The following is a 56544-nucleotide window of genomic DNA, read 5'->3' as shown; positions in this document are numbered from 1 at the left end:
TCCTCTTGCCCGCTGGTGGCGTTCAGGTGAAAAACCCGCTGCTCATAGGGATTGTACCCTGCACCGCTGTCCCAGCGCACGGTAATGATTGCGCCGTCAGCAGCGTGGCCGCGCAGGGTCAGCTTGGCTGGTTCCTGCCAGCCAGCACCGAAGACGAAATAAAGGAGGAAAGCTGTGAAAAAGAGAAGAGGCTGTCGGAGAGTCAAAACAGATAGTATGGCGCAGGCTCAATACGTCCCGCTGAAGTAGTCGGCCAGAATCTGGGCGTGGTCAAAGGCCAGCGGCGGCAGAGTGTCCTGGCGGAAGATGCCTGCCTGCGCCGCGTCATCCAAACCGCGTGGCTCGCCCTCGGCCTTGGCAATGAAGACGGTGGAAGCAGTATGCAGCCGAGTGTCGCGATCAGGGCGGGAGTAGGTGTGAAATTGGCGGATCAGCGTCACATCGAGACCGGTTTCCTCCTTGGCCTCGCGCACAGCTGCCTGCTCGAAGCTCTCGCCGTAATCAACGAAGCCGCCAGGCAAGGCCCAGCCATGCGGCAGGTTCCGGCGCTCAATCAGGACTATGCCCTGTTCCAGCTCGATGATAATATCAACGGTCGGCACAGGATTGCGGTGAGCGGGCATCTCGTGACCGCAGCTGCTGCATCGCATGTCAAACTCCTTTCTGAAGGCAGAGAGAACGGATTTCCTGCCATGAGCTAACTGCGGGCAGATGACGGCAATCCCTATTCCACGGCTGGCGGAAAACCAAGGGTTGAATGCCTGCCGCGTGCAGCTGCTGGCAGGTTTCAGCCCGGTCGTCAACAAAGCTGTCCAGCCCGTGGGCCAGTATATGACGAGGCTTGTCGTCGTGGTCGCCCATCGCCAGCACCCGGACAGAGCCAGTGACGGCAGGCGGCAGGTGCTCTGCGAACCAGTCGAGCACCGGCTTCAGCAGCGGGCGGGCGGTGATCACCGTCACGCCGCCTTGCTCGGCCAGCTCGGTGAGCACCTCCAGCGCGCCGGGCATGGGCTTCAGGCCCACGCCGATGGAATCGCGGAGGATTTGAGTGAAGATTTCCGCCACCAGCTCGGCAGGGATGTCAAGACAATGCTCAACTTCAAAGCGGGTGATATGCTCCAGCCGGAAGCCGCAGAGGCCGTAGTCCTTGCAAGCGATACGGAGAAAAGCCTCTGCGGTGTCAGCGATGACCCCGTCAAAATCAAAGCCAAGCCGGGCCGGATTGATCATCGGCGGGCTGGACGGACGGCTATTTGCTGATGATCTTGGCATCCTCGATGATTGCCTCGTAGCGGTAGCCCGCGCCGAAGTCTTTGTCCTTGCTGAGAACACCTTCAATCACGACCACCGTATCCTTGTCCGCCTTCTCCGAGGTGGTGACAACCAGATCATGCGTGTTCTTTGTCGGATCGCCGCTGCCGTCTTGAAGATGAATCCAGTTCTTGCCCATAATCTGCGGGGTGAACTTGACCACCTTGCCGCGCACCCGCACGGTCTTGCCGTTGAGCTGCTCCCTCTCGCTGAAGCACTGCTCCACAGTGCGGCCAGTCTCGCCCTCAGCCTTCTCCACTTTCAGCTCGTCTTTGGCCGGAACCACCGCCTTAGTCGAGCCGCCGGACATGGCTGCCAAGGTCGCGTCATCCACCGGCGCGTCGGGCTGGGCGGCCAGCCTCGGCGTGCCGCCTTCAATAGCGGAAGCGGCAGCTTCGTCAACCAAGCCGGACGAAAAGACGATGCTGTCGAATTGCTTGCCCAGCGCTTTGGACTCGAAGCCCTTCATCACCATGCCCGGCTGCGCGACGACTGTCTGGCCGACCGCAACATTGCTTTCCGGGATGGCCGTCCATATTTTTTCTTGGCCGTCCTCAATCAGCAGATAGGTGTAGCCAGCCCCGGACAGCACTTCCAGCACCTTGCCTTTGACCGCTTTTTGGACTGGAGCGGCAGTTTCAGCGGCCTGTTTGGTCTCATCCGCAGCGGCGGCAGGGCCGACGGCGAGCAGCAGGGCCAGCAGCGCGGCGGCAGGAAGGAATCTGGTGTTCATTGGCATGTCTCCTTGCAAGAGTTGTGAGTGGGGATGGGAAGGCGCGGCGGCCTTGCGGCCCTTGTTTTCACGCGCTTTGTAGTTATAGAAAATTGTCCCGCCTCTGTCAACAGAACCCGGAAGGAATCGCCCGCCGCCCTTTCTTCCGGCTTGTTTTTTCCAGTGAATTTTGTATAACACCACATCGTGTCCCCGCAACCCTTGACCGGATTTTTCCCATGCCGCGCGTTTTCCTGTTCTCCGCCGCCCTTCTTGCCGCTGTCTTTTTCGGCCCGCCGCCCGCAGCGGCGCAGATGGACATGATGATGGGCAGATACGATCCATTTTCCCTGCTGCGGGTCATGGTCTGGGTGGACAGCGTCAACACCTTGCAGAATCCCAGCAGCGGCGGCATCGGCCTGCATCTCTTCGCCAAGGACATGTTCGCCAACCAGTATCTGGTTCATGTCTGCCCGCAGTGGTACGCCGACAACCATCCCGACCAGTTCGCCTTCAAGCCGGGTGATCAGCTTGTCGTTTCCGGCGCGCGCTTTGCCACCGGCCTGACCGAGAACAACATCCTTGCCGCGACAGTCACCAACTGCTCGCGCAATTTCCTTGAGCTGCGCCTCCGGGACATGGCCACCGGCGCGCCGCTCTGGCACAATCAGCCGGACAATCTGCTGGAGCGGATTCAGGCCATGCAGAAATTGCTTTTCTCGGAACGGTCGCAGAAAATACAGCAGCAGATGGAGCGTGAGTTCTCCGGCGGCGGGCCGCTGCTCTCCCGGCAGGAGCCGCCCCGCCCCTGATGTTTTTCGACATTTTCCGATAACATGGTGATGCAAAACAACAAGTTTATTTCCTTGCGCAATCCGGCGGCGGCATTGTTTCTGGCCGCTGTCCTGCTGACCGGCGGCTGTTCTCAGAAAGAAAAGGAGCAGCAGCAGCCCCGGCCTGCCGCAACGCCGCAGCCGCCAGCTGCTCCAGCCCTCAGCCCGGCGCTGGACGGCACAGTTTGGCTGCTGGAAAGCCTGCGCGGCCAAGCGGCGCAGACTGACAAACCTGTCACGCTGTATTTTGAAAACGGCCAAGCAAAAGGAACAGCGGGCTGCAACAGCTATTTCGGCCCTTATGTCGAGGAGCAAGCGGGGCAGATCCACCTGAAGCAGGTCATGCTGACGAAGCGGTTTTGTCAGCCGCCGGAACTGATGGAGCAGGAGCGGCGGTTTGCGGAAGCCTTGAAGGCCGCCGCCTCGTTCACTCTGACCGGCGGCAGGCTGACGCTGCAAGACCGCGCAGGCCGCGCGGCGGCGGTGTTCAAGGCGCAGAGCCAAGAGCTGCGGGGAACGATGTGGCAGGCGGTCAGCTGCAGCGACGGTCTCGGCGGCATGAAAGATGTGGTACGCCAAGGCAGAATGCTGACCGCCGCCTTCAGCGCGGACGGCCTGATGAGCGGCTCCGGCGGCTGCAACAGCTATCAGGCCCGCTGCGACGCGCCGTCGGCCAGCCGCAGCTTCAGCTTTGAAATGATCACAATGGAGACCAGACAATGTCCTTCTGAACTGGTCATGGAACAGGAAGGCCAGTTCATGGCCGCATTCTACACTGCGCTTTCCTTCCGGGTTGAAGGCCGCACACTGACTCTGTTCGACATTGACGGCAATCCGGCAGTGATTTTCAGCAAACTTTGAAGCAGCAGGCGGCTTCTGAAAGAGCGCGTCAGATTTTCGGCATTCAATCCTTCCGCTTTTTTTGATATTCCCGCACCGCCCGGTTGTGCTCCTCCAGCGTGCGGGAGAACTGATGGCTGCCGTCGTTTCTGGAGACAAAATAAAAATACGGGGCCTCAGCCGGGCGCAAGGCCGCTTTCAAAGCCGCTTTGCCGGGATTGCAGATCGGCCCCGGCGGCAGGCCGCTGATCACATAAGTGTTGTAGGGGGTCGCCGCCCGCAGATCAGCTTTGGTCAGATTGCCGTTGAAATCCTTGATGCCGTAAATGGTGGTCGGGTCGGATTGCAGGCGCATCCCTGTCCGCAGCCGGTTGAAAAAGACTCCGGCGATGCGGTCGCGCTCCCCGGCACTGCCGGTCTCCTTTTCGACAATCGAGGCCAATGTGACGAGCTGGTGGCGGCTCAGGCCCCGGTCGTCCCCTGCGTCCAGCTCCTGCCAGACCGCCAGAAAACGCCGCGTCATCGCACTGATGATGCCGCGCTCGTCAATCTCGCCGCGCACCAAGCTGTAGGTCTCCGGAAAAAGGTAGCCTTCAAGCGAGTCCGCCTCCACACCGAGGCTGCGGATGAAGTCGCGGTCTTGGCAGAGCTGGAGGAAGACAGCGGCATCCGCCCAGCCTTCTTTGGCGAAAATTTCCGCAATCTGAGCCATTGTCAGCCCTTCCGGCACTGTCACCCGGTGTTGCACCGGCTTGGCGTTGTGGAGGAAGCGGATCAGCTCCAGCGGGTTCAGGCCGAGCGGCAGGCTGAATTCTCCGGCCCGCAGCGTGGGCGGGTCTTGTTTCTCAATCTCCCGCAGCAGGCGCAGCAGGACGAGAAAACGGATGTCATCTTTGATCAGCCCCTTTTCGCCGAGCAGCGTTTTGATCTGCCGACTGCCCGCGCCTTTCGGGATGTCAACAATCACCTCGCCGCTGCCGGGGCTGGGCGTGAGAACATAGTGCGCGAGCCAGCCTGCGGCGGCAAGGCTGATGAGCAGAAGCAGGGCCAAAAAAATGCGGCAGAAGGTGCGCATCAATCACCACCGCTTATGAAAATTGACATGCGCCTTGCCGTCCGCCCGGTGCGCAGAAAGAGTGTCGCGTCCATGGCCGCCTCCGTGAAAAAAGTCATGCTGCCTTGGCGCAGCGTTTGAAAAAATACCATCAGAATGACCGGGGCAACAAGAAATTTCTGCTGCCGGAGGATGGACGGCGGCACAGAGGCGCGGCTGGAGAGCGGGCGGAAAAAATCTGAAGATTGCTATTGTCAGCCCGGTTCATTATATTGACCGGCAGACAGAAATGCCGCCGCCGCCCCCGGCGGGGCGGTCAGAGGCAGCGCGAAACAACAACACCATATCATCATGAACAAGTACAGCATCGAAAAGGTGTACAATCAATACTCGGCTGTGTACGACAAGATATTCGGCTTGGTTTTTGAGAACGGACGCAACGAGGCTTTGAAGATGATTTCGCTCAACGGCAGCGAGAAAATTTTGGAAGTCGGAGTCGGCACCGGCATCAGTCTGACCAAGTATCCACGGACAGTGGACATCGTCGGCATTGATTTGTCCAAAGAAATGCTGGAAAAGGCCAAAGAGCGGGTGAACCGCTATGCGCTGACCAATGTCCAGCTGAAGATTGAGAATGCTGAAGAAATGTCCTTTCAGCAGAACCACTTTGACAAAGTGATCATCATGTACGTCTTGTCTGTCACGCCGAACCCGGAGGCTCTGCTGGAGAAAGCCTTCAGCGTCTGCAAAGACGGCGGCGAATTGATCATTGTCAACCACTTCAGCAAGCGCAAGGCATTGCGGAAATTCGCTGACTATGATTTTCTGCAGCGGGTTGAGCGCAAGCTCGGCTTCCGGGTGTATTTCCCGATTGAGAAATACATTCAGCACATCAACAGAATGGGCTATGCTGACGTTGAGGTCAAAACAGTCAACTACGGCCTGTCGAGAATCATCAGGATCAAAAAGGAAAAAAAGCCGCTTCACGCGGCCTGAATGACCTGCACCTGCGGCAGGAGGCCCGCCTTCCTGCCGCTGCCGGACGTGGTCACAGCCCGGCCTGCGCCAGCTCCTTGATCAGCCGCTCCTGCTCGCCGGTGAGCTGCTTCGGCACCTGCGCCAGCATTTTTACGTACAGGTCGCCGCGCTCGCCGATCGGCCCGGACGGCAGGCCCTGCCCCTTGATCCGCAGTTTGGCCTCAGGCTGCACCCCGGCAGGCGCCTTGATTTTGAAGACCTTGCCGTCCAAGGTGGTGATCTCCACCGTCGCGCCGAGGCAGGCTTCACTGAAGGCGATTTTTTTCTCCATGATCAGGTTGTCACCGTCGCGGATGAACTGCTCGTGCGGCAGCACCGTCACTTTCAGATAGAGATCGCCGGGCGGGCCGCCGTTCGACGAGGACGCGCCTTTGCCGCTCAGGCGCAGCCGTTTGCCGCTCTCAATGCCCTTGGGCACCTTGACCGAGACGTTTTCCGCCGCGCCGCCGCGCCGCAGGCTGACAGTCTTTTCCGCGCCGTGCAGCACCTCTTCCAAGGTGACAGACAGCTCATAGGTCTGATCCTCGCCCTTGGCCGCCTGCTGCGTCCGGCAGCCGCCCCCGCCGCAGCCTCCTCCGGCCTGGCTGAAGAAATCAAAGGGGCTGCCGCCTCCTTCCCCGCCAAAACGGAAACTTGTCCGTCCGCCTCCTCCTCCGCCGAAGCCGAACTGGCCGAGGATGTCGTTGAGGTCGAAATTGCGGAAAATATCCTCCTGCGAGTAGCGCTGCTGGAAGCCAGCCGCACCGTACATGTCATATTCCTTTCGCTTTTTCTCATCCGAGAGCACGGCGTAGGCTTCGCTGATTTCCTTGAATTTAGCCTCGGCCTCCTTATCGCCCGGATTTTTGTCCGGGTGATATTTCACCGCCAGCTTGCGGTAGGCTTTTTTGATCACATCAGCCGACGCTGTTTTGTCAACGCCTAATATCTTATAGTATTCCATGGCAATTCTTGGATATGTTCTGTTCAGTCAGTTTCGCGCCCTTCCGGCAGAAAATACTATAAGAACAGTTCGGCATTTGTCCATGCCCGGCATGAAAAGAGCAAGGGCGGCGGGACGCTGCCGTCCGCCGCCCTGAAATCAAGCCACTGCCGCTGCCTGAGCGAAGCCGAAGGCGGCGGCGGTTTCGGCTCCGCTCAACCGCCTTGGCTTCGCTTGATGCTCACCATTAAAACGGCACGTCGCTGCCGGTGGTGCCCCCGGAATAGGATTCATAACCGCCAGGAGGCCCTCCGGCAGCCGGGCCGGGATCGCCGCCGTAGCTTCCGCCTTCGCCGCCTTTGGGTGTCAGAAACTGCACGTCTCTGGCAACCACTTCAGTGGTCCAGCGGTCATGACCGTCCTTGTCCTGCCATTTCCGAGTCTGGAGCTTGCCCTCAATATAGACCTTGGAGCCTTTATGCAAGTATTCATTGCAGGTTTCCGCCAACCGCCGCCAAGCGACAACCCTGTGCCACTCGGTCTGCTCCTTCATCTGGCCGTCCTGGCCCTTCCACCGTTCAGACGTGGCGACATTGAAGGTTGCCACCGCTGTGCCGTCCTGAACGTATTTCAGCTCAGGGTCTCCTCCGAGATTGCCGATTAAAATCACTTTATTGATCATTTCTTCCTCCGCTGTGCTGTTTTTAAATCAGGCTGTTCTTTCGGCCTCATCATAATCCCGAACGCTGAAAAAAGCAGCAGGCAATTTTCGGGCAGGAAGCAGGCGGAGACGCAAGAAGGCTTGCGCTTCGTCGTTGTTTACAGTATAATTAATTGTACTCGCTTGCGTTTAAATTTCTTGCCGTGATGCAGCGCGCCGCGCCGCTTTTTTTTTCTGACCGCCGTCCAGCCCGTCAATGCTTCTTTTTTTTCTTCAAGCCAAGCATCTCCTTCTCGGCCTTGCGGCGCATTGTGCGGCAGTTTTTCCTTTTGCCCTGCCCGGCCAAGCCCAGCTGCCGGGCAACTTCGCGCTGCCGCTGGAGCTGGCGCAAAACGACAGCCCGCCGCCGTCCGCTCTCTCGCCGCTTCAGGAAAATCTCGCCTGGCTGATCGAGGACGGCCCTGCGGCCCGCTTCGGCTTCACCGGCCTGCACGGCCAACCGGAGCAGGCGGACCAGCTGCTGCTCAGTCTCTACATGGACAACGGCATGAAGCCCTTCTGGGTGGCGGAACACGGGGTTCAGGCCAGGGCCGGGGAGCTGCTGGCTGTGCTGGACAGGACCGAGGAGGACGGGCTGGATCCGGCCCGCTACCGGCCAGCGGCCATCGCGGCCTTACTCCCGGCGCGGGACGCGGAAAGCCTGGCCCGGCTGGATGTCATGCTCACCTTGGCGCTGAACGCCTACATCACCGACATGCGCAAGGGCTGGGCGGCCAGCACCCGTCTTGACACCCGCCTTCTGGCCGCTGTCCGCGACAGCGACAGCGAGACCGACGTGGCGGAGGTTGTCCGCGAAGGGCTGCGCCGCAGCGATCTGGCGGATTTTCTTGCCCGGCAGGCGCCGCAGCACCGCGCCTACCAAACTCTGAAAAAGCTGCTGGCGCAGTACCGGCGGCTGGAGGCGGCTGGCGGCTGGCCTCAGATTCCGCCCGGCGGAAAACTGGAGCCGGGCGTGGCCGACCACCGGCTGGAGCTGCTGGCCCGGCGGCTGCTGATCACTGGCGACCTGGCCGCCCTGCCCGTTTCGCTGACCGCCGCGCCCGGCCAGCCGCCGCCTGTCTACGAGGGCGAGCTGGTTCAGGCGGTGAAACGCTTTCAGCTCCGCTACAATCTCAAGCAGGACGGGATCGTCGGCAAAATCACCCTGAATGCGCTGAACATCCCGGTGCGGGACCATATCAGCAAAATCCGGCTCAACCTTGAACGCTGGCGATGGCTGCCGCATCAGCTCGGAGGCCGCCGCATTCTGGTCAACATCGCGGGCTTCACCCTGACCAGCATGAACAACGAGGAGACCGAGCTGCTCATGCCGGTGATCGTCGGAGAGATTTACAACAAAACTCCGGTCTTCAGTCATGCTATGACCTATATCGAGGTCAATCCCTATTGGACCGTGCCGCCTTCCATCGTCCGCAAAGAAATTGTGCCGAAGATGCGGAAAGACCCCGGCTATCTGAGCCGACAGCGCATCCGCATCTTTGCGGGCTGGCATGAAGGCGCGCCGGAGATTGCGCCGTCCTCAATCAACTGGCGGACTGTCGGCTCAGCCATCACCCGCTACCGGCTGCGGCAGGATCCTGGGCCGGGCAATGCCCTAGGGCGGATTAAATTCATGTTTCCCAACAGCAAGAACATCTACATGCACGACACGCCGGGCCAGGAGCTTTTTCATCGGACGCGGCGCACCTTCAGCCACGGCTGCATCCGCCTCAGCCGTCCGCTGGAGCTGGCCTGGCACATCCTCCAGGAGGACGGCCAGCGCATGACCAAGGAAGGGCTGCGGAAAGCGGTGGCCTCAAAAAAACAGCAGGTTTTAGTCCTCAACACGCCGCTGCCGGTGCATATTCTATATCTGACCGCGCTGGAGGCTGAGGACGGCAGCGCCCATTTTTATGACGACATCTACGGCTACGACAGCCAGCTGGCCGAAGCCCTGCTGATCGACAGCCCGGCCTCCCGGAGTGCCTATTCCTACCAATGAGGATGGCAGGCCGCTTTTTCAGCATTTTCCCCCGCACCCAAGAGCAATATCATGACGGCGCAACCACAACCATCATCACAATGGCTGAAAACAACCTTTCCCTGTCCTGAGGCCGCGCTGGAGGCGGTCACGGATCTGCTTGGAGTCCTCAGCGGCTCAGCGGTGGAGCAGAGTCCGGTCAAGGATGGCCTGAGCCAAGTCAGCGGCTTCTTTGCATTCACAAACGAGACCGGACGCGAGGACGCGCTCCGCCGCCTTGAGCAGGAGCTGCGCGAGCTGCTGGCCGCCTACGGCCTGCCTGCGCCGCAGATCAGCTGCTCTGTGCTCGCCGACGAGGACTGGGCCACCTCATGGCAGCAGTATTTCAAGCCCTTCGCTATTGTGCCCGGTCTGATTATCAAGCCGAGCTGGGAGAGCTATGCTCCCCAGCCCGGCGAGCAGGTGCTGGAGATGGATCCGGGCATGGCCTTTGGCACCGGCCAGCACGCCTCAACCAAGCTGGCTCTCAGCTTGGTTGAGGCGTGCTGTCAGGCCGCGCCGCCGCAACAGATGCTGGACGTGGGCACCGGCACCGGCATTTTAGCCATGGCCGCCGCCCTCTTCGGGGCCAAGGCGGCGGCAGCCATTGACAACGACCCGGTTGCAGTGGCAGTGGCGGCGGAGAATATCGCCCGCAACGGCCTTGCAGAACGAGTCACGGTTTCAGCGGAGCCGCTGGAGCAAATCAGCGGCCAGTTCGATCTGATCTGCGCCAACATTTTGCACGACGTGCTGGTTGAGCTGGCTCCGGCACTTGTCCAGCGGCTGGCGGCAAAGGGGCAGCTCGTGCTTTCAGGTCTGCTCTGTGGCAGTCAGGAGGAAAGCATTCTCCGTATTTACGGGCAGCTGGGCCTCCGCCTGCGGCAGGCGGTTTACGAAGAGGAATGGGTTTCCCTGCTGCTGGAAGCCTGAGCGGGCAATTGAAAATCATTGACTTTTTCTCCAGATAAGGTAGGTTGGCGGCATGTCGGCGGGCTGTTTTCGGCCCGAAACCTCAATGCGCAACCGCACAGAAAAAAAATGATGCTGTCCAAAAAAATGTCGTCTTTCATGAGTTCAGCCACGCTGTGGCTTTGCGCCGCCCTTGGCGCTTTTCCGGCAGCGGCGGCGGAGAACTGCGCCATCGGCGTGCTGGCCAAAAGCGGCGATCTCAAGGCCATCAGCCAATGGAGCGCGCACGGCGATTATCTTGGCACGGCGCTGGGCAAGTCCTGCGCCGTGCTGCCTGTGACCTTCAATGCTGTGGACATGACAGTCCGCGAAAAAAAGGTGGACTTCCTGCTCGCCAATCCGGCCATCTACGTTGACATGCACGACAAATACGGCGCAGAGGCCGTGGCCACGATGATCAACAGCATCAACGGCAAAAGCGTGCATCAGTTCGGCGGGGTGATTTTTACGCGCAATGACAGCCCGGTTCAAACTTTGGCGGACATCAAAGGCAAAAAGTTCGGTTTTGTCAAACGCACCTCTTTCGGCGGCCTCCACGCGGCGCTCCACACCCTGAAGACCAACGGCATCGACCCGGAAAAGGACTGCGCCCTGTACGAAGAGCTGGGGACGCACGAAAAGGTGGTCAAGGCGGTGGCCGACGGCATTGTTGACGCAGGAACTGTCCGCACTGACACTTTGGAGCGGATGGCGGCGGACGGCAAGATCAAACTGGAGGATTTCCGCATCCTCCAGCCGGGCGGGGACAAAAATTTCCCCTTTGTTTACTCCACCGAGCTGTATCCTGAATGGCCGCTGGCCGCGCTGGCCCACGTGAATGACACGCTGCGACAACAGGTCAAAGGCGCTCTGCTGGCGATGAAGCCGGACTCCGATGCGGCGAAGAGCGGCAAGATCGCCGGTTGGAAAGAGGCCGTGAACTATGCCCCGGTGCGCGAGTGCCTGAAGACCATCGGCGTGGCCGCCGGCGAGTGAGCCGGGCTGGCCGCAGAAAAACACGATTCCACGCAGAAAAAGATGAAAAAAATCCGCAAAGCCGTCATTCCGGTGGCCGGTCTCGGCACCCGCTTCCTGCCCGCCACCAAGGCCATTCCCAAGGAGATGCTGACCATCATCGACCGGCCCACGATTCAGTATATCGTCGAAGAGGTGGTGGCCTCCGGCATTCAGGAGGTCATCCTCATCACCTCAGAGGGCAAGTCGGCGATTGAAAACCATTTTGACTACAACTTCGAGCTGGACACCCTGCTCAGGGAAAAGAACAAGGAGCAGCTGCGGGCCGAGCTGGAGCGCACCTCCGGCCTGATCGACGTAGTTTCCGTGCGGCAGAAAAAGCCGCTGGGCCTCGGCCATGCCATCTGGATGGCCCGCCACGTGGTCGGCGACGAGCCGTTTCTGGTGCTGCTCGGCGACGATCTCGTCCGCAGCGAAACGCCCTGCTGCCGCCAGATGCTCGACCTCTACGAGCAGATCGGCGAATCCATCGTCGCGGTGCAGCGGGTGCCGATGGCGCAGACCGGCAGCTACGGCATAGTCGAAGGCGAGGCGACGGAACATGAGCGCACCTGCAAAATCAGCCGCATGGTGGAGAAGCCCGCGCCCGGCGTGTCGGATTCAGACATGGCGATCATTGGCCGCTATCTCCTGATGCCGGACATTTTCGACATTCTCGGCACGACCACCCCTGGTCACGGCGGCGAGATCCAGCTCACTGACGCGCTTCAGGCGCTGTCGAAACGGCGGGGCATGTACGCCTACGAATTTCAAGGCCGCCGTTACGACGCAGGCGACAAGCTCGGCTACCTCAAGGCCATTGTTGACATCGCCTTGGAGCATCCCTCGCTCGGCGGGCCGTTCCGGGAGCATATCAGAACCCTCTGCGGCCACGAAGCCTGCCGTCTCTGAGGGCGGCGGTGCCGCTGTATGAAGTTGCCGTGGCCGCGCCCCTGCCCGGCTCGCTGACCTACAGCCATCCGCAGCGGCTGCCGGTCGGCATCCGGGTGCTGGTGCCGCTTGGCAGCCGCCTTGTTGTCGGCTACGTGCTGGCGCAGCTGCCGGAAGCCGAGGAAGCCGTTTCAATCAAGGCGGTCGCCGACTGCCTTGACGCATATCCCGTTTTTCCTGCCCAGCTTATTCCCTTTTTCCGCTGGATGGCGGAGTATTATCATCACCCGATTGGCGAGGTCATTCGCACCGCTTTGCCTGCCGGGCTGTCTGGGACTTCCAGCGGCGCGGCGGCCAAGGCCAAAACGGAAACCGTTGTCCGGCTCTGCGCCCCGCTGTCCGATCAGCCTGTCGCCGCGCTGAAAAAATCCGAGCAGAAGACCTTGGAGCTTTTTTATCAGTGCTGCGGCGGCAGTCCGGTCATGCCGCGCCGCGAGCTGACCAAACTGTATTCCGGTGCGACCGGCGCGCTCAAAGGCTTGGCGGCAGCAGGTCTGATCACGCTGGAGGAGCGGCACGTCTACCGCGATCCCTTCGGCGAGCTGCTGCCGTATTCCGACCGTCCGGCGGAGCTGACAGCCGAGCAGACGGCGGCGGTCAGTGCGCTCAGCACTGCGATTGACGCAGGCGCGTTTCAGACCTTCCTTCTCCACGGCGTGACCGGCAGCGGCAAGACCGAGGTCTATCTGCGGGCGACGGAGCATTGTTTGGCGCAAAAGAAAAACGTGCTGGTGCTCGTGCCTGAGCTGGCCTTGGCCTCGCAGATGGAAGGGCAGTTTTATTCCCGCTTCGGCGAGCGGCTGGCCGTGCTGCACAGCGGCTTGTCCGCTGGCGAGCGTTTCGACCAATGGCAGCGGATTCTGCGGGGCGAGGCTAAAGTCGCGGTCGGAGCGCGGTCAGCGGTTTTCGCCCCGTTCGCCGGACTGGGCTTGGTCATTGTTGATGAGGAGCATGAGGCGGCCTACAAGCAGGATGACGGCCTGCGCTACAATGGCCGCGACATGGCCGTGCTGCGGGCGCGTTTCGCCTCCTGCCCGGTGCTGCTCGGCTCGGCCACGCCTTCGGTCGGCAGCTTCTATCATGCCGAGCAGGGCAAATACCGCCTGCTCGCCTTGCCCAAGCGCATCGGCGGCCAAGTCATGCCGACAGTGGAGTTAATTGATTTGAGCAAGGAAAAACGCGGGCGGAAGGAGAACTGGTTTTTCTCTGACCGGCTGCTGGCCGCGCTGAAGGAAAATCTGGCCGCCAACCTGCAAAGCCTGCTCTTTGTCAACCGCCGGGGCTACGCCGCCTTCATGCTCTGCCGGGACTGCGGCGCAGTGGTGCGCTGCCGCAACTGCCGGGTTTCGCTGACTTTGCACCGGGGCCGCAACCAGCTGATCTGCCACTACTGCGGCTACACGCTCAGGCCGGACATCATCTGCCCGGACTGCGGCTCAGGCGACGTGGCCGGGCTTGGGCTTGGCTCGGAGCGGGTGGAGGCAGAGGTGCGGCGGCTTTTTCCTGAAGCGCGGGTCGCCCGCTTGGACAGCGACGCAACAGGAAGCCGCCGGGAGCAGCTCGCCGTGCTGCGGCAGGTGCGGGAGCAGGAGATTGATATTCTTGTCGGCACGCAGATGGCGGCCAAAGGGCTGCATTTTCCCAAAGTGACGCTGGTCGGGGTGGTCTGGGCGGACAGCGGTCTCAGTCTGCCTGACTGCAAGGCGGCGGAGCGCACCTTCCAGCTGCTGGCGCAGGTGACGGGCAGGGCGGGGCGGGGCGAGCTGGCGGGCAAGGTCATCATTCAGACGCATCAGTCAAGCCATTACGTGCTGACAGCGGCCCGCGCCCACGACTGCCGCGCCGTGTATGAGCAGGAAATCGCCCTGCGCTCGATGCTCGGCTATCCGCCCTTTGGCAGGCTGATTAATCTTCGCTTCAGCGGGGAAAATGAAATGCAGGTTGAGGCGGCGGCCAAAGCGGCGGCGGTACTGCTGCGGGCCGTCATCGCACAAAACAGCCTGATTGCGGACATCCTTGGCCCGGCTCCGGCACCGCTCGCGCTGATTAAAAACCGCTTCCGCTGGCAGCTCCTCTTAAAAGGAGCGCAGCCGGAAATGCTGCACTGGCTTTGCGATCAGCTGCTGCGGGAAAAAAGGAAAATCTGCGGGAAAAAAGTGCGGCTGACGGTCGATGTGGACCCGGAGAACATGATGTGAAAAAAATACCCCGGCAGGAAAAAAAGGAGGAGTAAACCTGCCGGGGTACCGGGTTGAGCGTGGTTGATGCTGGTCAGGATTCCTGCGCCGAAGCGGCAAGTATCCCTTTCCGGTACGGAATGCCGTATTTGCGGAGCTGGCTCCCGTAATCGCCGCAGAGCTGGTTCCAATCTTTCTTCAGCCCGCAGCTGCCCATGAATTCCATGACAATGCCGGGCAGCTGCAGCAGCAGGCCGCTGTCCTTGGCTTTGAGAATCATCTGCTCGCGCAGGCTGAACAGCTCGCCGGCCAGCTTGGCCGACAAAGTGAGGCTGCCGCCTGCGTTGCCGGTCAAGGCGCAGTCCGCCGCCTGCCGGGAGACCAGATTTTTCAATGCGGCCTTTCTTGTTTCAAAGACGAGAGCTTCCTTTGCCGCTGAAGCCGCTCCGGGCAGCAGGCAGAGTCCGGTTTTCACGTCGCAGGGCGGGGCCGCCGCCGCGTGAAGGCCGGAAGAAACCATGACGTTGGCCGCAAGGGCCGCAGCAATGATGACGTTTCCTGTTGTCTGTGCAGTATTCATTTTCAGATGCCTCGTCAGTTCGCTTGATCTGAGTAATGCTAAATCCGTGCCAGTTTTATTATATAACGTGCCACAACGTTATGTCACTGTGAAAAGTGCCTTTTTTATTTTTTCCCTGCCGGATTGGCAGCTTGCCCGCGTTTTTCTCCGGGTAGATATTACCCGCCCGCCGCGTTGACTGAGTAAAAACTGCCCAGCTCCGGCTCTCCGCGCATACCTTTTGACGGGCCGCGCCGGAGCGGGTACACTTGCGCTGTTTTTTCCTCCCCAGAACCCTTGCAAGGCAGACGACGACGTGACCGAACAGCACCAGTACGACGAATCAAAGATCAAAACCCTCAGCTCGCTGGAGCACATCCGCAAGCGGCCCGGCATGTACATAGGCCGCCTCGGCAGCGGCTCTGATCCTGACGACGGCATCTATATTTTGCTCAAGGAAATCATCGACAACGCTGTGGACGAGTACATCATGGGCTGCGGCAGGCAGATTGAGATCGCCGTGGATGCGGAGGGCCGCTGCCGGGTGCGCGACTATGGGCGCGGCATTCCTTTGGGCAAGGTGGTGGACTGCGTCTCGGTCATCAACACCGGAGCGAAATACAATACCGAAGTCTTTCAATTCTCGGTCGGCCTGAACGGCGTGGGCACCAAGGCGGTCAACGCGCTGTCCGCCCAGTTCATGGTCCGCTCGCACCGGGAGGGCCGCTGCATGCAGGCGGAGTTCGCCTGCGGCAGGCTGATCCGGGAGGAAGCGGGCCAAAGCGGCGAGCCGGACGGCACCTTGATTGAATTTTTGCCCGATCAGCAGCTTTTCCCAGACTTCACTTTTGATCTCAGCTATGTCGAGCAGCGGCTCTGGCGGTACGCTTATCTCAACGCCGGGCTGCGGCTCTGTCTGAACTGGGCGGACGAGCCTGCGCGGGAATATTTTTCCAAGAAAGGTCTGCCCGATCTTTTGGCTAAAGAGCTGGACGGCGGCGGCATCTATCCGGCCATTGAGCATAAAGAGCAGGCCCTCGAATTCGTCTTCACTCACACCGAAAATTACACGGAAAATTACTACTCCTTTGTCAATGGCACCTACACTTCTGAAGGCGGCACGCACCTTTCCGCCTTCCGCGAGGGCATTCTCAAAGGGGTGAACGAGTTTTCGGGTAAAAAATATACAGGCGAGGATGTGCGCGACGGTTTGGTCGGCATTCTGGCGGTCAAGGTGCAGGAGCCGGTCTTTGAGTCGCAGACCAAGAACAAGCTGGGCAACACCGACATCCGCGCCTGGATCGTCAACGCGGTGCGCGAGGCCGTGGCGAACCATCTCTACAAGCAGCCGGAGACCGCCGAGGCCCTGCTGATCAAAGTGCAGCGCAACGAGCGCATCCGCAAGGAGCTGCAAAGCGTGCGCAAGGAGGCCAAGGCTCAGGCCAAAAAGGTGGCCTTCAAAATTCCTCAGCTCAAGGACTGCAAATATCATCCGCAGCGTGGCAGAGCCTCCAAGCCAGGCGAGGAAAACATGATCTTCATCACTGAAGGCCAGTCCGCCGCCGGCTCCATCGTCTCTTCCCGCGACCCGCTCACGCAGGCGGTGTTCTCGCTCAAGGGCAAGCCTCTTAACGTGCATGGCCAGAAACTGGATGTCCTCTACAAAAACGAGGAAATGTACGCTTTGATGCAGAGCCTGAACGTCGAAAACTCCGCCGAAGACCTGCGCTACGACCGGATCATTCTTGCCACGGACGCGGACGTGGACGGCCTGCACATCCGCAATCTCCTGCTGACCTTTTTTCTCCATTATTTCGAGCCGCTGATCCGGCAGGGGCATGTCTATATTTTGGAAACACCGATCTTCCGGGCGCGGAACAAGAAGCAGACGGTCTATTGCTACTCAGAACGGGAGAGGGACGAGGCGGTGCTCGGCCTCAAGGCGCAGACGGGCGGCGGCAATGTGGAGGTGACACGCTTCAAGGGCTTGGGCGAGATTTCACCGCCGGAATTCAAGCAGTTCATCGGCCCGGACATGCGCCTTCAGCAGGTGCGGGCGGACAATATTGCTGAAGTGCGCGGCCTGCTTGAGTTTTACATGGGCAAAAATACGCCCGTCCGCCGCCAGTACATCATGGAGCATCTGATCGTGCAGCCGCTTTGAAACGCCTCAGCCCTGCGGGCCGCAGCTCCGCAGGATTCTGCTGATCATCCCGCTGCTGGACTGCTGGTGCCGGAAGGCGATCCGCCGCACCGCGCCGCCAGCGGCCTTCACTTCGGCGGCTCCGACGATCTGCTCTTCCGGCCAGTCCGCGCCCTTGACCAGCACATCCGGCAGCAGGGCACTGATAAGCCGCTGCGGAGTGTCTTCCGCAAAAATGGTGATGAAATCGACGCAGCCGAGCGCGGCCAAGACTCTGGCCCGATCCGCCTCGCTGTTCACCGGGCGGGACGGGCCTTTCAGCCGCCGCACCGAGCTGTCCGCGTTCAGACCGACCACAAGGCAGTCGCCGCAGGCGCGGGCCTGCTCCAGATAATCGACGTGTCCGGCGTGAAGGAGATCAAAACAACCGTTGGTGAAAACGGCCTTGCTGCCCTGCCGCCGGATCAATGCCAGCCGCGCCCGCAGGGTCTCCAGATCAACCATCTTGTTTGCGTCCCAGCCCGGCCAAGGCCGCTCGCCAGCCGTGCAGAAGCGGGAGCGCAGCTTGTCTAATTCCGCCTCGTCAAGCTGCGCCTGGACGCATTCAGCTTCCTCCCCTGCTTCGGCAAGAATTTGGCCGTCCGGGGCGATGAGCAGCGAGTGCCCGGCCAGCCTGCCCTCGCCGACCGCGCCGCAGCCGTTGCAGGCGACGACAAAAGCCTGATTCTCCACCGCCCGCGCCTGCGTCAGCAGCCGCCAGTGCGCCAGCCGGGCTGAAGGCCATTGCGCGGAAACGATGATCAAACGGCTGCCCGCGAAAACTTGGTTCCGGCTGATTTCAGGAAAACGGAGGTCGTAGCAGATCAGGGCGCCAATCGGCCCAAAGGGACTGCTGATAGGCAGCGGCTCCTGTCCGGCTTGCAAATATTCTTCCTCCTGCCAGAAGCGGAACAGATGCTGCTTCTGATACTTGCCCGCCATGCCGTCCGGCCCGACAAGAAAAAGGGTGTTGCAGGGCCTGCCGCCGCCGGGCTGCGGCTCCAAGAGCGAGCCGGCGAACCAGAGCCTGCGCTCCGCCGCTGTGTTGCGCAGTTCGGCAAGAATTGCCGGACTCTGCTCCGCCAGCGCGGCGGCGTTGGGATAATCGAAACCGCTGGCCCAGACTTCCGGCAGAACCGCAAGGGTGTTTTCCGGGAACCGCTGCGCGGCCAGCAGCTCGCGGAACTGGCGTAGATTGGCTGGAATGTCGCCGACATGAATTTCTAATTGCAGGCAGGCGGCGTGGGGAAATATTGTTTTCATGTCTTCAGCCTCGCAAGAGCCTGCGCCGCCAGCTCAGCCACGGTCACAGTGCTGATTTTTCCATCCTCATAGAGCCGCAGCCTCGCGCTGTCCGCTTGCAGCTCATGCAGTCTTGCAAAATTGGCGCAGCGGCCCAGCAGGCCCATCGCCCGCGCCGCCAGCCCGCGCACCGCGCCGTCTGGTGAATCCAAATACTGCGGCAGATCGTCGGCCATGCCTTTACTTAAAGCTAGCTCGCGGCGGCACTGCGCCAGCCGCCCGGCAGCCCAAAGCAGGCCGCGCTGCAAGGTTTCATGCTCCAAAAAATTGCCGTCCTGATGCGGCAGGTCGCCGTCTGGCCGCATGTAGGACAGGAGCATGTGGACGTATTCCTCGGCCAAGCCCTCGTGGCGGCAGAAAATTTCGGCCATCGCCTCCGGCGCGCCCCAGCCGATGCCGCCGGACTCCTCGTTCAGGCTCCAGAGCAGGCGGCGCATGATGATCCGCGCCGCCTCCATCTCCTTGTCCGCTAAGCGGGCGACCGTCCAGCCTGTCGCCGTGACCGCGTGCCAGCGCAGCCGCTCCTCGCTCCGGCAGATGGCGGCGATGAGGGCGTTGACCGCCTCTTTCGCGTCCAAGGCGGACAAGCCGCGCTCAATCTGCGTCAAGTCTTCCTGACCGAGCAGGTCAAGCACCTGCTGTTTGATTTTTCTCGCGCTCATGCCGCCAGTCCTTTTAGTCTGAAAGGGAAATTGCGGCAGTCATACCGGCAAGTTCCGTCCTTTTCAGGAAAAAATGTTGTTTTTTTGGAAAAAATCTGTTTTGTTTCAAGGGTGGGCGCGGCCCGCGCTCCATTCATACAAAAAAAGACGGCAAACAGCAAGAAGGAATGCGGAGAGCGGTCATCACAGGTTTGGGCATTGTTTCGCCCTTGGGAGACAGCGCGGAGGAGGTGCTGGACGCGCTGCGGCAGGGCCGTTCCGGCATCCGCTGCTGGCCTGCCTACGAGGAGCTGGGCCTGCGGTCGCGGATCGGCGCCTTCACCCGCCTGCGCTGCGAGGAGCATCTTGACAAGAAAACTTTGCGTTTTATGGGCAATGCCGCCGCCTACGCCTGCATCGCCATGCGGCAGGCGGTCAAGGACAGCGGCCTGCGCGCGGATGAAGTCTCCTCGCCGCGCACCGGCCTGATCATCGGCTCCGGCGGCACTTCGGCGGAAAATGTGGTGGCTGCGGCGGACATCGTGCGCAGCAAGGGCCTGCGCCGCCTCAGCCCCTTCATGGTGCCGCGCACCATGGCCAGCACAGTCTCCGCCGGCTTGGTTGCGCCGTTCAAAATTCTCGGAGTCTGCTATTCTGTCTCCTCGGCCTGCGCCACCGGCGCGCACTGCATCGGCGCGGCGTATGAGCAGATTCTGCTCGGCAGGCAGGACATCGTTTTTGCGGGCGGCAGCGACGAGGAGCATTGGACGCAGACCGCGATGTTTGACGCGATGGGAGCGCTCTCGACCCGCTTCAACGACCGGCCTGAGCAGGCTTCGCGGCCTTGGGACCGCGACCGGGACGGCTTTGTCGTCGCCAACGGCGCGGGCGTGCTGGTGGTGGAGGAGCTGGAGCGCGCCCGCCGCCGGGGCGCGCCAATCTATGCGGAAATTATCGGCTACGGAGCCACAGCGGACGGCCACGACATGGTTTCGCCCTCCGGCGAAGGCGCGGCCCGCTGCATGAGCATGGCCCTGCAAATGGCGGGTGTTGAAACGGTCGATTATCTCAACGCCCACGGCACATCCACGCCTGCGGGCGACATGGTGGAGCTGCGGGCGGTGCGGCAGGTTTTCGGCAGCAGCGTGCCGCAGATCAGCTCGACCAAATCGCTGTCTGGCCACTCGCTCGGCGCGGCAGGAGCGCACGAGGCCATCTACAGCCTGCTGATGCTCAAGCACGGCTTCATCGCCGCCACCGCCAATATTGACAATCTGGAGCCGGAAGCCGAGGACATGAATATCGTCCGCGAGACCCGGCAGGCGGAGCTGAACACCGTGATGTCCAGCAGCTACGGCTTCGGCGGCATCAACGCCTGCCTGATTTTCCGCAGGCTCTGAGACTGCTACTCGTCGCCGATCTCCTGTTCCTCGTCAATGCGCTGGAGGCCCTCCATGACCAGCCCCATGAAACCGCCCAGCACCGGCAGCTGTTTTTCCTCGGCTGTCAGGCCCTTGGTGTAGGTGAAGCGGCCCCTCTGCTGCACTAAAATGGCGAAGAATGCGTTCTTGTCCGTCAACGCGCCGTGCGAGCAGCTGACCACTTCGCCCTCGTTGAACAGGGCTTCGGCTGTCCCGCTGCCTTCCAGCTCAAAAGAAACCCGCCCTGTTTTGCCGCCGGAATTGATCATCTGAAACAGATCCACCGGGTTGATCTCGGTCAGATCGCCGCTCATGCCGGAGCTGATCTTGCCCTGCCGCAGGGTGTTCTCCTGAGCGCGGTTGACTAAAACACGGTAGAAAAATATCTGGAGGATAGGATATTTGGAGAGAACATGCTTGAAATCTTTGGAGTTGAGCGTGGCCAGCTGGCAGGCGGTGCGCGAATAGACCGAGGGATAGGTCAGCTCGCCGGAAAGCAGGCTCATCTCGCCGAAGATGCCGCCTGGCCCGATCTCGGCGATGATCTCGCTGTCCTTCCGCACCACCGCCACTTTGCCGGAAAGGACGACATAAAAATTCGTGCCCCGCTCGCCCTCCTCAATGATGATTTTGTTGGGCGGATAGCCCTTCATCTTCATCATCAGGGCCAAGTCCTGCAAATCAAAGTCGCTCAACGGCTCGAACAGCTCCATGTCACGGAGGATGCCGAAGAACTGCGCGATGATCTGCTGCTTGGCCCGCTGCTCCGCCGCTTTGAGCAGGTTCATCTGCAAGGTGGAGTAGGCCCGCTCTTTTTTGTACTCAAAGCGGATCAGGCCGGTGCAGCCGCCGCATTCAAACTTGGCCTTCTGCTGCGGCTGGAGGCTGATCCGCTGCTCCAAGGCTTTGGTGTCGCTGAGGGCCTTGAGCAGCTCCCGCACCATCAGCAGGCAGACCGGCTTGTCCCGGTCCACGCTCAAGGAGGAATTCTGCACGCTGAACTCTTCGCCCACGTTGTAGAGCGGACAGGAGTGCTCCTCAGTCACCACAAAAACAGCGTTGCGGAATTCCATTCAGTCGGTTTGACGCGGAAGGAAAACGGTGGCGCCAAGGAGCGCGCAGGAGCGGACAGAGGCTATTCGTCGTCCTCGTCCATGTCGAAGTCCTGCTCCGGCTGACCTGGCCCGGCGGCAGCCCCGGCCTGCAGCTCGTCCAGCTTTTGCAAGCCTTCCATGAGCAGGCCCATGAAGCCGCCCAGCGGCTGAAGTTTGTGATATTTGGCCGCCAGATGGGTGTTGTAGCTGAAGGAGCCTTTCTTTTTGCCCATCACCTCGAAGAGTGCTTCCTTGCCCTCTAGATCGCCGATGGTGGCGTAAACAATCTCGCCTTCATTGAAAAGGATGACCGCGTGGCCATCCGGGAAGATCAGATCCACCTTGCCCGATTTGCCGCCGGAGTTGATCAGCTGGAACAGCTCCACCGGGCTGATGTAGATCAGTTCGCCGCTCATGCCGGAGCTGATCTTGCCGGAGCGGGCCATGTTCATCTGCGCCCGGTTGACCAAGAGGCGGTAAAAGAAAATTTGCAGCACCGGATAGCGGTTGAGGATGAATTTCAAATCCTTGCCGTTGATGGTGCCAAATTTGACCACAGTGCGTGAATAAACCGAGCTGCCCGCCGGCTCGCCGGAGAGCAGGCTCATCTCGCCGAAAATCTCGCCCCGCCCGATCTCGGCGATGACCTCCTTCTCGCCTTTGACAATGGCCACCTTGCCGGAAAGAATGATGTAAAGATGGGTGCCTCTGGCGCCTTCGGCGATGATGATCTTGTTGGGGTCAAACTGCTTGAGCTTGAGCATGGAGATCAGATCGAGCAGGTCATGATCCTCCAGCAGCTCAAAAACCTCCATCGTCCGCAGATGCTTGAACAGGGCCTCTACATGCCGCTTGCGGGCTTTTTTGTCAGCAATCCGCAGCAGGTTCATCTGCAAGGTGGAGAAGCCTTTTTCCTTTTTATACTCGAAGCGCATCGAGCCGGTGCAGCCAGGGCATTTGAAGGAGGCCCGCTGCATCGCCATCTGAGTGAAGCGCTGCTCGCCCGGCTTTTTAATCAAGGCTTTGTGCAGCTCCTGCACCAGCAGCATGCAGACCGGCTTTTCAAAATCAGCGCTGACCGCTCCGTCTTGAATTTGCAGCTCCTCGCCGACATTGTAAATAGGACAGGAGTCCTCCGAGGTGACGACAAAAACAGCGTTGCGGTAGTCCATGCTGGGTAGCCCGATTCAGAAGAGAAAAAAACGCCCGGCTCAGTGCCGTCCGAAATACAAGTAGATGATGAAGGCCAAGACCGCCGAGGCGCCGATCAGCACCGGCAGTATCTTTTTGATCTGCAGCTCGCCGTCCACAACCAGGGTCTGCATGTACTCGGTGCCGGAAAGCCACCAAAGGGCTATGAATATCAAAAGGATGATCAGCTCATTGAATGACTGCTTCCAGATCATGTAGCCGACAATGGCGATGAAGGGGACTAAAAAATAGGGATTGCTGAACAGACCTGAGAAATCAACGTCCTGAATCTGCTGCGGCACATTGGTGCTTTGCAGCCATGCGCCGATTTTGCCAAAAAAACCTTCTGCTGCCGCTGCGCTTGCCATCTTTCCTCTCCTTGCTCTGCGGTGGCGTGCCGCCGGACGGCCTGCATCCGCCGCCGTGGCCCGGACAATTTCATTGATATATCTTCAGAGTACCAGCGGTGACAAGAGCCTGTCAATCAAAAACTCCACTGCCGCCGACAGCGGCTGGCGGGCGGCAGTGGCGGAGTCAGGAGGCTGAGGGGCAGCCGGGGCAGCTTCCGCCCTGGCAGGCGGGCGGCTCTTTGGCCGCGCCGCCGCCCTCCTTGCAGCTGCCGCCGGAGCTGTAGCCGTCCGCGTACCAGCCGCCGCCCTTCAGGTGAAAAGCGCTGGCGGAAACCAATTTTTTCACGCCGCCGCCGCATTCGGAGCAGGTTGTCAGCGGCGGATCGCTGATTTTCTGCTGCACTTCAAACACACGCTCGCAGGCGGAACATCTGTACTCGTACACAGGCATTTGCGCACCTCGTGGTGGTATGATTTAACCGGCTAATATCATTGCCGCAATAAAAAGCCGCCCAGATAAGCCAACAATAATGCCGCGCCGCCCGCCTGTCAATCAGGAAAGCGGTCGCGCCGCTGTTCCCGGCCTGCCGCGCCTTGGCCCGGCATCACCTTGAAAAGCCCGGGCAGACGCGGTGATTATTTCAAGAATTCAAGAGCATCCTGTCCATGTCTCATGCCAGATAAGACATGCGGATTCAAAATAAACGTTCCGCTCCTGCGTAATAGTATTGCACTGTGCAAATAAATCAGATAAGATAATTAAATTTGATTTATCTGTCATCGGCAGCGGACACCAAGGCGGACGCGCATGACCCTGATTCGGCAGCTCAGCCTGTCATCCTGTGGACGGCAGAAAAAAAACAGCGGGCAGGCGGCATCAGCCCTGCTGTTTGCGCAAAGAAGAAAAACAGCGGCGAGCAGTCGGCTGCCGGGCATCGGCAGCAGCTGTTTTTTCCGGGCTTTCCTGTCAGCGGCGCAGATGTTCAGGCGGTCTTGTTTTCATGCTTTGTCCGCTGCTTAACCTATTCATTTCCATTGGAGTGCAACATGAGCAAAACATTAGTTGAACTTGCTGCTGAAATTGTCCAGTCTCAATCCAGCGGCTCCAAGATGAGCGGCGATGAGATCAAAGCCGCTCTCCAGAGCACCTATCAGACGCTGAAATCCTTGCAGGACGCTGAAAGCTGCGGCTGCGGCGCGGAGGATAAAGACGCGGCTCCAATCATGGAGCCGAAGCGTTCGATCCGCAAGAACGACATCGTCTGCCTTGAGTGCGGCCAGGCTTTCAAGATGCTGACCAAGCATTTGAAATCCCACGGCATGACAGCCCGCGAGTACCGCAAGAAATACGGCTTCTCCAGCCGTCAGTCCCTCTGCGCCAAGGCCCTGTCCGACGAGCGTTCGGCAGCCAGCAAGGAGCGCGGCATTCACCCGAACCTGCGCAAGTCCATCGCCGAGCGGGCGGGCAAAAAGAAAAAATCCGCATGATCGATGATCGGCGTTTTTGACTCCGGGGTCGGCGGGATGACCGTCGCCAAGGCGATTGAAGACCTCTGTCCTGATCTGCCGCTGCTGTATTTCGGCGACATCGCCCGCAGCCCTTACGGCTCCAAAAGCCCCGAAGTCATCACCGAATGCTGCCGCCGCAACACCGATTTCCTGCTCAGTCAGGGAGCGGCGGCGGTGGTGATCGCCTGCAACTCTGCGGCGGCCACCGCCTCTGAAACCTTGCGGCGGCAGTATTCGGTTCCAATCATCGACGTGGTCGCTGCTGCTGTGGAAAAAGCGGCGGCAGTGACTGTCAGCGGCAGAATCGGCATCATCGGCACCAGAGCCACCGTGCGCTCGCAGGTGTATGAGCGGCGGCTGGAGGCGGCGCGGCCCGGCTGCAAAATTTTCAGCCAAGCCTGCCCGCTGCTGGTTCCCCTTGTCGAGGAGGACTGGCTTGACGCTCGCGAGACCAAAATGATTCTGCGCCGTTATTTGCAGCCGCTGCGCCAACAGCAGATCGACACGCTGATCCTTGGCTGCACGCATTATCCTCTGCTCGGCAGGCTGATTCAGACCCGGATCGGCAGGCGGGTGCGGCTGATTGACTCTTCAGCGGAAGCGGCCCGGCACCTGAAAGAATTTCTTGATAAAAATCCCGATATCGCTTTAAATAGGGCGGAGCGCGGGCGGCAAAGCCGCTTTTTTGTTTCTGACTCCACCGGCCCGGTGCAGCAGCTCGCTGACCGCATTTTTGGCCGACCTATTCATTTGGAAAAAGTAGATGTTTAATCCGGCATTCCGTAATTTTCTTTTCCTTCCCCTCCTGCTTTTTGTTCTGCTGGCCGCTGATTTGCGCGGAGCCAGAGCCGCCTCCGAGACGGAGTTGCGGCAGCAGGTCGAAAAAATTCAGCAGCTTTACCGCAGCCAGACCAGCTTCAGTTTTGATTTCCAGCAAATCACCCGCAGCGGCAGACGCGACCGACACGGCGCGGGCAGCAGCGTATTTTACCGCCCCGGCAACGGCAGTCCGGGCATCATGCGCTGGAACTACACTGAGCCGGACAAGCAGATTATTCTCAATGACGGCAAGCAGCTTTCTGTTTATACGGAAAAAGACAAGCAGGTGCTGATTTCCTCAGCGGCGGAGCTGGAATCTGACATCACCGCTTCGCTTTTTGCAGGCAGCCGCAATTTGACTGATGATTTTGATGTTCAGCCTGCGCAGAGCCGCTTTGTTTCCAGCGCAGCAGCGGGGCAGGATATTCAGATCGCGCAGCTTGTGCCAAAAAAGCCGCACGGGCAGATTAAAACGGTGCATGTCTGGTTTGACAGCAAGTCCAACATCCGCAAGCTGGTGATGGAAGATCATTTCGATACGCTGACGGAATTGCTTTTCAACAACATCAAGTTTAATGAGCTGCCTGCGGGTTCTGCTAAAGTTACCGAGGAACTTGTCCGACTGGATTTGCCGCCGGGGACTGAGGTGGTGAGACAGTAAAAGAGGCGATTAGCAATCGTTTGTAACGATATGTCAGGAGGTCATATGAAGAAACTTCAGAATATCAATGACAGGTTAACGATGTGCTTAATTGAAGCGGTTAGAGTTTCTTATCTAATTGCTGAATCAAATTATAATAATTTATTAGAACTGCTAAGAATATTTAATAACTCCCACACGGATTCCGTCGTATTGATTTATTCTTCGGCATGGACATTGATTGATATGCTGCATAGATATGGTGATTGCATAGGAAAAATACGTGGGCTTTCTCATAAAGATGAGAGGTACTCAAATTTTGATACTTGCCTGAAAGAAGTAAATTCTTTTAGGAATTATATACAGCATTTATCTGGATCAAAAACTTCTAAAAAATTAGCAAGAAATGATGTTTATCCAGTAATGGGTGCATTATCTTATTCACTTGATGGATTGACCTCAAAAACAATATCATACGCAACACTGCCAATTGGAACTAGTTTTAACACTTTAGCTTATAGCTCAAATGAGGAAAAATATGAGATAGACATTAAAATTGGCTGCCTTGACATGGAGTTATCGTTAATGAAATTGATGGAGAAACTAAAAGGTTGTCATTCTTATTTAAACGAATTTCTTCTCTCCAAAAAATACATTTCAACTGAAGATTTAATGGTTAATTACCTTGAAAGTGGGCCTATATCTAAGCAAGTAATTTCCGATGAAGGAATAGATGTCTCTGATGGTTACAGAGATATCTTAGATGCTCATTCAAAAAATGAATTACTTCGATTAAAAATGACAATAAATTAAATAAAACTAAAATATTCAGCGTGTATAGTTTTTTATCTGTTTGTCCAGTATCATATTTAATTTAAGAAAAAATGAGTTATGTAGATTCGTTGTCAATGTTATTTCTGCCTGCATTCCAACCATGACCCAAGAATCCTTTGCAGACCTGTTCCAAGAAAAAACCGTCACTGGCCAGCAGCTTCGGCCCGGCGACAAGATAGAGGCGGTGATTGCCGACATCAGCGGCGAGAACATCTTTCTTGATCTCGGCGGCAAGAGCGAGGGCCTTCTCAGCGCAGCCGAATGCCGCAATGAAAACGGCGAGCTGACTCTCGGTGTCGGCGACAAGATCACCGTCTTTTTTCTTGCCCAGCGCGGCGGCGAGCTGGTCTTCACCACCCGCGTCGGCTCTGGCCGGGCGGGCAGCGCGGAGCTGGAGCAGGCGTTTGCGGCGGGCATTCCGGTCAAGGGCAAGGTGACGGCGGAGATCAAAGGCGGCTTCCAAGTGACGGTCGCCGGACAGCGCGCCTTCTGCCCGTACTCGCAGATGGGCCTGCACCGCACCGAGTCGGCGGAAACGTATCTGGATCAGGAAATGGTCTTCAAGATCATTGAGTTCGGCAAAAAAGGCCGCAACATCATCGTCTCCGCCCGCGCCCTGCTGGAAGAGGAGCGCGAGCAGCGCAGGGCGCAGCTGCGTGAGAGCCTGCACGAGGGCGACCGCGTCGAAGGCACAGTCAGCTCCATCCGTGATTTCGGGGCCTTTGTTGACATCGGCGGCGCGGACGGCCTGATTCCTATCTCCGAGCTGGCTTGGGGCCAAACTGCCAAGGTTGAGGATGTTCTCAGCATTGGCCAGCGGGTGGCGGTGCTGGTGAAAAAAATTGACTGGGACAAAGAGCGCATCTCCCTCAGCCTGCGCGACATGCTGGAAAATCCGTGGGATCGGGTCGAAGAAAAATACCTGATCGGCAGCGTCCACAGCGGCACGGTCTCGCGGCTGGCCGCCTTTGGCGCGTTCATCACGCTGGAGCCGGGCATTGACGGCCTGCTGCACATCTCCAAACTCGGCTCTGGCCGCCGCATCCACCATCCCCGCGAGGCGCTGTCCGAAGGCCAGGCGGTGACAGTGAAGGTGGACGGTGTGGACAAAGCCCAGCAGCGCATCTCCCTTGCGCCGGAAGACTACGTCGCCAAAGAGGAAGATGAGGACAAGAGCTGGACTCCGCCGCCGAAAGAGGCTCCCAAGTCAATGGGCACTTTTGCTGACCTGCTCAACAAGGCGGCGGCGAAGCGGCGGTAAGTCGGCAGCTCACTGATCCGGCCTGCCGCCTTTGAGCTGGCCCAGCATCTGCTCCACGCCTGCGTAGTTGAGCGGATCAATCCAGCCGCTGAGTCCGGCGGCAAGCAGGGCTGGATGCTCCGGCGGCATGGCCTTGAGCGCGGCGGCAATCTGCTTGGCCAGTTCAGGATCAGCGTCCGCCGTCCGGGCCAGCGGAAAGCCCGGATACAGCAGCGTTGAGCAAAGGTAGGGGAAATCCGGGTGAAATTTCTGCTCCAGGATTTTGACATCCTCCAGCCTGAGCGCGCCCGCCGCCGCCATCTGCTCCAAGAGGCCCGCAGGCAGAGTGCCAGCGTCGACCTGCCGGTTGAGAACGGCTTTGACAACCGCCTGCGGAGTGTCAAAAAAACGAAGGGTGGAGAGCCAAGTGTAGGCATCCAGCCCTGCGTCGAGAAATTCCTTTTCCGCCATCCGCCACCCTGCGAAGGACCAGCGCCGCAGCGCGCCGAATTTTCTGCCTTGCAAATCGGTCAGGCCGTTGACCGCCCCGTTTTCCGCCGCAGTGAAAAGCGCCGCGCCGATCTGCTCTGTGCCGACCTCCGCATTTTTCATCGTCAGCACCGCCGCCGCGCCATGCTCTCTGCTTGCGGCCAGATACATCGCCGGATCAGCAGTGAAAAAATCCACCCGGCCCGCCGCGACCGCCGGCAGCACCTCATGGAACTCCAAGGGCAGCACAGTCACAGGCCGCCCCAGCTGTTCAGCGAGATACTCCCCGGTTGCGCCCCATTGCCGCATCCCTTTAAACGGGCCGTTCCATGAAAGGAAGCCGATGGTGACGCTTTCCGCCGCTTGAGCCGGTCCGGCGGCCAGAACAAGCCAGACGGCAGCCGCCGCCAAAATCAGTCTGTTCATCATTTTTTCTCCTCCAAACGGAAAATCCGCAGCCTTTGCTTGAACAGGCGCGGCAGGACGGATATAATTCATCTTCCGCTTTTGCCGCGCTGAATAATTAACAAATTGGTATTCATAGAATTATCGCACAACCAGCGGCAAAGTCAAGGACAGCGGCCCTGCCGCGCGGCCTGCGGCCGGAAGAAAGATTTTGATTTCAGGTCCGGATATGCTATTCTTGGTAATGGCGGAGACCGGAAACACGCGCAGACCGGCTCCGGCGCAGACAACCATCCGAAGAGACGGAATTTTCTTATGCATCATCACTTTTTTGATCTCTTGTGAACATCAGACGAGCTGCCATCCATGTCTGATAAATCGCAAATTCTCATCGTTGACGACGACCTGCTTTTTGTCAACGATCTTTACGAGCTGCTGCGGGCATACGATCAGTTCGACGTGCTCACCGCGACCAGTCCCGGCGAGGAGCTGTACAAGCTCAAGCATGAGAAAATCGCGGTGCTGGTGGTCAACCTTCATGCCGAAAGTCTTGACGCGCTGGAAGTGCTGTCGCTGGTCTCGACCTCCTACCGCCATGTCCAGTGCATTGTCATGACGAAAGGCGGGCATCCCTCGCACAAGCTGGTCGAAAATTATCCGAGCAAGGACTCCATCTACCTCTACGCGGCCAAGCCGGCCAATCTGGAGGTCATCGGCTGCGCGATATTGGAAAGCCTTCAGCGGCTGGACGAGAACGACTATCATCCCGGCATCTCGGCGGCAAAAATTGACGCGCTCTTTGAGGCCGCCGGACGCACCGCCCGCGTCTCGGTCCGCTTCGGAGCGAAAAAGCACGGTCTGCTTGATTTTGACAAAGGCAGGCTGGTCAACGCGGTCTGCGAGAAAAAACGCGGCGCCGAGGCGGCCTTGGAAATTTTTGAATGGGCGCCGCCCGGCTTCATCATTGAATCCGAGGCGGGCGGCGGCGAGCGGGTCATCAGCCCGCATGAGCTGGAAACCATCCGCGTGACCTCAAGGCTGAAACGGAAGGCCGCTTTGGACGGCGGACTGGGGCCGGCTGCGGACAGAACCGAGGCGCAGAAAATCAGCCTGTTCATCGTTGACGACTCCAAGATGATGCGCAAGGTGATCGCGGGCATCTTCAAGGACGATCCCTTTGTTCAGGTGGTGGGCGAGGCGGAGAACGGCGAGGAGGCTCTTCAGCTCATTCCTCAGCTCAAGCCGGACGTGGTGACGCTGGACGTGGAGATGCCGGTCATGGACGGCCTCAAGACCATCAAGCATCTGATGATTCAGGCGCCGACCCCGACGGTGATGCTCAGCTCGATGACCCAGGACGGCGCGGTGGTGACGTTTGACGCGCTCAAGTACGGCGCGGTGGATTTTGTCTCCAAGCCCTCGCGCAACGCCGAAGTTGATCTCAACGAGCAGACCAAGGAAATCGCCCGCAAGGTGCATCTGGCTGCTGAGGTCGAGCTGGAGGCGGTGCGCTATGTCCGGGCTGTGAACAAGAACAAGCAGGCCGCTTTTCCGTCCGGCTCCCGCTGCGAGAAAATTGTGGCTGTCGGCGCGGCAGAGGGCGGCTACGGCGCGCTGCTCAAGCTCCTGCCGCATCTTTCCGCCGAATATCCCGCCGCCTATTTAGTCATGTTCTACGCCCCGTCCAAGCATCTGGACGCATTTGTCGAATACATGGACCGCTTCTCGCCGCTCAGGATCAAACGGGCCGCGAACAACGAGCCGCTGGAGCCGGGCTGCTGCTATTTCTCCTCCGGCGAGGACTACATGACCGTGCATGAGCGCGAGGAAGGGCTGGTGCTGCATCTTTCCGCCGCGCCCTTCGCCACGCAGCGCGGCTCGATCAACATGCTTTTTTTTTCGGTGGCCGAGGTGATGCAGGACGACGCGGTGGCGGTGATTCTTTCCGGCGTGGGCGAGGACGGCACCGAAGGCATGGCCGAAATCCTCCGCGTCGGCGGCGCAGGCATCGTCCAGGACCCGGCGGGCTGCCTCTACCGTGACATGCCTTGGTCGGTCTCGGCGCACTGCCGCGAGGCGGCGGTGCTGCCGGACGCGGACATCCCGGAGACCATCCACGGAATTTTGGCGGCATGACGCTGCAACGAGGCGGAATTCCGCAGGCGGTTCGCGAACCAACCGCCCCTGCGGTGCGAAACGCGCCTGCCGAACGCGATCGCAGGCAAAAATGTTTGCCATTCACGGTGGTTTCGCGGGGATTGAAATGAATCCCGTAGGGGTGGTTCGCGAACCACCCCTACACATCAAATGACAAAATGCGTTACGACCCGGCAATTCATCATCGCCGTTCCATCCGCTTGCAGGGGTATGATTACACGCAGGCCGGGGCGTATTTTGTGACGATTTGCACCCAAGGGCGGGAATATTTGTTCGGGGAGATTGCGGACGGGCAGATGCGGCTGAACGCGGCAGGAGAAATTGCCGCCGCAACGTGGGAATGGCTGGCCGCCCAGCATAGTTATGTGGAATTGGACGCATGGACGGTCATGCCGAATCATCTGCACGGCATCCTTGTTCTGCTGGACGTTTCTTCAGAAAAGAAGAAACCTCTGGGTCGGCTGATCGGCGCATTTAAAACGGTGTCCACCAAACGGGTCAACGCATTGCGCGGGGCAGAGAGCGTGCCGTTGTGGCAGCGCAATTATTGGGAGCGGGTCATTCGGAATGAACAGGAATTGCAGGCCGTCCGGGAATATATTCAGAATAACCCGGCCCGATGGGCGGAAGATCAATTGAATGCGGATGCCGCACCGTCCGGCATGATCCGAATTCCGTAGGGGCGGTTCGCGAACCGCCCGTACACGCGAACCGCCCGTACACGGTCCGCCTCTGCACGCAGACGCATCAAAAATACAAAAAACGTCCGCCCCCTGCACGGCAGGCTTGCGGAATTTTGAAGATGTCCATATAAACAAGGAAACGAGTGCGGAATTATTTTTTCAAGACAGGAGGGAATGAGGACAACATGGGCAGGAAGCGTGGAGCGCGGCTGAACCCGGTTTCCCCAGGAAACCGCAGTCAGGAGGCGGCAGGCGGGCGGAACCGCAGGCCCGCAGTCCCGGAATCGAACCAGAGACAGGAGGGAACAAGGGAATGAAACGTCAAGAGGCAAAAACAACCTTTAAAGAGGGCTGGGGCCTCCGGTGGAAGCTCATGGCCCTGCTGCTCATGGTAGGAACGGTGCCCTACCTGATCAACGCGTTGATGGACTATTACTCCTCACGGAGCGCGTTGACGGAACGTGCCTACGCCCAGCTTGAGTCTGTCCGCGAGCTGAAAAAGAAAGAGATTATCCGGTATCTGGAAGAGCGTCAGGGCGACATGACCATTCTCTCCCAGATCATGGCCGGTCTTCAGGCCGAGGCGCTCGCCAAAATGCAGGGCTTCGAGGCCGCCAAGAAGCAGGCCATCGAGCGCTTCCTGAACAAACGCTTCGCTGACGCAAAGGTTTTCGCCGTCGGCCTTTCCACCGTCAGCGCCCTTGAGGAGCTGAAGCAGGCCTTCCGTGAGGAAGGAGGCCGCACCGGCGGCAGCATGTGGAACGGCTACAAAGAAAAGTACGACCCGATGTTCAAAGAATACGGCGCCGTGCACGGTTATGAGGACATCATGCTGGTGTCCGCTGACGGTGACGTTGTCTACTCTTCCGGGGAAGAATCTGACCTTGGCCAGAACTTGGTCAAAGGCAGCCTGAGGGACAGCGGCGTGGGCCGGGTCTTCGCCAAAGCACTCAAAGAAACGAGCTTGGAGGACTATTCCGCTTACGCGCCGGCCAACAACCAGCAGACGCTGTTCATCGGCACGCCGGTGAAAAGCGACGGCCAGACCATCGGCGCGGTCATCATTCAAATTCCGCCGAAAGACATCAACGCCATCGTGCAGGAGCGCGAGGGTCTGGAGAGCACTTTCGAGTCCTTCATGGTTTCCGGCAGCCCGGACAGCCCCAGGCTGGCCTCAGACCGCATCGTCAAGCAGGGCAAGATCGGCGATGCCAAGATGGACGAAAACGCCAAGGATGTTCTCGCCGGTCAAAAAGGCTTCTTCTACCAGATCGGCCCGACGGGTCTGTTCGAGCTGACGACCTTCCTGCCGCTGAACGTGCCGGGCGTGAACTGGGGTCTGGTCACCACCGGCGCCCTGACCGAGATTCTCGTGCCCAAAGCGGCAGGCGAGACCGAGGATCTGCTGAACAAGTACGCCAAGGCGTATGACTACTTCGACATTTATCTCGTCAACGCCAAGGACGGCTACTGCTTTTACTCGGTCAAGCGGGAAAAGGAGTTTCACGCCAATCTTTTCAGCGATCCTCAGTTTAAAGACACCAACTTGAGCAAGGTTTTGCAGGCCGCCCGCGACAACCGCAAAGTGCAGCTGGCCGATTATGCTGACTATGCGCCCGCCGGCAGGCCGCTGACCTTCCTTGCCGCGCCGATCATGGAAAAAGATCAGGTGCAGGCCCTTGTCGCCGTCCGTCTGACCAACACCGTTCTCCAAGCCTACATGGATGAGAAGACCGGTCTGGGCGAGACCGGCGAGACCTTTATGGTCGGCGCCGAGGATCAGCGCCCCCGTTCTGACTCCCGTAAAGGACTCAAGCTCCTTCAGGAGCAGCCGCTGAAAACCATTCTGGTTGAAGAGGCGGTCAAAGCGGGCGAGAAAGGCGTGGTAACCCCGTCTGTTGACTACGTCGGCGACGCGGTCATCGGCGCGGCGGTGCCTCTGGAGCTGAAAAAGTACCTTGGAGTCAACTTTGACTGGATCATGGTCTCCAAGCTCGACACCAAAGAGGCGCTTGCGGCGGTTGACGCGGCAAGAAACCGCGCCTTGATCGCCGGTGTCATCATCATCATCGCCATCGCCGCGATGGCCTGGTTCATCGGAGGCTTGTTCGCCAAGCCGATCGTATCCATCGCCGAAGTTGTACGGCAGGTTGCTGCGGAGCGGGATCTGACCCTGAACGTGCCGGTTGCTTCGGGCGACGAGGTAGGACAGATGGCCGCGCAGTTCAACGAGATGCTCGTCGAGCTGAACAAGTCGTTCCGCGAGGTCGAGCAGGTTTCGCAGAAAGTAGCGAGCAACGCCCAGGACGTGGCAGGCCGCGCCTCTGCAAACCGTGACCGTGCTGAGATCGAGGTGAAGCAGTCTGAAAAGACGCGGGAGCTGCTGGAGACCATGGGCTCCACCGCCCAAGAGGTTGCGAAGGGCGCGAAAGCCCAGCAGGAATCAGCGCAGAAATCCCAGCACACCATCGCCGAGCTGCTCCAGTCGATGAACACCGTAAGCAGCGCGGTTATCAAGCAGTCAAAAGAAGCTGAGACCGTTACCGACCGCGTAGGCGCCATGGGTCAGACCGGCGCGATGGTTGTGGCCACGTCGAACGAGCAGGGTAAAATGGTTATGCAGGTGACGGCCTCGATGAACGAGATCACCGCCGCCGTGCGCAACATGGGCCAGGCGATCAACAACGCCACCTCCCAGGGTCAGGAGTCGCTGAAAGCCGCCAACCAAGGCCGCGTCGCGGTTGAGAACACCGTTGCCGGTATGCGCGCCATCGCTGAGTCCTCCGGGCAGATCTCGGAAATCATCAGCGTTATCACCGAAATCGCGGAGCAGACCAACTTGCTGGCTCTGAACGCCGCGATCGAGGCCGCCCGTGCCGGTGCGCACGGCAAGGGCTTCGCGGTCGTTGCAGACGAGGTTGGTAAGCTGGCCCAGCGTTCCTCTGAGGCCGCGAAAGAGATCACCCAGCTGATCAAGGACTCGACCGCGAAAGTTGAGGAGGGTACGAGATACTCCGAGCAGCTGCAAGGCGCGCTGGCGCAGATCGATGCCAGCGGCCGTAACAACATGAAGTCGATTGAGGAGATCGCGACGGTCGCCCAGGTTGTCGAGCGCGACATCCAGAGCGTCCAGGGCTTGGTGCAGCAGCTGAACAAAATGGCCCAGGAGATCGCCACGATGGCAGGCGAGCAGGGTGTCCGCCGTAAAGCTGCGGAGGATGCCCTTGGCGCGATGGTTCAGCAGTCTCAGATCATCAGCGCGCTGGTTGCCGAAGCGACCGCAGGCTCGTCCGCCATTGACGGCGAGATGCGCGAGATTGTGCGCCGCACCGAGATGCTCAACGAGCTGGTTGCCCAGCAGGGCCAGCGTTCCGCCAACGCGATCAAAATCGCCCAGCAGTCCTTTGAGGGCGCGAAGAAGACCGTGGAAGGCGCGGGCGTGGTCGTAAGCATCACCGACCAGCTCTCGGCGGCTTCTGCCGACCTGCGGCAGCAGGTTGAGCAGTTCAAGCTCTAACCCGCCGGAACGCCTCTTGTCCGCTGCTCCGCGTCTGTCCGTTCGGGCTTCAGGCGCGGAGCAGTCTGCTTTCAACGAAAACGCGGGCTGCCCCGCGCAACGAGGAGACCAATTCATGCCTGAAACATTCGCAGCTGAAAAACGGGCGGCTGACCGGGAAGAGAAAGAGCAGCTCATGCAGCTGGTCGGCTTCACGATCGGCAAGGAACAGTTCGGGGTCGACATACTCATGGTGCAGGAGATCATCCGCTCCGCTCCGATCACCTCGGTGCCCAACTCCCCGGATTTCATTGAGGGAGTCATCAACCTGCGCGGCAACATCATTCCGGTCATCGAGCTGCGCAAGCGGCTGAATCTCTACCGGAAGGAGAACTCCGCCAAGGACGCGTGGATTCTGATCCTCGACATCGGCGGCCGCGTCACCGGCTTCATTGTTGACTCGGTCACCAAGGTTCTGAAAATTATGGAAAGCACGATTGAGCCGCCGCCGGACGTGGTCATGGCCGGGCTGGCGAACCGCTACATCAAGGGAGTCTGCGACATCGGCGGCAGCCTTCTCATCCTGCTGGATTTCAACCGCATTCTGATGGCGGATGAGCTGCAGCAGCTCAGTTCACTCAACGGAGAATAACTCAGATGAGCAAACGGGTTCTGGTTGTCGATGATTCCTCCATGATGCGGAAGATGATCGTCAAGCTGCTTCAGCCGCCGGGACACATCGTGGTCGGGCAGGCCAAGAACGGCATCGAGGCCATCGAGCTGTACAAGGAGCTGAAGCCCGACATCGTCACCATGGACATCACCATGCGCGACATGGACGGCCTGGCGGCGGCCAAGGAGATCCTGCGTTATGACAAGTCCGCCCACATCATTTTTCTCTCCAACCTTGACGAGGAGGTCTATCGGGCCGAGGTGGAGAAACTTGGCGCGCGCGGCTTTGCCAGCAAGCACAAGGCAAAGGAAATTTTGGACATGATTGAGGCGGAGGAGCAGGACGGAGACCGGAGTCCCGGCGCCTGAGGCGCGGCGCGGCCTGCGGGCGCTGCCGCATGAACGATCTTCAACCCGGATTTGTCGCCTATGTCAACCTCGTCTCAGGAAGCGGAAGGCATGAGTCTGAAGAGCAAGGCTCTGGCTTTCTTCATGTCAGCTCTGCTGCTGACCCTGCTCGCGGGCGCGTTCGTCCTGAGCGGCGGAGGCCGGCCGCTGGCCGCCCTTGCGGCTCTGGGCCTGCTCCTCTGCGTTCAGGCCGCCGCCCTGCTCTTTTTTCAGGCGCAGGTGCTGAAGCCGCTGGCCGGACTTCAGGCCGCCGCCCGGCTGATGACCGACGGCCACTTGGACCGCCTGCACCGGGTCAGCCGCGCCGACGAGATCGGCAGGCTGGCCGAGACTGTCAACGATCTGGCGGTCAACATGCAGGAGGTGCTGCTCTTTGTCTGGAACCACAGCCAGGAGAGCCGCGATCTGCTGGAGCGGATCGCCGAGCGGGCCGCCGCCGCACCCCCGGACGCTGTCCTTGAGGAGGACATTGAGCGGATGCGGGAGGAGAACGACAGTCTGAAGGACATCGTCACCTCGTTCAGCTATTTTGAGATCAGGCTGGAGCATGAGCGGATGCTGGCTGAATCCGACTGCGGCTCCGGCGGACGCTGCTGCGGAGGAGGCGCCGCCTGCAAATCGCCTGCCGCTTTGGAAGAATAAGGAAGAGAAAGCCGCGTCCGGCGGAGGGGCCGGGCCGGAAACGCTGCAAAAAACTTGACAACCTGCATGGTCGGACTGCGACAGGGTGAGCAATATGATCGACACGTCAATGCTGCCGGATTTCATTGTTGAAGCGGCGGAGCATCTTGAAGAGATGGAAAACACTCTGCTCAAGCTGGAGCAGGGGCGCGGCAAGGGGAACAGGGAGATCATGGACGAGCTGTTCCGCTCGGTGCACACCATCAAGGGCGCGGCGCAGTTTGTCGGCATTGACCGGGTCGCGGAGCTGTCGCACAAGCTGGAGAACCTGCTTGACCTGATCCGCAAAGGCGAGCGCGAGCTGACCACGGCGACAACAGATCTGCTCATCGAGAGCAAGGACCGCATCAACCTGCTGGTCGAGGAGCTGGAGAGCGGCCAGGCTGAAAAAACGGAGGTGGACGACCTGCTGGCCCGGATCAGGCGCAGCGTCGAAGGCGGAACTGCGCCGGAGCCGCCGCCGGAAGAGGAGGCCGCCGCCGCGCCGGAAGACAGTGTTGAGCCGCGTCCGGGCCGTCTGGCCGAGGAGAGCATCAGCGAGGAGTATGACGAGGAGCTGTACAACATCTTCCTTCAGCAGCTCAAGGAGAACATTCCCTTCCTCTACGCCCAGACTGTGGAGCTGTCCATCTCGGTGGACAAGCAGGACGTGCTCTACCGGTGCAGCGACTCGATCAAAAGCCTGAAGTCCTCGGCCAACTACATGGGCTACGAGAAGCTGGCCAAGCACTACACCGACTGGCAGCGGGAGATCAGCGCCGCCATCGAGCAGCTTTCCTCCGGCAAAATGCCGAATCTCAGCTTCATGCAGGAGTACATCGACGAGATCATCCGCTCCTTCCCGCAGGCGATGGAGGGCTACTCGCAGGACGAGGCGGAGCAGACGGCCAAAAAGACAGCGCGTCCGCCGGGCGACGCGGCCTTGGAGGCTTTGTTTTCGGATGAAGGGCATGATGAGGAGGACGAGGGGCAGGATTCTGCCCGGTCCAACGATCTCGATCTGGCGCTGGAATCGATTTTTTCTGATGACGAGGACAGCGGCGGCCCGGTTGCCGCCGCCCTCTCCGCTGTTGACAGCGGCGACGACGAGGAGGAGCCGCCATCCAAACCGGCGGCTTCCGTCCAGCCGCCGGCGCGGTCTGCGGCCCTCGAATTTGAGCTGTCTGAGGATGAGTACGACGAGGAGCTGGTGGCCATTTTCCTGAAAAAGCTTCAGACCGAGGGAAGCCTTCTCCGCAGGCAGCAGGAGGAGCTGTTTGCCGCCGCCGACAAAAAGGCGGTGCTGGCGCGCTGCCGCGAAGCAGTGCTGCGGCTGGCCTCTTCAGCCAATTACATGGAGTATCACAGCCTGTCCGCTTTCTGCCAGTCGTGGCAGCAGGCCCTGCGGCAGGCGGAGGAGAGCGGCGGCAGTCAGGAGGCCGCCGCTGCCTTGAGCAGCTTCCTTGACGAGCTGGCGCGGGTTTATCCCCAAGCCGCCGCTGATGAGGCCGGAGTGGCCGTTCCGCCGCAGGCCAAGTCTGTTCAGCCGCCTGCGCCGCCGACAGCGGACACGGTCAGCGCGGAATTCGACGGCGCCGAGGAGACGGTCATCTCTTTGCTCAGCCCCTCGGCTCCAGAGGCCGCCGTCCCCGCGCCTATAGCTGCTGTCCCTGAACCGGCCGTGGAGGCTGCCGCAGCTGCGGAGCCGTCCGAGGACGACAGCGATCTCTTCGCCCGCCTCAGCAGCGCGCTGGAGCTGTCCATGTCCCCGCAGCCTGACGCTGCCGAATATGAGATGGACAATGTGATCGAGAAGATCATGGACAAAAGCGGGCCGGAGGATTCCGCGCCCTCCCCTGCCCCGCCCAAGCCCGCAGCTCCTGCGCCGGAGAAGGCAGAGGCAAGGAAGGCCGAAATGGCCGCGCCTGTCTCTGCGCCGCCGCCTGCCAAGCCTGAACCGCTGCCGGTGATCGAGACGAAACAGCCTGCGGAGCCGCCTCCTCAAGAACCGCTGGAGGAGGCGGCTGCTGAGGAGCCTGCCGAGGAAGAGGATGCCGAGACGGCAGCCGAACGGCCAGCGCTGCGGAAGTCCGCCCCCCGCAGCAGCATCCGGGTGGATGCGGAAAAGATCGATTACCTGATGAATCAGGTGGGCGAGCTGGTCGTCAGCCGCGCTTATTTTGCCCAGTTAGTCAATGAGATGCGCGGCCTTCAGCTCCTGCTGCAAGAACGCTCCAAGCTCTCCAAGAGCGAGCTGAAACCGCTGCACGAGTTCGCCTTCCGCCTGAGTGAGGCCGGTGTGCATCTGGGCCGCGTCTCCAACGAATTGCAGGAAGGCGTGATGAAGATCAGGATGCTGCCGATTGATCAGCTCTTCAAGCGTTATCCCCGCTTGGTCCGCGACCTGACCCACCGCAGCGACAAGGACATCCGCCTGATCACCAAAGGCGAGGAGACCGAGCTGGACAAGATGGTCATCGAATCCATCTCCGACCCGCTCATCCACATCATCCGCAACGCGGTGGATCACGGCATTGAGACCGCTGCCGAACGGAAGCTGGCCGGGAAGCCGCCGCAGGGCACCCTGATGCTGGAAGCCTATCACGAAAGCGATCACATCGTGATCGAGATCACCGATGACGGCAGGGGTATTGACCCCAAGCGTATCCGGGCCAAGGCACTGGAAAAGAGCCTGTTCGCCAAAGAGGAGCTGGACCGGATGTCCGACATTGAAGTGCTCCGCATCATCATGGAGCCGGGCTTCAGCACTGCTGAAAAGACCACTGAGACCTCTGGCCGGGGCGTAGGCATGGACGTGGTGCGCAAGAATGTCGAGCGGCTCAACGGCATGATCGAGATCAGCTCCAAAGCGGGCCAGGGCACGCGGATGCGGATTAAAATCCCGCTGACCATGGCCATCATTCAGGCCCTGATGGTGCGGGTGGGCAGGGAGAAGTTCACCATCCCGCTGACCTCAGTGGAGGAGACCCTGCGCATCTTCCGGCAGGAGATTTCCGTGATCGAGGGCGTGGATGTCATCCATATCCGCGACATCACCATGCCCATCTTCCGGCTCGGCAAAATCTACCATATTGACCGCTCGGAAGAGGACGAGGACAAGATGTTCGTGGTCGTGGTCAGCACCGGCACGCAGGAGGTCGGCTTGGTCGTGGATGAGCTGCTTGGCCAGGAGGAGGTGGTCATCAAGCCGCTGGCCGAGTATCTGCGCACCGGCAGCGGCTTCGGCGGGGCCACCATCCTCGGCGACGGCGGCATCTCGCTGATCTTGGACATTCCAGAGCTGGTGAAGATCGCGGGCGAGGATCAGGCTGAGAAGCAGGAGCAGCGCAGCCTGAGCTTCAAGCGCAAACGGCGGCGGGAGACGGCGGCCAGCAGCGGCGAGCAGCCAGTCATACACTGAGGACGGCATTCCAGCGCGGAGGCGGCATGGACAAAAAATACAAGGTGCTGGTGGTTGACGACGCCACCTTCATGACCAAGGCGATCAGCGACCTGCTGGAGTCTGATCCTGAAATCGAGGTGATCGGGGTGGCCCGCAACGGCTTGGAAGGGCTGAAAAAAATCAAGGAGCTGCATCCCGACGTGATCACGCTGGACATCGACATGCCGGTGATGGACGGCCTCCAGGCCATCCGCCACATCATGATCGAGGCGCCGGTGCCGATTGTGGTGCTGAGTTCGCTCTTCAGCGACGGCTCCATCACCTTCGAGGCCCTGCGCCTCGGCGTGGTGGACTTCGTCGCCAAGCCCTCCGGGGCGATTTCCAGCGACATCCACGTGGCCAAGCAGCAGATTGTGGACCGGATCAAATTAGCCACGGCGGTTAATTTTCAGAACATCCGCCGGGTGCGGGTGCGGAAAAACGGCGCCAGCCAGACTCTGCCCAGCGCGTCCGGCTCCCTGCGCTCGCTGGTGGTCATCGGCACCTCGCTCACCGGGCCGAACTCCTTCATCCGCCTGATGACCCGGCTCGAAGGCGGCCTGCCTGCGGCGGCGGTGATCCTGCTGGAGATCTCGCCGAAGATACTGCCCGCCTTCATTGAGAAATTCAACGAGTTCGCCAGCTGGAAAATCGCCATGGCCGAGGACGGCGCCGTGATCGAGCAGGGAGTCTGCTACATCCAGTCCAATCTGCTGGCGGTGACAGTCGATTTCACTGAATACGGCGATCCCTGCTTCAGAATCGGCGACCCGACCGAGCATCCCTTGGACACCCTCTTTGTCTCCGCCGCTGAAGCCTTCCGGGAAAAGACCGTGGGCGTGCTGCTCACCGGCTACGGCGACGACGGCTCCGAAGGCTTTGCCGCCATTCAGAAGCAAGGCGGCAGAACCATCGCCCAGAGCGTGGACAGCTGCGTCTATCCCAATCTGACCGACTCAGCGATCAAGCGCAACCGGGTGGACATGGTGGTCGAGGAAAGCAGGCTGGCTGAAACCATCAGCCTGCTCATCAGGGAGTGAGCGGCGGAATGGAACCCTTGAGGAAACAACGAGAAAACGACCATGATCATCACATGTGAAAAATGCAGGACCAAATACAGGATCGCTGATGACCTGATGGGCAAGCCGGAGCTGAAGGTGCGCTGCCACAAATGCGGCCACCGCTTCATTGTCCACAGGGCGGCGCAGGCTGAGGACTCCTTTCTCCTTCAGGACGAGGTGCATCCCGACTACAGCCGGGTGATAGCGGTCAGCAATCAGAAGGGCGGCGTGGCCAAAAGCACCACCTGTCTCAACCTTGGCGCGGCCTTGGCCAAGATGGGCAAGCGGGTGCTGCTGGTGGATTTCGACGTGCAGGCCAACCTGACCATTCTGCTCGGCTTCAGGAAGGCCAAATCCTTCTACGACGTGCTGACCGGCGGCGTGAAAGACATAGGCGGGGCGGTGGTGAAGACCAAATACGCCAACCTCTCCCTGCTGCCCTCCAGCAGCAAGATGGCCCTGCTCAAGAAAAAATATCTCAGCCAGCACAACTTTGAGTATCTTCTCCGCGACAGGCTGCGGACCATTCAGGACAGCTACGACCACGTGCTGATCGACACGCCGCCGTCGATTGAGTTTTTCACCCTCAACGCGCTGGTTGCCGCAAATTTAGTTGTTATTCCGTCAACTTGCGAGTATCTTTCCATGCACGGGGTCAGCCAGATTCACGACATCATCGGTGTGCTGAAGAAAGGCATCAACCGGGAGGTGGAATGCAAGGTGCTGATCACCATGTATGACGGTAAGAACACTTCGGAAAAGGTGATCTGCGACAAGCTCCGCCAGACCTACCGGGACAATCTTTTCAGAACCATGATTGAGAAGGATGACAAAATGCAGGAGTCGCATATTGTCAACGCGCCGATCAGCCACTACGACGCGAAAAGCCGGGCAGCGATCCAGTACATGCAGCTGGCGCAGGAAATCGCCGGCTGACCTCTGAGGAGATTCTGCATAATGAACACCGCTCTTGCGCACCGGCTGGCCCCTTTTCTGTCCTTCGCCCTGCTGATCATCATCTGGGAGCTGGCCGTGCGCTTTGCCGGACTCGACAGCCACGTGCTGCCCGGCCCCGGCCAAGTTTTTTTGAGCATGATCGAGCTGATCAAGGACGGCTCCATCTTCAAGCACACCGTGGCCAGCTTGTTCCGGGTCACTGCCGGATTTTACTTGGCAGCTATTCTGGGCATCCCCTTGGGCATCGTGCTGGGGCGGAGCCAGATTGCGGCTCTGCTCTTCAACCCGATCATGCATTTCCTCCGGCCCATCTCGCCGTTGGCGTGGATACCCTTGGCCATGCTCTGGTTCGGCATCGGCGACAAGCCCGCTGTTTTCCTGATTTTCTTAGCCAGCTTCTTCCCCATCGCCGTGTCCACCACCGTGGCGGTGCAGTCCATCAACCCGACCTTTTTTCATGTGGCCGCCAACTTTGACTTCAGCCGGATGGAAGTGCTGCAAAAAATCGTCATTCCGGCCATAGTTCCGGCCATCATCACCGCCCTCCGCCTGACCGTGACCATCGCTTGGATCGTGGTCGTGGCCGCCGAGATGATCGCCGTGCAGTCCGGCTTGGGCTATCTTATTTTAGATGCCCGCAACGGCCTGCGGCTCGATTATGTCATGGACGGCATGATCGTCATCGGCCTGATCGGCATTCTGCTCGACTGGATCATGCGGCGGCTGGGCCAGATTGATTCCGCCGCTTGGGGCATCCGCCAGCTGTAGGAGATTTTGCAAATGGGACATATTCAGATCAGCGGCCTGAACAAGGACTTCATCAACCGCCGCAAGGCAAGGCGCGAGGATGACAGCTCGCGCTTCGGCCAAGTGGTGCCGGTGCTGGAGGACATCAACATCGAGATCGAGAACGGCGAGATGGTCTGCTTCCTCGGCCCTTCCGGCTGCGGCAAATCCACCCTGATGCGCATTGTCGCGGGCTTTGAACGGCAAAGCTCCGGCTCGGTGATGATCGACGGCAAGGCGATCACCGGGCCAAGCTCGGACAACATCTTTGTCTTCCAGCACAGCGGCCTGCTGCCGTGGATGACGGTTGCGCAGAATGTCGAGCTGGGCCTCCGCCACATGGAGGACGCGCATGAGAAATGCGAGAAAATTCAAGAATACATCGAGATGGTCGAGCTGGAGGGCTTCGAGGATCACTATCCTCATCAGCTTTCCGGCGGCATGTTGCGGCGGGCCGAACTGGCCCGCGCCTTGGTGGTCAACCCGGACATCCTGATCATGGACGAGCCGTTCAGCGGCTTGGACTTCCTCACTCACATGAAGCTGCGCGAGGAGGTGGTCAACATGCACCAGTTCCTCGGCAAGACCATTCTCATCGTCACCCACGACATTGACGACGCGCTGGTCATGGGCGACCGGGTCATCGTCTTCAGCCGCAGGCCCTCGCAGATCAAGCTCAACCGCAAGCTCGACTTCCCGCATCCGCGCAATTTTTTCAAAAAGGACACTGAGCTGGCCAAGCTCCGCGACGAGCTGTTCTTCATGCTGGGAGTGAATTATGCCGTTTAACCTCAAACTCTCTCAAGGCGGACGGCTGGCCGCCGGAACCGTCGGCTGGCTGCTGCTGATCAGCGCCCTCCACCTCTGGCTGAACTTTGACTACGGCAAAAAGCAGGTCTTCACCATGGGCTACATGCCGGTGATCACCAACATGTCCGCCCCGCTGCTCGATCACGTCAGCAAAGACAGCGACGATGTCTATTTCAAAGCCTTGAAGTTCAGCTCCTTCGCCGAGATGGCCTCGGCCCTCCGCAGCGATCAGATTCAGGCCGCCTTCATCATCGCGCCGCTTTCTGTCGTCCTGCATCAGCAGGGCGTGAATGTGCGGGTGGTCTATATCGGCAACCGGCATGAGAGCACCTTGGTGGCGAAGAAAAGCCTGAAAGTGCGCAGCTTCGAGGATCTGGGCGGCAAGACCGTGGCTGTGCCGATCCGCTATTCCGGTCATGGCCTCAGTCTTATGGAGCTGATGGATCAGAAGGGGATGCAGGGCCGGGTGAACATTGTCGAGCTGAATCCGCCGGACATGGCTTCGGCGCTGGCTGCCGGCTCGTTGGACGCGTACTACGTCGGCGAGCCATTTGCGGCCCAGCTGCTGATGCAGGGCGAGAACTCCCCTGCGGATCTGGTGCTCCGCGTTGAGGATGTCTGGCCCTCCTTCATCTGCAACTTGGTCATCGTCAAGCAGGGCACGATTGAGCGGGATCCAAAATTGGTGCGCAAATTCGTGCGCGGCGCGGCCCGCGCCAGCCTCTGGGCCAAGACGCACCAGGAGGCGGCGGCGGAAATCGCGGCGCAGTACTGGTCGCAGCCGCCTGACGTGGCGAAATTCGCCTTGAGCAGCCGCAAAGTGGTCTTTGACCAGTTTCTGCCCAAAACAGAGGAAATGCAGCAGATCGCCGACCTGATGGCCAAGCACGGTCTGGCTGAGGACAGCAAGATTGACGGGCTGGTGGATGATCAGTTCGCCGCTTCAGTGAAGATTGAGGATGTGCGCGGGCTGGCGGACATCCTCCAGTGAAAAGGAGCAGCAGGCATGACAGCGAAGGCGATGACGACAGGAAAATGCAGACGGGAAAGTCCGAGAGTTGACCGGCAGGCCGCCCTGATGGTGACGAAGCTCCAGTATCCGATGACCAATCTGGAGGCCAAACCCGCCGTCACTAAAAATCTGGCCGAAAACGGACTTTGCTTCACTTCTGAGGAGCTGTATGAGCCGGGATCCATCCTTCAGCTTTCGGTTGATCTCAAAGGATGGCAGCATTATCTCAACAACATCATGGCCATCCTCGACGCGGGCACGGCCTCGCGGCCTCTGACCGCCATCGCCGAGGTGGTCTGGACGCAGCATCTGCCGGAGGAGAGCCAGTACGACATCGGCGTGCGCTTCAAAGATATTTACGAGGACGACCTGCGGGCCTTCAAAAAATATCTCGAAAAGCTCTTCGGCAAAAAAGACTGACCCGCCGCGCCGATGACGACTGCGCCAAAAAAAAGCGGCCTCCAGCGGCAGATGGGCTTCTACATCGTCTTCATCGGCATCGTCTTCCTGACGATGGCCGTGGAGATTGAGCTGTTCTTCCGGGGGCAGGAGGTGCTGGGTCTGCTGCGCGACCAGCTTGGCGGCACGGCGGCGGCGGATTTGGTCAGCCGCATCCTGCTCAAGGTGCGGGTGATGTTGAGCACCCTGCTGCTGGGTGTCGGGCTGGTGATGCTGCTCTTCATCAAGCGGATTCTTTTTCCGCTCCAGCAGATCATCGAACGGACGCGGGCGATGAGCGCGGGCGATTTCTCCGTCGCCCTGCCGGAGGAGAGCAAGGATGAGCTGGGCGAGCTGTCCCGGCACATCAACGATCTCAACGCCAACGAGCAGGAGCTGATCCTGCTGGTCAGAAATATGTCCGGGCAGCTCCGGGAGACCTTGACTGAAGGCGCCGAGGCGGCGAGAATAGATGAAGCCGTCGGGCTGCTCGACGAGCTGGACGAGACGTTGACCGAATTCGGCAGGAGTTTTTATCAGTGCTGACCATAAACTGGCTGATGCTGCCTGCTGGCACGGCAATCGCTGCGGTGGCCATGTTTTTTGGGCTGGGCGGCGCCGTGCTCTGGATGCCTGTTCTTCTTACGTTCACGACGCTGAAACCGGATCAAGCGGTGATGTGCACTGTTGTCATGCAGAGCTTCGCTCAGTTCAGTGCCACAGTGAGCAACAGCCGGGCCGGGCTGATCAGCTGGCCGGTTGTGAAGCTGCTGGCCGCCGCCGGTCTGCCGGGCGTGCTGGTCGGAGTGCTGCTTTCCTCTTTGCTGCATCCGATCTGGATGGAGCTGTTTCTTGGCTTGGCGATTTTTTTTATCGCCTACGCCTTCATGCGCGGCGACGATTTTTTTATCATCGGCTCAGACACCGCTGATCTTCAGGAAGCCCGCAAAGGTCGGATCATCGCAGCGGCAGGCAGCGTGCTGACCGGCCTGCTCGGCATCGGCGTGGGCGACTGGCTGGTGCCCTTTCTCAACATGCGCTGCGGTCTGTCCATGCCCCGCGCCGTGGCGACCTGCGTCGCGCTGATGTTCATTTTGTCTGTGACTGCCGCCGCTGCGCATTTTTTGTCAGGACGGATGCCGTACCTGCCGATCGTTCTGCCTGGCACCATCGGTGTGCTGATCGGCGCCCAGCTCGGCTCCAAGCTGCTCCAGCGGGTGCCGGAAACCCGTTTCAAAGAGCTGTTCGTCCTCATGCTGGTCTTTGTCGCCACCCATGTCACCTTCAACGCCCTGTAGGCCCAACGCGGTTCAGCCATGAAGAATCACGCCGTGCAGAACGGCTTTGTCGGAGAAATTGAAGGGCTCGGCTTGGTTGACATTGTTCAGTTCGCCTGCCTTTCCGGCGACGACCGCAAGCTGAGCGTCCTCAGCGAAGACAACATGGGCGTGCTCTATTTTTCCGACAACGAGATCATTCATGCCGAATTCGGCGAGCTGACCGGCGAGGAGGCTTTTTACCGGATCATGAGCTGGCCGTCCGGCACCTTCAGCATGATCTTCGCCAAAACTGATCAGCGCAGCATTGACGCGTCGTGGAATTTTCTGCTGCTGGAGGCGGCCCGCCGCATTGACGAGCAAAACCGGCCCGCCGAGCCGAAGGACGGCAAAGGCGAGCCGGGCCTTCCTAAAGTGCTGGTCGTTGATGACTCCCGCTTTTTCACCAAAGCCTTTGTCAAGCTTTTCGAGGATCAGATTCAGGCCAAGGTGATCGGCACAGCCACCAACGGCAAAGAGGCGGTCAAATTTCTTGAGATGCAGGTGCCGGATCTGGTCACGCTGGACATGACCATGCCGGTGATGAGCGGCGACGTGGCTCTTAAGCACATCATGATCCGCTCGCCCGCGCCGGTGGTCTTGGTCAGCAATTTCAACGAGCAGTCGGCCTTCAAAATGATGGACTTCATGCGCTACGGGGCGGTGGACGTGGTGGCCAAGCCGACCAGCCCGGACTCATGGAAGCTGATCAGCGACCGGCTTCAATACATTCTGATGAATGTGCGCGAGTTCTGCGTGGACAATGTCAGCCGGGCCAAGTCGCCCAAACCGGCGGAGAAGCAGACCGGCATCGGCGAGGCGAAACCGGCGGAACGGCTGCTCCTTATCCTCGGCGGCTTGGGCGGCCTGCTGGAGCTGCAAAAAGTCATCCCTGCCCTTGCCTACGACCCCGGCTTGGCGGTGATGGTTCTGCAGAACATGTATCCTGGCATAGCCAAGCATTTAGCCTCGTATTTTGATGCCTTCACGCCCTATGCGGTGAGCTGCTTGGACATCGGCGAAGACCTCCTCGGCGGGCAGTGCCGGATGGGCAACTGTCACGGCAAGCGGCAGATCATCCTCCGGCAGGGAACACCGCTGATCTCAGGCCGCGAGGACGAGATGAACAAGATTTCCTTGGACGCGGACAACCTCTTGCAGTCAGCGGCGGAGGTCTTCGGCCCGCAGCTTTCAGTGGTGCTCCTCAGCGGGGTGGATGTGGATTTGAAAATCGGCATGGAGGCGGTGGTGAGCAGAGGAGGCCGGATCATCCTCCAAGAGCCGGAATCCAGCCTCCTGCCCGGCCCGCTTGACGGCATCCGCTCGCTGGAGCTGCACGAGCGCAGCCTCAAGCCGGAGGACATTGCTCCCTATTTATCCGGGCAGGGCTGAGAAGGCCGTCCGCGCTCAGTCCCGAAAGAGGAAATTCTCAAAGCTCCACGGATTGCCGGGATTGAGATGGGCGCGGGCGTTTTCCTGGAAAAAGACCGGATGGTTGGTGAAGGGAGTCCAGTCCGAGGGGATGGAAAGAAATTCGCCCAGCCACGGTTTGGCGGCGGCGAGAATGCGGTCATGCGGCAGGTCGTCCGGCACGCGGACACCCCGGCGCGGATTCTCCAGCATCCACATCAGCGCGGCGACCAGGCCGATGGCCACCTGCATGGTGGTGGCGTTCTGATGCGGCGCCAGTCGGCGTGACTCTTCAATGCTGAGGATACTGCCGGTCCACCAAGCGCCGAAATCGCCCATGATCAATGCGCCAAGGATGTTTTGGCCCTTGGTGATCTCGTCGCGCATGATCCGCAGCCGGGGCTGCAGCTCGTAATTCCGGCAGCGCAGCTCATGCAGCGAGGAAATGGTCTCATGGCAGGGCATGTAGGCGTAGTGCATGGTGGGCCGGTACACCGCCCCGCCCCGCTCGTCCCGCACAGTCAGGCTGTCAGAGATGGTGAAGGCCTCGCCGTGGCGGATCACCATGCCGACGATTTCCTGATGCGGAATCCAGGAGCGCACCCAGGTGTTCATGCCCATCTGCGAGAGGAATATCTGATTTTTCGGCCCGTCCTTTGGAAAAAAGGCCGGAACCGACGGCGGATCCTCGTGGCTGCCCCAGCCCATTTCCGCCGGAGAGATCGCCTCCTCCCGCAGCCCCTCGATGCTCCACGTGCCGACAAACTCATCCACTTCCTTGGGCGCATTGGTGATCTGGGTGTCGCGCTCGCTGCAATGAATGGTCTTCACGCCCAGCCGCATGGCCAGCCGGGCGAAATCCCGCCGCTCCAGCAACTCCTCCAGCGCCTTCCCCGCCTCCCGCGTCAGCGTCGGACTTTTCAGCCTGCTCAAGGCGATGTCGCAGAGGCCCTGCCGGGTGAAGTGGGAAATCAGGCCGGGATTGGCTCCGTGGTCAAGCACTGCCGTGGCGGCGGTGTCATCCCATTGCGCGGCGGCGGCCCGCAGGCGCATGTGCCGGGCATAGAGCGATTTCTCCAGCGGGGTGCGGGTGCGGATTTCAAGATAGGGGTCCCAAACCTCCAGCGAGGTGTTGATGTACAGCACGTCATGATCGTGGCACCATTGGATCAGCTCGACCGAGTCAATGTTCCAGGAGAGGTCGATGATCAGCCCGCCTGCTGTCACGTGCCGGGCGAGCAGCTCCGGCAGATTGTCCGGCGTGATGCGCTCCCGCACGAAACAAACGCCGCGCTCGGTCCATTCCCGCGCCGCCTCGGCAGTTTCCATGAAATCAACAATAGTGATGTTCCGGCAGGGAATTTTGATGTGTCGCAGCAGGATGGGCAAGGTGCATTTCGCCACAGAGCCGTAGCCGATCACCAGAACTTTGCTGTTGAATTCCATTTCGTTTCTGCTCCTTTGGTGTGAGTAAGGTTGTTTCCGCAGCCCCGCCGGGGCTGCCTTGTCAGCGGAGACGCGCTGCCAGGCTGATCCGCCTGCGGCCGTTCTCCTTGTTCCGCCTCCAGATGAAGGATTTTTTTGCCTGTCAAAAGAGAAAAGCTCTCCCTTCCTGCGCGGACACAGGACGGAGAGCGAAAATCGCAGGTTCTGCCTCTATACCAAAATTCAGCGGAAATGTCCAGCAGGCCGGACAGCGGCCTCTTCAGACCTTTTCCGGCGTGTTCTTGCCGAGAATGCCGGCAGGCCGGAAGATGAGGATCAGCACGAGCAGGGAAAAGGCGAAGACATCCTCGTAGTCGCTGGAGACATAGCCTGCGGCAAAGGCTTCGGTCAGGCCGAGGATGAAGCTGCCCAGCACTGCGCCGGGAATGGAGCCGATGCCGCCGAGCACGGCGGCGGTGAAGGCTTTGATGCCCGCGAGGAAGCCGATGGAGACATTGATCTGGCCGACATGGGAGGCGATGAGCAGCCCGCCCAGCGCGGCCAGCGCGGAGCCGATGACAAAAGTGGCCGAAATCACCCGGCTGCTGTTGATGCCGAGCAGCTGAGCCATGATCTGATCCTGGGCCGTGGCCCGCATTGCCTTGCCTAAGCGGGTGCATTTGATCAGCCAGGTCAGCGCGGCCATTGCTGCGGCGGTGATCGCCAGAATGACCAGATCGCTCGGCCCGGTGACAGCGGCCAGCGCCTCCGGCAGCTCGAAGAAAGGAATCAGCTCCGGGAAGGCGAGAAAATCCGGGGTCTGGGCCAGCAGCACGTAATTCTGCAGAAAGATGGACATGCCGATGGCTGAGATCAGCGGTGAAAGCCGGGGGGCAGCCCGCAGGGGCCGGTACGCCAGCCGCTCCACGGTGAAGCCGTAGGCTCCGGCCCAGACTGCCGCCGCCAGCGCGGCAAGAACAAAGACCGCCGCTGCCGGGAAGCCATGAATGTCGAGAACAGTGGCGGTGATAAAAGCGGTGAAGGCTCCGATCATGTAGATTTCACCGTGGGCGAAGTTGATCAGGCCGATGATGCCGTAAACCATGGTGTAGCCCAAGGCGATGAGCGCGTAAATCGAGCCTCTGGTCAGGCCGCTGAACAGCATTTCAAGCAGATAGCTCAGGTTCATCATCCTCCTTCTTCAGCTGCCCGGCGCGGCGGGCAGGGGTTGTTGTTGTCTCACTATATTTTCTTCATCGGACTTCTTCAAGGTCAAACTGCCGCCGCGCTGCTTCCAGAAACCCGCCCCATCCCCTCTTGATTTTTCCCCGGCTGAAGTTATTGTGTCTCCCGGCTTGCATTCCATCAACCTCAGCCAGCGGAGCTGCAATGATCCATATTGAGAATCTGACCAGAAAATACGGCGACTTCACGGCAGTGGACGGGGTCTCCTTCGAGATCGCGTCCGGCGAGATCGTCGGTCTGCTCGGCCACAACGGCGCGGGCAAGACCACGATCATGAAAATGATGACCGGCTACCTTGAGGCCAGCGCAGGCTGGGTGCGCATTGGCGGGCTGGACATCGCTGCCGAGCGGCAGGCGGCACAGGGCAAGATCGGCTATCTGCCGGAAAACTGCCCGGTCTATCCTGAGATGACCATCCTTGGCTATCTCGACTACTGCGCGGCCCTGCACGGCGTACCAGAACGCGAACGGCCCTCACTGATCCGCGAGGCGGTGGAGCGCACGGCTTTGGCTGAAAAGGCCACAGAGCTGATCTCCACCCTCTCGCGTGGCTGGCGGCAGCGGGTCGGCGTGGCCCAAGCCATTCTGCACAAACCAGAAATTCTCATTCTTGACGAGCCGACTAACGGCCTTGATCCCACCCAAATCCTCCAGATGCGCGGCCTGATCGCCGAGCTAGCCAAGACCGCCACGGTGATCATCTCCACTCATATCTTGCAGGAGGTGCAGGCTGTCTGCGGGCGGGTGATCATCATTAAGAACGGCAAGGTGGCTTTAGATTCCCGCTTGGACGAGCTGCGGCGGAGCAGTGGGCGACTGATCGTGAACTGCAAGGCCGAGCCAAGCAAGGCGATGCAGCAGCTCGGCTCGCTGCCGCTGACCGCCAAGGCCGAGCAAACCGGGCCGGAACGCTTCGAGCTGGAGCTGAAGCCGGGTGCGGACAGCCGTAAGGCAGCCGCAGCAGCTGCGCAGGCGGTCTGCGTGGCAGGCTGGCCGCTCTATGGCCTGCATTTCGAGACCAGAACGCTGGAAACAGTGTTCGCTGAGATCAGCCGCTGAACCGGAGGAAGACTACGAAATGAACACGTTGATCCGCATCGCCCGGAAGGAATTCGGGGCCTTTTTCAGCAGCCCGGCGGCCTTTGTCGTGCTTGGAGCCTTCCTTGCCGCCGCGCTCTTCGCCTTTTTCTGGGTGGAGACCTTCTTCGCCCGCAACATCACCGAACTGCGCCCGCTCTTTGAGTGGATGCCGGTGCTGCTCATTTTCTTAGCCGCCGCTGTGACCATGCGCATCTGGGCTGAGGAGCGGCGCGCAGGCACCTTGGAGTTCCTGCTCACCGCGCCGGTGCAGCCTGCCGTGCTGGTGCTGGGCAAGTTCCTCGCCTGCCTCGCCTTGGCCGCTTTAGCCTTGCTGCTGACTTTGCCGCTGACCGTCACCGTCAGTTTGCTTGGCCCGTTAGACTGGGGGCCAGTCTTTGGCGGCTATGTGGCCGCGCTCTGCTTGGCTTCGGCCTACATCGCTGTGGGCCTCTTTGTCAGCATCAAATCAGAGAGCCAGATAGTCAGCCTGATTGTCACCACCCTGATCTGCGGCCTGCTTTACCTCATCGGCTCGGACACCCTCACCGCCCTGACCGGCAACCGGGGCGCGGAGCTGCTCCAACTGCTCGGCTCTGGCTCGCGCTTCCGCTCCATCACTCGCGGCGTAATTGACCTGCGCGACATCTACTACTACCTCTGCCTGACCGGCATCTTCCTCAGTCTGAATATCTACGGCTTGGAGAAAGTCCGCTGGGCAGGCAATCCGTCCAGCAGCCGCCACCGCAGCTGGCAGCTTGCCTGCGGTCTGCTGACAGCCAACTTCCTTGCCGCCAACTTCTGGCTGGCCCCGCTCGGCAGTCTCCGCGCTGACATGACCGAGGGCAGCATCTACTCCATCTCGGACGCGACCCGCAGCTATCTCCAGCAACTCCGCGAGCCGCTGCTGATCCGGGGCTATTTCTCCGCCCAAACCCATCCGCTTTTAGCCCCGTTAGTGCCGCGCCTGCGCGACCTGCTGGAGGAATACGCGGTGGCTGGCAACGGCAAGGTGCGGGTGGAGTTCGTTGATCCGGCGGAAAACGCCGCGCTGGAGCAGGAGGCCGGGCAGCAGTACGGCATCCGGCCCGTGCCCTTCCAGACCGCGAGCAAGTATCAGGCCGCTGTCACCAACTCCTACTTTGACATCCTCGTGCGCTACGGCGACCAGTTTGAGACCCTCGGCTTCCGCGACCTGATCGAAGTCAAGGCACAGCACGAGCAGAGCTTGGATGTGGAGCTGCGCAATCCTGAATACGACATCACAAGGGCGATCAAGAAGGTGCTCTACAGCTACCAGGGCGGCGGCGACCTCTTCAGCTCGATCAGCAAGCCGCTGACCCTGACCGGCTATGTCTCCCCGGACGAGCTGCTGCCGGAGGAGCTGCGCACGCTGAAAGCCGACCTGCTTGCCTTGGCTAAGGAGCTGGAAGGGCAGGGCAAGGGCCGCTTCAGCTCCAGCGTGCTCGACCCGGAGGCGGACGGCGGCAAGGTCGCCAAGACCATCCGCGACGAATACGGCTTCCGGCCCATGACCGCCAGCCTGTTCGATCAAAATACCTTCTGGTTCTACATCACCTTGGCCAGCGGCGAGCAGATCATTGAGATCCCGCTGCCTGAGGATATGAACAAGGAGAGCCTGAAGCAGTCTTTGCAGGCAGGCATCAAGCGTTTTGCCAGCGGCTTTGCCAAGACCGTGGCCCTGAGCGTGCCGGAGGGCGCACCGCCCATGCCGCAGTTCGGGATGCCAAGCCAAGGCGGCCTTCAGTTCTCCGCCCTGCGCGACGTGCTCTCGCAAGATCATGTGGTCAAGGACGCAGACTTGAGCAAAGGCCAGGTTCCGGCAGAGGCCGATCTGCTGGTGCTCGCTGGGCCGGAGGAGCTGGATGAGAAGCGGCTCTTTGCCGTGGATCAATTCCTGATGCAGGGCGGCACGGTGCTGATCGCGGCCTCGCCCTATAAGGTCAGCTTCGAGGGCGAGCTGTCCCTCAACCCGCGCAAGACCGGCTTGGAGGACTGGCTGGCGCATCACGGCCTCAGCCTGCGCCAAGAGCTGGTGCTCGACCCGCAGAACAGTCCCTTCCCGGTGCCTGCCGAGCGCAATCTCGGCGGCTTCACTGTGCAGGAAATCCGTCTGGTCAAGTACCCTTACTTTGTTGACATCCGCCCGGACGGCATGAACCAAGAGAGCGGCCTGACCGGCGGCCTCAATCAGCTGACCATGAACTGGGCCTCGCCTATAGAGATCAACGCGGAGAAGAGCAAGGGCCGCAAGGTCGTCCGTCTGCTCGAAAGCTCGGCCAAGAGCTGGGTCTCCGCTGCCACAGGCATTCAGCCGGACTTTGCCCTACATCCGGGCACAGGCTTCCCTGTAGATGAGAGCAAGCAGGGCCGCCAGCTCTTGGCCGCAGCTGTGGAAGGCAGCTTCTCCTCCTACTTCACAGGCAAGCCCTCGCCTTTGCTCAAGCAGGAGGAGAAGGAAGAGCCGAAGCCGGAGAACGGCGCAGAAGACAAGAAGGAGAAAGAGGAGCGAGTGATCATCCGCCAGATCGACAAATCGCCGGACAGTGCCCGGATCATCCTCTTCGCCTCAGACAGCTTTCTCAGCGACACCATCCTCGGCATCAGCTCCAGCGTGACGCGCACTAACTACCTTGCGCCGGTGCAGCTCGCGGCCAACGCCGTGGACTGGTCGCTGGAAGACCGTGGCCTGCTTGCCATTCGAGGCCGGAGCCACTTCTCCCGTCCGCTCCATCCGATCAGCAAGCAGGGGCAGCAGTTCGTGGAATATCTCAACTACGGCTTGGCCCTGCTTGGCTTGGCAGCGGTCTGGCTGGTCAACATAAGCTGGCGGCGGCGCAGCAGGCGGGCCGAGCTGGAGCTGCTGGGGCCGCTGGCAAGGAGGACTGCATCATGCTGAAACGTGTTATCATCATTGCCGCCGCGCTGCTGGCGGCGCAGATTGCTTTGGCGGTCTTTGTCCAGCTCCGCAGTGGCTCCGGCCTGAACGCTGCCCCGCCGGAAGCACTGTTCCTGAGCTTTGATCCGGCCAAGATCACCGCCGTGGTCATCAGCACGGGCGACGGCAAGACACTGACCATAGATAAGGCTGGCGCGGCTTGGCTGATGCGCGAAGCCTACTCCGCTCCAGCAGAGAGCAGCCAAGTGGAGGAGCTGCTGCGCAAGGCCGCCGCTGCCAAGCAGGGACTGGCCGTGGCAGCGACTAAGGAGGCTGCCCGCCGCTTCAAGACCGCTGATGATCAATTCGAGCGGCGCATTGTCTTCAAAGCGGGCGGGACTGCTGTAGCTGAGTTCTACCTTGGAGGCGCGGCAGGCTTTCGCCAGAGCTACGCCCGGCTGGCAGGCAAGGACGAGGTCTTCAGCATCCCTCTCAGCAGCTATGAGGCAGAGGCCGACGCGGACAAGTGGTTAGACAAGAGCCTTGGCCGCCTCAAGCGCGAGGAGCTGGCCAAGATTACGCTGGCCGACATCGTGCTGGTTCGGCAGGACAAGGACTGGAAGCTGGAGGGCGGCGAGGCTGATCCGGCCAAGCTGGCCAAGGCCCTTGATCAGCTCACCGGCCTGAACGTGCAGGGCGTGCTCGATCCAGCCAAGGCCACGCCGCTCTTCCAGCAGGCTCCGACCCTTCAGTTCACGGCCACCAAGAACGACGGCGCAGCAGTGAGCTTCGCCTTGGCCAAGCAGGATGAGAAGCAGTACGCCCTGAAGCTCTCCTCCAGCGAGCTGCACTTCAAGATCGGCAGCTGGCAGGCCGAGGAGCTGCTCAAGCTGAAGCGGGCGGAGCTGTTGGCACAGGCGCGGAAATAACGTCAAACCGTCAATGGTTTCCGGGAAGCGGCAAGTTAAAAAAAGGGGAACAGCGAGTTACCGCGTTTGCTCCCCCATTTTCTGCAAAGACAATCCACGCCCCCGCATGGGGGGCGACGCTGGCCAAGTCAACCGGAGTCGCGCTGAACTCATGGGTTTCAATCCACGCCCCCGCATGGGGGGCGACGAACCCTGATTGCACTTATACTTGTTACCTAATGTGCAACTCTTTATACAGCAACCAGCCCATCCAGATCAAGCGGAGGGAGATTGCAGGATAAGTTAAGGAAAACACAGACAGTATGCGCCAAAATTTTTCTGATCAAACGGTGTTGAAAATGCTAGAAATCATGCACGCGAATATGACCGGCTTTGAAGCGGCCCATGAGTTGTGAGCCGACAGTTTCGATGCGCTTTCTTGCACGTCTGCAAAATTTGAGAAGATGTTCAGGCAATTTTGCT

General features: G+C 60.0%; 51 protein-coding genes (1 of these 51 only partly in view). 34 read left to right on the top strand and 17 right to left on the bottom strand.

Translation table 11 applies throughout. The annotated features are described in order from the left end of the window. The 4 genes in view from ACNKH3_RS05190 to ACNKH3_RS05175 are tightly spaced (at most 21 nt apart) and all read right to left on the bottom strand, a layout consistent with a single transcriptional unit that may run on beyond the window. Positions 1 to 206, bottom strand: partial view of a hypothetical protein gene (locus ACNKH3_RS05190; RefSeq protein WP_420208479.1) — the start only. It extends 1873 nt beyond the left edge of the window; 206 of the gene's 2079 nt are visible here — the first part of the coding sequence; it begins with the start codon at positions 204 to 206; its stop codon lies beyond the left edge, outside the window. Positions 207 to 227: 21 nt separating this feature from the next. Continuing rightward, positions 228 to 650, bottom strand: coding sequence for an NUDIX domain-containing protein (locus tag ACNKH3_RS05185; protein ID WP_417917124.1), 423 nt, complete (start codon positions 648 to 650; stop codon positions 228 to 230). Between the two features lies 1 nt (position 651). Next, on the bottom strand, positions 652 to 1272 hold the full coding sequence (locus ACNKH3_RS05180; RefSeq protein WP_417917123.1) for a 5' nucleotidase, NT5C type: 621 nt from the start codon (positions 1270 to 1272) through the stop codon (positions 652 to 654). Beyond that, positions 1250 to 2044: a DNA-binding protein gene (locus ACNKH3_RS05175; protein WP_417917122.1), complete on the bottom strand. Its 795-nt coding sequence runs from the start codon at positions 2042 to 2044 to the stop codon at positions 1250 to 1252. Before ACNKH3_RS05175 ends, ACNKH3_RS05180 begins: the two co-directional genes overlap by 23 nt. 218 nt (positions 2045 to 2262) lie before the next feature. Here ACNKH3_RS05175 and ACNKH3_RS05170 point away from each other — a divergent pair, with 218 nt between their 5' ends. Together ACNKH3_RS05170 and ACNKH3_RS05165 are read left to right on the top strand one after the other, a co-directional pair. Continuing rightward, entirely contained in the window at positions 2263 to 2835 is a 573-nt protein-coding gene (locus tag ACNKH3_RS05170) for a hypothetical protein (RefSeq protein ID WP_420208478.1), read from the top strand. Between the two features lie 24 nt (positions 2836 to 2859). Next, positions 2860 to 3717 carry an META domain-containing protein gene (locus ACNKH3_RS05165; RefSeq protein ID WP_420208477.1) on the top strand — a complete coding sequence of 286 codons (858 nt, stop codon included), beginning with the start codon at positions 2860 to 2862 and terminating at the stop codon, positions 3715 to 3717. 43 nt (positions 3718 to 3760) lie between these two features. On the opposite strand, the gene mltG is transcribed toward ACNKH3_RS05165, so the two are convergent. Beyond that, positions 3761 to 4771, bottom strand: coding sequence for an endolytic transglycosylase MltG (gene mltG / locus ACNKH3_RS05160; RefSeq protein WP_420208476.1), 1011 nt, complete (start codon positions 4769 to 4771; stop codon positions 3761 to 3763). A 330-nt stretch (positions 4772 to 5101) separates the two neighbouring features. On the opposite strand from mltG, the gene ACNKH3_RS05155 reads away from it, so the two are divergent. After that, a complete protein-coding gene (locus ACNKH3_RS05155; RefSeq protein ID WP_420208475.1) occupies positions 5102 to 5746 on the top strand; it encodes a class I SAM-dependent methyltransferase in 645 nt (214 codons plus the stop codon). Positions 5747 to 5798: 52 nt separating this feature from the next. On the opposite strand, the gene ACNKH3_RS05150 is transcribed toward ACNKH3_RS05155, so the two are convergent. Together ACNKH3_RS05150 and ACNKH3_RS05145 are read right to left on the bottom strand one after the other, a co-directional pair. Next, the gene (locus ACNKH3_RS05150; RefSeq protein WP_420208474.1) at positions 5799 to 6731 is read right to left on the bottom strand and encodes a DnaJ C-terminal domain-containing protein; all 933 of its coding nucleotides are present in this window, start codon (positions 6729 to 6731) and stop codon (positions 5799 to 5801) included. A 226-nt stretch (positions 6732 to 6957) separates the two neighbouring features. After that, on the bottom strand, positions 6958 to 7392 hold the full coding sequence (locus ACNKH3_RS05145) for a single-stranded DNA-binding protein (protein ID WP_420208473.1): 435 nt from the start codon (positions 7390 to 7392) through the stop codon (positions 6958 to 6960). A 235-nt stretch (positions 7393 to 7627) separates the two neighbouring features. Here ACNKH3_RS05145 and ACNKH3_RS05140 point away from each other — a divergent pair, with 235 nt between their 5' ends. The 5 genes from ACNKH3_RS05140 (at position 7628) to priA (ending at position 14544) form a co-directional block, all read left to right on the top strand. After that, positions 7628 to 9412 (top strand): L,D-transpeptidase family protein, encoded by a 1785-nt coding sequence (locus ACNKH3_RS05140; protein WP_420208472.1) that lies wholly within the window; start codon positions 7628 to 7630, stop codon positions 9410 to 9412. Positions 9413 to 9463: 51 nt separating this feature from the next. Continuing rightward, entirely contained in the window at positions 9464 to 10363 is a 900-nt protein-coding gene (gene prmA, locus ACNKH3_RS05135) for a 50S ribosomal protein L11 methyltransferase (protein WP_420208471.1), read from the top strand. A 108-nt stretch (positions 10364 to 10471) separates the two neighbouring features. Next, positions 10472 to 11377 (top strand): phosphate/phosphite/phosphonate ABC transporter substrate-binding protein, encoded by a 906-nt coding sequence (locus ACNKH3_RS05130; RefSeq protein WP_417916486.1) that lies wholly within the window; start codon positions 10472 to 10474, stop codon positions 11375 to 11377. Between the two features lie 42 nt (positions 11378 to 11419). Beyond that, positions 11420 to 12307 (top strand): UTP--glucose-1-phosphate uridylyltransferase GalU, encoded by an 888-nt coding sequence (gene galU, locus ACNKH3_RS05125; protein ID WP_417916485.1) that lies wholly within the window; start codon positions 11420 to 11422, stop codon positions 12305 to 12307. A gap of 8 nt (positions 12308 to 12315) precedes the next feature. After that, complete coding sequence (priA, locus tag ACNKH3_RS05120) at positions 12316 to 14544, top strand: replication restart helicase PriA (protein WP_420208470.1); 2229 nt, start codon at positions 12316 to 12318, stop codon at positions 14542 to 14544. A gap of 73 nt (positions 14545 to 14617) precedes the next feature. On the opposite strand, the gene ACNKH3_RS05115 is transcribed toward priA, so the two are convergent. Next, positions 14618 to 15103 (bottom strand): hypothetical protein, encoded by a 486-nt coding sequence (locus ACNKH3_RS05115; protein ID WP_420208469.1) that lies wholly within the window; start codon positions 15101 to 15103, stop codon positions 14618 to 14620. Between the two features lie 295 nt (positions 15104 to 15398). Between ACNKH3_RS05115 and ACNKH3_RS05110 the strand changes: the two genes are divergently transcribed. After that, positions 15399 to 17246, top strand: a complete 1848-nt coding sequence (locus ACNKH3_RS05110; RefSeq protein WP_420208468.1) for a DNA topoisomerase IV subunit B — start codon at positions 15399 to 15401, stop codon at positions 17244 to 17246. Between the two features lie 6 nt (positions 17247 to 17252). On the opposite strand, the gene rfaE2 is transcribed toward ACNKH3_RS05110, so the two are convergent. Both rfaE2 and ACNKH3_RS05100 read right to left on the bottom strand, forming a co-directional pair. After that, positions 17253 to 18527, bottom strand: coding sequence for a D-glycero-beta-D-manno-heptose 1-phosphate adenylyltransferase (rfaE2, locus tag ACNKH3_RS05105; RefSeq protein WP_417916288.1), 1275 nt, complete (start codon positions 18525 to 18527; stop codon positions 17253 to 17255). Beyond that, the gene (locus tag ACNKH3_RS05100) at positions 18524 to 19228 is read right to left on the bottom strand and encodes a DVU0298 family protein (protein WP_420208467.1); all 705 of its coding nucleotides are present in this window, start codon (positions 19226 to 19228) and stop codon (positions 18524 to 18526) included. Before ACNKH3_RS05100 ends, rfaE2 begins: the two co-directional genes overlap by 4 nt. A gap of 167 nt (positions 19229 to 19395) precedes the next feature. Between ACNKH3_RS05100 and ACNKH3_RS05095 the strand changes: the two genes are divergently transcribed. Beyond that, positions 19396 to 20607, top strand: coding sequence for a beta-ketoacyl-ACP synthase II (locus ACNKH3_RS05095; protein ID WP_417916756.1), 1212 nt, complete (start codon positions 19396 to 19398; stop codon positions 20605 to 20607). A 5-nt stretch (positions 20608 to 20612) separates the two neighbouring features. Here the strand turns inward: ACNKH3_RS05095 and ACNKH3_RS05090 are convergent, their stop codons facing one another. The 4 genes from ACNKH3_RS05090 to ACNKH3_RS05075 all read right to left on the bottom strand — a co-directional run bounded on the left by ACNKH3_RS05090 (position 20613) and on the right by ACNKH3_RS05075 (position 23714). Beyond that, complete coding sequence (locus tag ACNKH3_RS05090) at positions 20613 to 21701, bottom strand: cyclic nucleotide-binding domain-containing protein (protein ID WP_417916757.1); 1089 nt, start codon at positions 21699 to 21701, stop codon at positions 20613 to 20615. A gap of 62 nt (positions 21702 to 21763) precedes the next feature. Further along, entirely contained in the window at positions 21764 to 22894 is a 1131-nt protein-coding gene (locus ACNKH3_RS05085; RefSeq protein ID WP_420208466.1) for a cyclic nucleotide-binding domain-containing protein, read from the bottom strand. Between the two features lie 39 nt (positions 22895 to 22933). Then, positions 22934 to 23281, bottom strand: a complete 348-nt coding sequence (locus ACNKH3_RS05080) for a hypothetical protein (protein WP_417916759.1) — start codon at positions 23279 to 23281, stop codon at positions 22934 to 22936. A gap of 166 nt (positions 23282 to 23447) precedes the next feature. After that, on the bottom strand, positions 23448 to 23714 hold the full coding sequence (locus ACNKH3_RS05075) for an FmdB family zinc ribbon protein (RefSeq protein ID WP_417916760.1): 267 nt from the start codon (positions 23712 to 23714) through the stop codon (positions 23448 to 23450). Positions 23715 to 24310: 596 nt separating this feature from the next. Between ACNKH3_RS05075 and ACNKH3_RS05070 the strand changes: the two genes are divergently transcribed. The 5 genes from ACNKH3_RS05070 to rpsA all read left to right on the top strand — a co-directional run bounded on the left by ACNKH3_RS05070 (position 24311) and on the right by rpsA (position 28326). Next, complete coding sequence (locus ACNKH3_RS05070) at positions 24311 to 24751, top strand: MucR family transcriptional regulator (RefSeq protein ID WP_417916761.1); 441 nt, start codon at positions 24311 to 24313, stop codon at positions 24749 to 24751. 3 nt (positions 24752 to 24754) lie between these two features. Then, positions 24755 to 25543 (top strand): glutamate racemase, encoded by a 789-nt coding sequence (gene murI, locus ACNKH3_RS05065; protein WP_417916762.1) that lies wholly within the window; start codon positions 24755 to 24757, stop codon positions 25541 to 25543. Continuing rightward, the gene (locus ACNKH3_RS05060) at positions 25536 to 26252 is read left to right on the top strand and encodes a LolA family protein (protein WP_417916763.1); all 717 of its coding nucleotides are present in this window, start codon (positions 25536 to 25538) and stop codon (positions 26250 to 26252) included. The genes murI and ACNKH3_RS05060 overlap by 8 nt, the downstream gene beginning before the upstream one ends. Positions 26253 to 26297: 45 nt before the next feature. Then, positions 26298 to 27044, top strand: coding sequence for a hypothetical protein (locus ACNKH3_RS05055; RefSeq protein WP_417916764.1), 747 nt, complete (start codon positions 26298 to 26300; stop codon positions 27042 to 27044). A 121-nt stretch (positions 27045 to 27165) separates the two neighbouring features. Next, complete coding sequence (rpsA, locus tag ACNKH3_RS05050; RefSeq protein WP_420208465.1) at positions 27166 to 28326, top strand: 30S ribosomal protein S1; 1161 nt, start codon at positions 27166 to 27168, stop codon at positions 28324 to 28326. 9 nt (positions 28327 to 28335) lie between these two features. Here rpsA and ACNKH3_RS05045 read toward each other — a convergent pair whose 3' ends face one another. Continuing rightward, on the bottom strand, positions 28336 to 29220 hold the full coding sequence (locus ACNKH3_RS05045) for a phosphate/phosphite/phosphonate ABC transporter substrate-binding protein (protein ID WP_420208464.1): 885 nt from the start codon (positions 29218 to 29220) through the stop codon (positions 28336 to 28338). A 345-nt stretch (positions 29221 to 29565) separates the two neighbouring features. Here ACNKH3_RS05045 and ACNKH3_RS05040 point away from each other — a divergent pair, with 345 nt between their 5' ends. From ACNKH3_RS05040 to ACNKH3_RS04965, 16 genes are all read left to right on the top strand, one after another. Further along, positions 29566 to 31335: a chemotaxis protein CheB gene (locus ACNKH3_RS05040; protein ID WP_420208463.1), complete on the top strand. Its 1770-nt coding sequence runs from the start codon at positions 29566 to 29568 to the stop codon at positions 31333 to 31335. Between the two features lie 179 nt (positions 31336 to 31514). After that, a complete protein-coding gene (locus ACNKH3_RS05035) occupies positions 31515 to 32036 on the top strand; it encodes a transposase (protein WP_420208462.1) in 522 nt (173 codons plus the stop codon). 316 nt (positions 32037 to 32352) lie between these two features. Further along, on the top strand, positions 32353 to 35556 hold the full coding sequence (locus ACNKH3_RS05030) for a methyl-accepting chemotaxis protein (RefSeq protein WP_420208461.1): 3204 nt from the start codon (positions 32353 to 32355) through the stop codon (positions 35554 to 35556). Positions 35557 to 35671: 115 nt separating this feature from the next. After that, positions 35672 to 36187, top strand: coding sequence for a chemotaxis protein CheW (locus ACNKH3_RS05025; RefSeq protein ID WP_417916282.1), 516 nt, complete (start codon positions 35672 to 35674; stop codon positions 36185 to 36187). Positions 36188 to 36192: 5 nt separating this feature from the next. Further along, complete coding sequence (locus tag ACNKH3_RS05020; protein WP_417916281.1) at positions 36193 to 36576, top strand: response regulator; 384 nt, start codon at positions 36193 to 36195, stop codon at positions 36574 to 36576. A 60-nt stretch (positions 36577 to 36636) separates the two neighbouring features. Beyond that, entirely contained in the window at positions 36637 to 37257 is a 621-nt protein-coding gene (locus ACNKH3_RS05015) for a HAMP domain-containing protein (protein ID WP_420208460.1), read from the top strand. A 94-nt stretch (positions 37258 to 37351) separates the two neighbouring features. Beyond that, entirely contained in the window at positions 37352 to 40696 is a 3345-nt protein-coding gene (locus tag ACNKH3_RS05010) for a chemotaxis protein CheW (protein ID WP_420208459.1), read from the top strand. 26 nt (positions 40697 to 40722) lie between these two features. Then, positions 40723 to 41757 carry a chemotaxis protein CheB gene (locus tag ACNKH3_RS05005; protein WP_417915755.1) on the top strand — a complete coding sequence of 345 codons (1035 nt, stop codon included), beginning with the start codon at positions 40723 to 40725 and terminating at the stop codon, positions 41755 to 41757. Positions 41758 to 41799: 42 nt separating this feature from the next. Then, positions 41800 to 42714 (top strand): AAA family ATPase, encoded by a 915-nt coding sequence (locus tag ACNKH3_RS05000; RefSeq protein WP_417915754.1) that lies wholly within the window; start codon positions 41800 to 41802, stop codon positions 42712 to 42714. A 21-nt stretch (positions 42715 to 42735) separates the two neighbouring features. After that, positions 42736 to 43503, top strand: a complete 768-nt coding sequence (locus ACNKH3_RS04995; RefSeq protein WP_417915753.1) for an ABC transporter permease — start codon at positions 42736 to 42738, stop codon at positions 43501 to 43503. A gap of 12 nt (positions 43504 to 43515) precedes the next feature. Continuing rightward, on the top strand, positions 43516 to 44310 hold the full coding sequence (locus ACNKH3_RS04990; RefSeq protein WP_420208458.1) for an ABC transporter ATP-binding protein: 795 nt from the start codon (positions 43516 to 43518) through the stop codon (positions 44308 to 44310). Continuing rightward, the gene (locus tag ACNKH3_RS04985) at positions 44300 to 45322 is read left to right on the top strand and encodes an ABC transporter substrate-binding protein (protein WP_420208457.1); all 1023 of its coding nucleotides are present in this window, start codon (positions 44300 to 44302) and stop codon (positions 45320 to 45322) included. The genes ACNKH3_RS04990 and ACNKH3_RS04985 overlap by 11 nt, the downstream gene beginning before the upstream one ends. 15 nt (positions 45323 to 45337) lie before the next feature. Further along, positions 45338 to 45763, top strand: a complete 426-nt coding sequence (locus ACNKH3_RS04980) for a PilZ domain-containing protein (protein WP_417916707.1) — start codon at positions 45338 to 45340, stop codon at positions 45761 to 45763. Positions 45764 to 45775: 12 nt separating this feature from the next. Next, positions 45776 to 46327: a HAMP domain-containing protein gene (locus ACNKH3_RS04975; RefSeq protein WP_417916706.1), complete on the top strand. Its 552-nt coding sequence runs from the start codon at positions 45776 to 45778 to the stop codon at positions 46325 to 46327. Further along, entirely contained in the window at positions 46321 to 47079 is a 759-nt protein-coding gene (locus ACNKH3_RS04970; protein ID WP_417916705.1) for a sulfite exporter TauE/SafE family protein, read from the top strand. Before ACNKH3_RS04975 ends, ACNKH3_RS04970 begins: the two co-directional genes overlap by 7 nt. A gap of 18 nt (positions 47080 to 47097) precedes the next feature. Then, positions 47098 to 48489: a chemotaxis protein CheB gene (locus ACNKH3_RS04965; protein ID WP_417916704.1), complete on the top strand. Its 1392-nt coding sequence runs from the start codon at positions 47098 to 47100 to the stop codon at positions 48487 to 48489. Between the two features lie 15 nt (positions 48490 to 48504). Here the strand turns inward: ACNKH3_RS04965 and ACNKH3_RS04960 are convergent, their stop codons facing one another. Together ACNKH3_RS04960 and ACNKH3_RS04955 are read right to left on the bottom strand one after the other, a co-directional pair. Beyond that, a complete protein-coding gene (locus ACNKH3_RS04960) occupies positions 48505 to 49953 on the bottom strand; it encodes a saccharopine dehydrogenase NADP-binding domain-containing protein (RefSeq protein ID WP_417916433.1) in 1449 nt (482 codons plus the stop codon). A 259-nt stretch (positions 49954 to 50212) separates the two neighbouring features. Then, a complete protein-coding gene (locus ACNKH3_RS04955; RefSeq protein ID WP_417916434.1) occupies positions 50213 to 51121 on the bottom strand; it encodes a branched-chain amino acid ABC transporter permease in 909 nt (302 codons plus the stop codon). Positions 51122 to 51321: 200 nt separating this feature from the next. Between ACNKH3_RS04955 and ACNKH3_RS04950 the strand changes: the two genes are divergently transcribed. The 3 genes from ACNKH3_RS04950 to ACNKH3_RS04940 are packed head-to-tail and all read left to right on the top strand — an operon-like array spanning position 51322 to position 56082. After that, positions 51322 to 52236 carry an ABC transporter ATP-binding protein gene (locus tag ACNKH3_RS04950; protein WP_420208456.1) on the top strand — a complete coding sequence of 305 codons (915 nt, stop codon included), beginning with the start codon at positions 51322 to 51324 and terminating at the stop codon, positions 52234 to 52236. Positions 52237 to 52255: 19 nt separating this feature from the next. After that, positions 52256 to 55174: a Gldg family protein gene (locus ACNKH3_RS04945; protein WP_420208455.1), complete on the top strand. Its 2919-nt coding sequence runs from the start codon at positions 52256 to 52258 to the stop codon at positions 55172 to 55174. Beyond that, on the top strand, positions 55168 to 56082 hold the full coding sequence (locus ACNKH3_RS04940; RefSeq protein ID WP_420208454.1) for a DUF4340 domain-containing protein: 915 nt from the start codon (positions 55168 to 55170) through the stop codon (positions 56080 to 56082). The genes ACNKH3_RS04945 and ACNKH3_RS04940 overlap by 7 nt, the downstream gene beginning before the upstream one ends. The last annotated feature ends 462 nt before the right edge of the window (positions 56083 to 56544 follow it).

The organism is Candidatus Electronema sp. JC, from assembly GCF_048287365.2.
GTDB lineage: Bacteria > Desulfobacterota > Desulfobulbia > Desulfobulbales > Desulfobulbaceae > Electronema.
The sequence above is the reverse complement of the archived record's forward strand: the minus strand, read 5'-3'. Positions and strand labels throughout refer to the sequence as shown.

Bases quoted from the DNA above. Each gene is read 5' to 3' on its own strand.
- ACNKH3_RS05175 (WP_417917122.1), bottom strand. From the start codon at position 2,044: ATGAACACCAGATTCCTTCCTGCCGCCGCGCTGCTGGCCCTGCTGCTC.
- ACNKH3_RS05060 (WP_417916763.1), top strand. From the start codon at position 25,536: ATGTTTAATCCGGCATTCCGTAATTTTCTTTTCCTTCCCCTCCTGCTT.
- ACNKH3_RS04965 (WP_417916704.1), top strand. From the start codon at position 47,098: ATGAAGAATCACGCCGTGCAGAACGGCTTTGTCGGAGAAATTGAAGGG.
- ACNKH3_RS05000 (WP_417915754.1), top strand. From the start codon at position 41,800: ATGATCATCACATGTGAAAAATGCAGGACCAAATACAGGATCGCTGAT.
- ACNKH3_RS05040 (WP_420208463.1), top strand. From the start codon at position 29,566: ATGTCTGATAAATCGCAAATTCTCATCGTTGACGACGACCTGCTTTTT.
- ACNKH3_RS04975 (WP_417916706.1), top strand. From the start codon at position 45,776: ATGACGACTGCGCCAAAAAAAAGCGGCCTCCAGCGGCAGATGGGCTTC.
- ACNKH3_RS04945 (WP_420208455.1), top strand. From the start codon at position 52,256: ATGAACACGTTGATCCGCATCGCCCGGAAGGAATTCGGGGCCTTTTTC.
- mltG (WP_420208476.1), bottom strand. From the start codon at position 4,771: ATGCGCACCTTCTGCCGCATTTTTTTGGCCCTGCTTCTGCTCATCAGC.
- ACNKH3_RS05080 (WP_417916759.1), bottom strand. From the start codon at position 23,281: ATGGCAAGCGCAGCGGCAGCAGAAGGTTTTTTTGGCAAAATCGGCGCA.
- ACNKH3_RS04955 (WP_417916434.1), bottom strand. From the start codon at position 51,121: ATGAACCTGAGCTATCTGCTTGAAATGCTGTTCAGCGGCCTGACCAGA.
- ACNKH3_RS05140 (WP_420208472.1), top strand. From the start codon at position 7,628: ATGCTTCTTTTTTTTCTTCAAGCCAAGCATCTCCTTCTCGGCCTTGCG.
- ACNKH3_RS05075 (WP_417916760.1), bottom strand. From the start codon at position 23,714: ATGCCTGTGTACGAGTACAGATGTTCCGCCTGCGAGCGTGTGTTTGAA.
- ACNKH3_RS05170 (WP_420208478.1), top strand. From the start codon at position 2,263: ATGCCGCGCGTTTTCCTGTTCTCCGCCGCCCTTCTTGCCGCTGTCTTT.
- ACNKH3_RS04940 (WP_420208454.1), top strand. From the start codon at position 55,168: ATGCTGAAACGTGTTATCATCATTGCCGCCGCGCTGCTGGCGGCGCAG.
- ACNKH3_RS05130 (WP_417916486.1), top strand. From the start codon at position 10,472: ATGATGCTGTCCAAAAAAATGTCGTCTTTCATGAGTTCAGCCACGCTG.
- ACNKH3_RS05095 (WP_417916756.1), top strand. From the start codon at position 19,396: ATGCGGAGAGCGGTCATCACAGGTTTGGGCATTGTTTCGCCCTTGGGA.
- ACNKH3_RS05090 (WP_417916757.1), bottom strand. From the start codon at position 21,701: ATGGAATTCCGCAACGCTGTTTTTGTGGTGACTGAGGAGCACTCCTGT.
- ACNKH3_RS04960 (WP_417916433.1), bottom strand. From the start codon at position 49,953: ATGGAATTCAACAGCAAAGTTCTGGTGATCGGCTACGGCTCTGTGGCG.
- ACNKH3_RS04995 (WP_417915753.1), top strand. From the start codon at position 42,736: ATGAACACCGCTCTTGCGCACCGGCTGGCCCCTTTTCTGTCCTTCGCC.
- ACNKH3_RS05155 (WP_420208475.1), top strand. From the start codon at position 5,102: ATGAACAAGTACAGCATCGAAAAGGTGTACAATCAATACTCGGCTGTG.
- ACNKH3_RS05100 (WP_420208467.1), bottom strand. From the start codon at position 19,228: ATGAGCGCGAGAAAAATCAAACAGCAGGTGCTTGACCTGCTCGGTCAG.
- ACNKH3_RS05115 (WP_420208469.1), bottom strand. From the start codon at position 15,103: ATGAATACTGCACAGACAACAGGAAACGTCATCATTGCTGCGGCCCTT.
- ACNKH3_RS05020 (WP_417916281.1), top strand. From the start codon at position 36,193: ATGAGCAAACGGGTTCTGGTTGTCGATGATTCCTCCATGATGCGGAAG.
- ACNKH3_RS05025 (WP_417916282.1), top strand. From the start codon at position 35,672: ATGCCTGAAACATTCGCAGCTGAAAAACGGGCGGCTGACCGGGAAGAG.
- galU (WP_417916485.1), top strand. From the start codon at position 11,420: ATGAAAAAAATCCGCAAAGCCGTCATTCCGGTGGCCGGTCTCGGCACC.
- ACNKH3_RS05035 (WP_420208462.1), top strand. From the start codon at position 31,515: ATGCGTTACGACCCGGCAATTCATCATCGCCGTTCCATCCGCTTGCAG.
- ACNKH3_RS05015 (WP_420208460.1), top strand. From the start codon at position 36,637: ATGTCAACCTCGTCTCAGGAAGCGGAAGGCATGAGTCTGAAGAGCAAG.
- ACNKH3_RS05185 (WP_417917124.1), bottom strand. From the start codon at position 650: ATGCGATGCAGCAGCTGCGGTCACGAGATGCCCGCTCACCGCAATCCT.
- prmA (WP_420208471.1), top strand. From the start codon at position 9,464: ATGACGGCGCAACCACAACCATCATCACAATGGCTGAAAACAACCTTT.
- ACNKH3_RS04980 (WP_417916707.1), top strand. From the start codon at position 45,338: ATGACAGCGAAGGCGATGACGACAGGAAAATGCAGACGGGAAAGTCCG.
- ACNKH3_RS04985 (WP_420208457.1), top strand. From the start codon at position 44,300: ATGCCGTTTAACCTCAAACTCTCTCAAGGCGGACGGCTGGCCGCCGGA.
- ACNKH3_RS05055 (WP_417916764.1), top strand. From the start codon at position 26,298: ATGAAGAAACTTCAGAATATCAATGACAGGTTAACGATGTGCTTAATT.
- ACNKH3_RS05010 (WP_420208459.1), top strand. From the start codon at position 37,352: ATGATCGACACGTCAATGCTGCCGGATTTCATTGTTGAAGCGGCGGAG.
- rfaE2 (WP_417916288.1), bottom strand. From the start codon at position 18,527: ATGAAAACAATATTTCCCCACGCCGCCTGCCTGCAATTAGAAATTCAT.
- ACNKH3_RS04950 (WP_420208456.1), top strand. From the start codon at position 51,322: ATGATCCATATTGAGAATCTGACCAGAAAATACGGCGACTTCACGGCA.
- ACNKH3_RS04990 (WP_420208458.1), top strand. From the start codon at position 43,516: ATGGGACATATTCAGATCAGCGGCCTGAACAAGGACTTCATCAACCGC.
- rpsA (WP_420208465.1), top strand. From the start codon at position 27,166: ATGACCCAAGAATCCTTTGCAGACCTGTTCCAAGAAAAAACCGTCACT.
- ACNKH3_RS05145 (WP_420208473.1), bottom strand. From the start codon at position 7,392: ATGATCAATAAAGTGATTTTAATCGGCAATCTCGGAGGAGACCCTGAG.
- ACNKH3_RS05150 (WP_420208474.1), bottom strand. From the start codon at position 6,731: ATGGAATACTATAAGATATTAGGCGTTGACAAAACAGCGTCGGCTGAT.
- ACNKH3_RS05005 (WP_417915755.1), top strand. From the start codon at position 40,723: ATGGACAAAAAATACAAGGTGCTGGTGGTTGACGACGCCACCTTCATG.
- ACNKH3_RS05165 (WP_420208477.1), top strand. From the start codon at position 2,860: ATGGTGATGCAAAACAACAAGTTTATTTCCTTGCGCAATCCGGCGGCG.
- ACNKH3_RS05030 (WP_420208461.1), top strand. From the start codon at position 32,353: ATGAAACGTCAAGAGGCAAAAACAACCTTTAAAGAGGGCTGGGGCCTC.
- murI (WP_417916762.1), top strand. From the start codon at position 24,755: ATGATCGGCGTTTTTGACTCCGGGGTCGGCGGGATGACCGTCGCCAAG.
- ACNKH3_RS05085 (WP_420208466.1), bottom strand. From the start codon at position 22,894: ATGGACTACCGCAACGCTGTTTTTGTCGTCACCTCGGAGGACTCCTGT.
- ACNKH3_RS05180 (WP_417917123.1), bottom strand. From the start codon at position 1,272: ATGCCAAGATCATCAGCAAATAGCCGTCCGTCCAGCCCGCCGATGATC.
- ACNKH3_RS05045 (WP_420208464.1), bottom strand. From the start codon at position 29,220: ATGAACAGACTGATTTTGGCGGCGGCTGCCGTCTGGCTTGTTCTGGCC.
- ACNKH3_RS05070 (WP_417916761.1), top strand. From the start codon at position 24,311: ATGAGCAAAACATTAGTTGAACTTGCTGCTGAAATTGTCCAGTCTCAA.